The sequence below is a fragment of the Pleomorphomonas oryzae DSM 16300 genome (genome assembly GCF_000422965.1).
GTDB lineage: Bacteria > Pseudomonadota > Alphaproteobacteria > Rhizobiales > Pleomorphomonadaceae > Pleomorphomonas > Pleomorphomonas oryzae.
This window is the reverse complement of record NZ_AUHB01000005.1, coordinates 285,047-342,717: the sequence shown is the minus strand read 5'-3', so window position 1 is coordinate 342,717 and position 57,671 is coordinate 285,047. Positions and strand designations below refer to the sequence as shown.

General features: G+C 62.0%; 50 protein-coding genes (2 of these 50 running past the window's edge). 29 read left to right on the top strand and 21 right to left on the bottom strand.

Annotation, left to right across the window (positions count from 1 at the left end):
- Window positions 1-660, top strand: the 3' portion of a protein-coding gene (locus G522_RS0111055) for a TolB family protein (RefSeq protein ID WP_026791096.1). It extends 168 nt beyond the left edge of the window; 660 of the gene's 828 nt are visible here — the last part of the coding sequence; the start codon falls outside the window, past its left edge; its stop codon occupies window positions 658-660.
- Window positions 661-714: 54 nt separating this feature from the next.
- Here the strand turns inward: G522_RS0111055 and G522_RS0111050 are convergent, their stop codons facing one another.
- Complete coding sequence (locus tag G522_RS0111050; RefSeq protein ID WP_026791095.1) at window positions 715-1,545, bottom strand: SDR family oxidoreductase; 831 nt, start codon at window positions 1,543-1,545, stop codon at window positions 715-717.
- 97 nt (window positions 1,546-1,642) lie between these two features.
- Between G522_RS0111050 and G522_RS0111045 the strand changes: the two genes are divergently transcribed.
- Complete coding sequence (locus tag G522_RS0111045; RefSeq protein WP_026791094.1) at window positions 1,643-2,548, top strand: LysR family transcriptional regulator; 906 nt, start codon at window positions 1,643-1,645, stop codon at window positions 2,546-2,548.
- Between the two features lie 36 nt (window positions 2,549-2,584).
- On the opposite strand, the gene G522_RS0111040 is transcribed toward G522_RS0111045, so the two are convergent.
- The gene (locus G522_RS0111040; RefSeq protein WP_036838881.1) at window positions 2,585-3,658 is read right to left on the bottom strand and encodes a Gfo/Idh/MocA family protein; all 1,074 of its coding nucleotides are present in this window, start codon (window positions 3,656-3,658) and stop codon (window positions 2,585-2,587) included.
- Between the two features lie 272 nt (window positions 3,659-3,930).
- Between G522_RS0111040 and G522_RS0111035 the strand changes: the two genes are divergently transcribed.
- A complete protein-coding gene (locus G522_RS0111035; RefSeq protein ID WP_036838879.1) occupies window positions 3,931-4,797 on the top strand; it encodes a sugar phosphate isomerase/epimerase family protein in 867 nt (288 codons plus the stop codon).
- A 44-nt stretch (window positions 4,798-4,841) separates the two neighbouring features.
- On the top strand, window positions 4,842-6,125 hold the full coding sequence (locus tag G522_RS0111030; RefSeq protein WP_084633126.1) for an ROK family protein: 1,284 nt from the start codon (window positions 4,842-4,844) through the stop codon (window positions 6,123-6,125).
- A gap of 10 nt (window positions 6,126-6,135) precedes the next feature.
- On the opposite strand, the gene G522_RS0111025 is transcribed toward G522_RS0111030, so the two are convergent.
- From G522_RS0111025 to G522_RS0111010, 4 genes are read right to left on the bottom strand one after another with little or no spacing between them, the layout of a single operon-like run.
- Window positions 6,136-7,179: an ABC transporter ATP-binding protein gene (locus tag G522_RS0111025; RefSeq protein WP_026791090.1), complete on the bottom strand. Its 1,044-nt coding sequence runs from the start codon at window positions 7,177-7,179 to the stop codon at window positions 6,136-6,138.
- Window positions 7,180-7,216: 37 nt separating this feature from the next.
- Complete coding sequence (locus G522_RS0111020) at window positions 7,217-8,035, bottom strand: ABC transporter permease (protein ID WP_026791089.1); 819 nt, start codon at window positions 8,033-8,035, stop codon at window positions 7,217-7,219.
- Window positions 8,032-8,898 carry an ABC transporter permease gene (locus G522_RS0111015; RefSeq protein WP_026791088.1) on the bottom strand — a complete coding sequence of 289 codons (867 nt, stop codon included), beginning with the start codon at window positions 8,896-8,898 and terminating at the stop codon, window positions 8,032-8,034. The genes G522_RS0111020 and G522_RS0111015 overlap by 4 nt, the downstream gene beginning before the upstream one ends.
- A gap of 9 nt (window positions 8,899-8,907) precedes the next feature.
- Window positions 8,908-10,044, bottom strand: a complete 1,137-nt coding sequence (locus G522_RS0111010; protein ID WP_026791087.1) for an extracellular solute-binding protein — start codon at window positions 10,042-10,044, stop codon at window positions 8,908-8,910.
- Window positions 10,045-10,848: 804 nt separating this feature from the next.
- Between G522_RS0111010 and G522_RS0111000 the strand changes: the two genes are divergently transcribed.
- The 16 genes from G522_RS0111000 (at window position 10,849) to G522_RS0110920 (ending at window position 28,475) form a co-directional block, all read left to right on the top strand.
- Complete coding sequence (locus G522_RS0111000; RefSeq protein WP_026791086.1) at window positions 10,849-11,868, top strand: LacI family DNA-binding transcriptional regulator; 1,020 nt, start codon at window positions 10,849-10,851, stop codon at window positions 11,866-11,868.
- 7 nt (window positions 11,869-11,875) lie between these two features.
- Window positions 11,876-13,489, top strand: a complete 1,614-nt coding sequence (locus G522_RS0110995) for an FAD-dependent oxidoreductase (RefSeq protein ID WP_026791085.1) — start codon at window positions 11,876-11,878, stop codon at window positions 13,487-13,489.
- A 130-nt stretch (window positions 13,490-13,619) separates the two neighbouring features.
- A complete protein-coding gene (locus G522_RS0110990; RefSeq protein WP_245586641.1) occupies window positions 13,620-14,789 on the top strand; it encodes an ABC transporter substrate-binding protein in 1,170 nt (389 codons plus the stop codon).
- A 119-nt stretch (window positions 14,790-14,908) separates the two neighbouring features.
- Window positions 14,909-15,841, top strand: a complete 933-nt coding sequence (locus G522_RS0110985; protein ID WP_051228530.1) for a carbohydrate ABC transporter permease — start codon at window positions 14,909-14,911, stop codon at window positions 15,839-15,841.
- Window positions 15,834-16,673, top strand: coding sequence for a carbohydrate ABC transporter permease (locus tag G522_RS0110980; protein WP_036838875.1), 840 nt, complete (start codon window positions 15,834-15,836; stop codon window positions 16,671-16,673). Before G522_RS0110985 ends, G522_RS0110980 begins: the two co-directional genes overlap by 8 nt.
- A 60-nt stretch (window positions 16,674-16,733) precedes the next feature.
- Window positions 16,734-17,807: an ABC transporter ATP-binding protein gene (locus G522_RS0110975; protein WP_026791081.1), complete on the top strand. Its 1,074-nt coding sequence runs from the start codon at window positions 16,734-16,736 to the stop codon at window positions 17,805-17,807.
- 17 nt (window positions 17,808-17,824) lie between these two features.
- The gene (locus tag G522_RS0110970) at window positions 17,825-18,832 is read left to right on the top strand and encodes an SIS domain-containing protein (protein WP_026791080.1); all 1,008 of its coding nucleotides are present in this window, start codon (window positions 17,825-17,827) and stop codon (window positions 18,830-18,832) included.
- 14 nt (window positions 18,833-18,846) lie between these two features.
- Complete coding sequence (locus G522_RS0110965) at window positions 18,847-19,743, top strand: carbohydrate kinase family protein (RefSeq protein WP_026791079.1); 897 nt, start codon at window positions 18,847-18,849, stop codon at window positions 19,741-19,743.
- A 174-nt stretch (window positions 19,744-19,917) separates the two neighbouring features.
- A complete protein-coding gene (locus G522_RS0110960; protein WP_026791078.1) occupies window positions 19,918-20,691 on the top strand; it encodes an amino acid ABC transporter substrate-binding protein in 774 nt (257 codons plus the stop codon).
- 128 nt (window positions 20,692-20,819) lie between these two features.
- On the top strand, window positions 20,820-21,500 hold the full coding sequence (locus G522_RS0110955; protein WP_026791077.1) for an amino acid ABC transporter permease: 681 nt from the start codon (window positions 20,820-20,822) through the stop codon (window positions 21,498-21,500).
- Window positions 21,497-22,258, top strand: coding sequence for an amino acid ABC transporter ATP-binding protein (locus G522_RS0110950; protein ID WP_026791076.1), 762 nt, complete (start codon window positions 21,497-21,499; stop codon window positions 22,256-22,258). Before G522_RS0110955 ends, G522_RS0110950 begins: the two co-directional genes overlap by 4 nt.
- A gap of 1,117 nt (window positions 22,259-23,375) precedes the next feature.
- Window positions 23,376-24,320, top strand: coding sequence for a substrate-binding domain-containing protein (locus tag G522_RS0110945; protein ID WP_026791075.1), 945 nt, complete (start codon window positions 23,376-23,378; stop codon window positions 24,318-24,320).
- Window positions 24,321-24,478: 158 nt separating this feature from the next.
- Window positions 24,479-25,993 (top strand): sugar ABC transporter ATP-binding protein, encoded by a 1,515-nt coding sequence (locus G522_RS0110935; protein ID WP_026791074.1) that lies wholly within the window; start codon window positions 24,479-24,481, stop codon window positions 25,991-25,993.
- Window positions 25,983-26,945 (top strand): ABC transporter permease, encoded by a 963-nt coding sequence (locus G522_RS0110930; RefSeq protein WP_026791073.1) that lies wholly within the window; start codon window positions 25,983-25,985, stop codon window positions 26,943-26,945. The genes G522_RS0110935 and G522_RS0110930 overlap by 11 nt, the downstream gene beginning before the upstream one ends.
- Before the next feature lie 23 nt (window positions 26,946-26,968).
- On the top strand, window positions 26,969-27,850 hold the full coding sequence (locus tag G522_RS0110925; protein WP_026791072.1) for a sugar phosphate isomerase/epimerase family protein: 882 nt from the start codon (window positions 26,969-26,971) through the stop codon (window positions 27,848-27,850).
- Window positions 27,851-27,926: 76 nt separating this feature from the next.
- Window positions 27,927-28,475, top strand: a complete 549-nt coding sequence (locus G522_RS0110920; RefSeq protein WP_026791071.1) for an SIS domain-containing protein — start codon at window positions 27,927-27,929, stop codon at window positions 28,473-28,475.
- 166 nt (window positions 28,476-28,641) lie between these two features.
- Here G522_RS0110920 and G522_RS0110915 read toward each other — a convergent pair whose 3' ends face one another.
- Window positions 28,642-29,874: an ROK family transcriptional regulator gene (locus G522_RS0110915; protein WP_026791070.1), complete on the bottom strand. Its 1,233-nt coding sequence runs from the start codon at window positions 29,872-29,874 to the stop codon at window positions 28,642-28,644.
- Window positions 29,875-30,151: 277 nt separating this feature from the next.
- On the opposite strand from G522_RS0110915, the gene G522_RS0110910 reads away from it, so the two are divergent.
- The 5 genes from G522_RS0110910 to G522_RS0110890 all read left to right on the top strand — a co-directional run bounded on the left by G522_RS0110910 (window position 30,152) and on the right by G522_RS0110890 (window position 36,360).
- A complete protein-coding gene (locus G522_RS0110910; protein ID WP_026791069.1) occupies window positions 30,152-32,731 on the top strand; it encodes an ATP-binding cassette domain-containing protein in 2,580 nt (859 codons plus the stop codon).
- Window positions 32,728-33,738, top strand: coding sequence for an ABC transporter permease (locus tag G522_RS0110905; protein ID WP_026791068.1), 1,011 nt, complete (start codon window positions 32,728-32,730; stop codon window positions 33,736-33,738). The genes G522_RS0110910 and G522_RS0110905 overlap by 4 nt, the downstream gene beginning before the upstream one ends.
- Before the next feature lie 45 nt (window positions 33,739-33,783).
- Window positions 33,784-34,788, top strand: a complete 1,005-nt coding sequence (locus tag G522_RS0110900) for a rhamnose ABC transporter substrate-binding protein (RefSeq protein WP_026791067.1) — start codon at window positions 33,784-33,786, stop codon at window positions 34,786-34,788.
- A 175-nt stretch (window positions 34,789-34,963) separates the two neighbouring features.
- On the top strand, window positions 34,964-35,722 hold the full coding sequence (locus G522_RS0110895) for a glutamine amidotransferase (RefSeq protein WP_026791066.1): 759 nt from the start codon (window positions 34,964-34,966) through the stop codon (window positions 35,720-35,722).
- An 11-nt stretch (window positions 35,723-35,733) separates the two neighbouring features.
- Window positions 35,734-36,360 carry a nucleoside/nucleotide kinase family protein gene (locus G522_RS0110890; RefSeq protein WP_026791065.1) on the top strand — a complete coding sequence of 209 codons (627 nt, stop codon included), beginning with the start codon at window positions 35,734-35,736 and terminating at the stop codon, window positions 36,358-36,360.
- A gap of 82 nt (window positions 36,361-36,442) precedes the next feature.
- Here G522_RS0110890 and G522_RS0110885 read toward each other — a convergent pair whose 3' ends face one another.
- From G522_RS0110885 to G522_RS0110865, 5 genes are all read right to left on the bottom strand, one after another.
- Window positions 36,443-38,473, bottom strand: a complete 2,031-nt coding sequence (locus G522_RS0110885; RefSeq protein WP_051228529.1) for an alpha-amylase family protein — start codon at window positions 38,471-38,473, stop codon at window positions 36,443-36,445.
- Window positions 38,457-39,602 (bottom strand): ABC transporter ATP-binding protein, encoded by a 1,146-nt coding sequence (locus tag G522_RS26470; RefSeq protein ID WP_036838871.1) that lies wholly within the window; start codon window positions 39,600-39,602, stop codon window positions 38,457-38,459. The genes G522_RS0110885 and G522_RS26470 overlap by 17 nt, the downstream gene beginning before the upstream one ends.
- 8 nt (window positions 39,603-39,610) lie before the next feature.
- Complete coding sequence (locus G522_RS0110875; RefSeq protein WP_026791063.1) at window positions 39,611-40,432, bottom strand: carbohydrate ABC transporter permease; 822 nt, start codon at window positions 40,430-40,432, stop codon at window positions 39,611-39,613.
- Window positions 40,433-40,548: 116 nt separating this feature from the next.
- Window positions 40,549-41,466, bottom strand: coding sequence for a carbohydrate ABC transporter permease (locus G522_RS0110870; RefSeq protein WP_051228528.1), 918 nt, complete (start codon window positions 41,464-41,466; stop codon window positions 40,549-40,551).
- A 147-nt stretch (window positions 41,467-41,613) separates the two neighbouring features.
- On the bottom strand, window positions 41,614-42,906 hold the full coding sequence (locus tag G522_RS0110865; protein ID WP_026791061.1) for an ABC transporter substrate-binding protein: 1,293 nt from the start codon (window positions 42,904-42,906) through the stop codon (window positions 41,614-41,616).
- A 273-nt stretch (window positions 42,907-43,179) separates the two neighbouring features.
- Between G522_RS0110865 and G522_RS0110860 the strand changes: the two genes are divergently transcribed.
- The gene (locus G522_RS0110860) at window positions 43,180-44,193 is read left to right on the top strand and encodes a LacI family DNA-binding transcriptional regulator (RefSeq protein ID WP_026791060.1); all 1,014 of its coding nucleotides are present in this window, start codon (window positions 43,180-43,182) and stop codon (window positions 44,191-44,193) included.
- 62 nt (window positions 44,194-44,255) lie between these two features.
- On the opposite strand, the gene G522_RS0110855 is transcribed toward G522_RS0110860, so the two are convergent.
- The 6 genes from G522_RS0110855 to G522_RS0110830 all read right to left on the bottom strand — a co-directional run bounded on the left by G522_RS0110855 (window position 44,256) and on the right by G522_RS0110830 (window position 51,094).
- Window positions 44,256-45,464 carry an MFS transporter gene (locus tag G522_RS0110855; protein WP_026791059.1) on the bottom strand — a complete coding sequence of 403 codons (1,209 nt, stop codon included), beginning with the start codon at window positions 45,462-45,464 and terminating at the stop codon, window positions 44,256-44,258.
- A 60-nt stretch (window positions 45,465-45,524) separates the two neighbouring features.
- Window positions 45,525-46,964: a M81 family metallopeptidase gene (locus tag G522_RS0110850; protein WP_026791058.1), complete on the bottom strand. Its 1,440-nt coding sequence runs from the start codon at window positions 46,962-46,964 to the stop codon at window positions 45,525-45,527.
- 10 nt (window positions 46,965-46,974) lie between these two features.
- The gene (locus G522_RS0110845; protein ID WP_026791057.1) at window positions 46,975-48,897 is read right to left on the bottom strand and encodes a beta-N-acetylhexosaminidase; all 1,923 of its coding nucleotides are present in this window, start codon (window positions 48,895-48,897) and stop codon (window positions 46,975-46,977) included.
- Between the two features lie 118 nt (window positions 48,898-49,015).
- Window positions 49,016-49,792: an SDR family oxidoreductase gene (locus G522_RS0110840; protein ID WP_026791056.1), complete on the bottom strand. Its 777-nt coding sequence runs from the start codon at window positions 49,790-49,792 to the stop codon at window positions 49,016-49,018.
- A gap of 28 nt (window positions 49,793-49,820) precedes the next feature.
- Window positions 49,821-50,687 carry a MurR/RpiR family transcriptional regulator gene (locus G522_RS0110835; RefSeq protein WP_026791055.1) on the bottom strand — a complete coding sequence of 289 codons (867 nt, stop codon included), beginning with the start codon at window positions 50,685-50,687 and terminating at the stop codon, window positions 49,821-49,823.
- 23 nt (window positions 50,688-50,710) lie between these two features.
- Window positions 50,711-51,094, bottom strand: coding sequence for a RidA family protein (locus tag G522_RS0110830; RefSeq protein ID WP_026791054.1), 384 nt, complete (start codon window positions 51,092-51,094; stop codon window positions 50,711-50,713).
- A gap of 112 nt (window positions 51,095-51,206) precedes the next feature.
- Between G522_RS0110830 and G522_RS0110825 the strand changes: the two genes are divergently transcribed.
- The 3 genes from G522_RS0110825 (at window position 51,207) to G522_RS0110815 (ending at window position 54,369) form a co-directional block, all read left to right on the top strand.
- Complete coding sequence (locus G522_RS0110825) at window positions 51,207-51,698, top strand: hypothetical protein (RefSeq protein WP_026791053.1); 492 nt, start codon at window positions 51,207-51,209, stop codon at window positions 51,696-51,698.
- 98 nt (window positions 51,699-51,796) lie between these two features.
- Window positions 51,797-53,284 (top strand): M81 family metallopeptidase, encoded by a 1,488-nt coding sequence (locus tag G522_RS0110820; protein WP_026791052.1) that lies wholly within the window; start codon window positions 51,797-51,799, stop codon window positions 53,282-53,284.
- Complete coding sequence (locus tag G522_RS0110815; protein ID WP_026791051.1) at window positions 53,281-54,369, top strand: D-TA family PLP-dependent enzyme; 1,089 nt, start codon at window positions 53,281-53,283, stop codon at window positions 54,367-54,369. Before G522_RS0110820 ends, G522_RS0110815 begins: the two co-directional genes overlap by 4 nt.
- 116 nt (window positions 54,370-54,485) lie before the next feature.
- Here G522_RS0110815 and G522_RS0110810 read toward each other — a convergent pair whose 3' ends face one another.
- From G522_RS0110810 to G522_RS0110800, 3 genes are all read right to left on the bottom strand, one after another.
- Window positions 54,486-55,613, bottom strand: coding sequence for an ABC transporter ATP-binding protein (locus G522_RS0110810; protein WP_026791050.1), 1,128 nt, complete (start codon window positions 55,611-55,613; stop codon window positions 54,486-54,488).
- A 99-nt stretch (window positions 55,614-55,712) separates the two neighbouring features.
- Window positions 55,713-56,924 carry an ABC transporter substrate-binding protein gene (locus tag G522_RS0110805; protein ID WP_425414056.1) on the bottom strand — a complete coding sequence of 404 codons (1,212 nt, stop codon included), beginning with the start codon at window positions 56,922-56,924 and terminating at the stop codon, window positions 55,713-55,715.
- A 157-nt stretch (window positions 56,925-57,081) separates the two neighbouring features.
- Window positions 57,082-57,671 carry the 3' portion of a carbohydrate ABC transporter permease gene (locus tag G522_RS0110800; protein ID WP_026791048.1) on the bottom strand. It continues 253 nt past the right edge of the window, so the window shows 590 of its 843 coding nt (coding positions 254-843); the start codon falls outside the window, past its right edge — the gene reads right to left on this strand; it ends in the stop codon at window positions 57,082-57,084.

Here is a 57,671-nt window from a genome sequence, read left to right as displayed (position 1 = left end):
GAGATCGACACCGGCTTTGCCCGTGATTGCAACAACGATCATGGCATCTCGCCCGATGGCAAGCTCTTGGTCATCTCCGACTCCACGGAGCGGGGATCAAGCGGCATTTACACGCTGCCGATCACCGGTGGACAGCCGACCGCCGTCACCGACAAGACGCCCTCCTATTGGCATGGCTGGTCGCCGGACGGCCGCACATTGGCCTATGTCGCCAACCGGACCGGTACCTTCCAGGTCTATACGATCCCGGTCGGTGGCGGCGCCGAGACTGCGGTAACCTCGGACTTTGACCACTGCGACGGCCCGGACTATTCGCCTGACGGAGCGTGGATCTGGTTCAATGGCGAGAAGAATGGCGCCGTCGACCTGTGGCGCATCCGTTCCGACGGCAGCGATCTTCAGAAGATGACCGATGACGAACGGGTCAACTGGTTCCCACATCCCTCGCCTGATGGCCGCTATGTCGCCTATCTCGCCTATCTTCCCGGCGTGAAGAGCCATCCGCGAGATCAACATGTCGAGCTTCGGCTGATTCCGGCCGAGGGAGGCAAGCCGGAGGTGCTGCTGCCCCTCTATGGCGGCCAGGGCACCATCAATGTGCCGTCCTGGGCGCCGGACTCCTCTGCGTTTGCGTTCGTGCGCTATGAACAGAACAAATAAAGTGCGCCGAACCGGTGGTTGCTGGTGGCGCACTGCCGCCGGCAACCACTAACTTCACCGATCCCGATCGGCGGAGAAGGCGATAGTGCGCTGGGCTTCCAGCACGGCCAGCCGCCGGGACAGGGCGTGTGAGATCGAGCTATACGCCGTGCTACCCAGCGCAAGCCGGAAGGGCGGCGCCGTCTGGTCGGCCGCTGCGATCATGGCGCTGGCCGTTCGCTTCGCGTCCCCCTTAAGCACGAAGCTTCCACCGGTAATGGCCCGCCGAATCTCGCCGGCCGGTGTGTTTTCGTACTCAGCCATCGGCGCTGCGTGAACAAGATTGGCGCCAAAGCCGGTTTCGGTCGCGCCTGGCTCGGCAATGATGAAGTCGATGCCGAACGGCGCTGTCTCCTGGGCAACGGATTCGATGAAGCCTTCGACGCCCCACTTACTGGCGTGATAGATGCTGAAATTGGGATAGGCGACCTGCCCTCCTTCCGAGGTGACCTGCAGGATCCGCCCGCCGCCTTGCCGGCGCAGATGCGGCAGGACGGCGCGGATGACCTGGATGGAACCGACGAGATTTGTCGCGATCTGCCTGTCGATCTCGACGTCGGACACTTCCTCGCCTGCCCCGACAAGACCATAACCGGCATTCTGAACGACAACATCGATCCGGCCCATGCGCCGGAACGCTTCGTCAACGATCGCGCGGATGCCTGGGATATCCGTCAGTTCGAGCGCCATGACGGTGAGTTTGTCGGCGTGCTGTTGCTTGAGGCTGTCAAGCGCATCGAGACGGCGGGCCGTTCCCACGACCTTATCGCCACGAGCCAGAAGCTGCCTTGTCATCTCCAGGCCGAGACCGGACGATGCGCCGGTGATGAACCATGTCTTGCTCATCTGATGTTCCTTTCATGGTGAGAACACCAAGATAGGCCCATGCGATTGGTGGTATTAGTCACCCAATCTTGGATAACCATGTGCGGAAAATACACCAATGACCAAGCCGACGCTGAGCGATCTCGAGGCCTTCGCGGCAATTGTCCGCTACCGCAGCTTTCGCAAGGCTGCCGACGAATTGGGGCTCTCGCGCTCGACGCTCAGCCATACCTTGATTGGCCTGGAGAGAAACCTGGGTGTTCGACTGCTCCACCGTACCACACGCAGCGTCTCGCCCACCGATGTCGGCGCCCGCTTGCTGGAACGCATCAACCCCGTTCTCTGGGATCTCGACATGGCCCTCGACGGGCTTGCGGCGGACGCCGGTGAGCCAAGCGGCAGGTTGCGCATCAATGCCAACAAGAGTGCCGCGTGCTTCCTGCTGTCGCACGTCGTTCCGCCGTTCCTGCGGCAGTATCCGCAGGTGGAACTCGATCTGGTTTCCGAGGGCCGCCTCATCGACATCGTGCGGGAGGGGTTCGACGCCGGCGTCAGGCTGGCCGAAGCGGTTCCGCAAGACATGATCGCTGTTCCAGTCGGTGGCTCCGTCCGGTTCGTTGCCGTCGCCTCGCCCGACTATTTGAGCGAACACACGCCGCCGACGACGCCCGACGACCTGCACCGGCACGCTTGCATCCGTCAGCGTTTGCCGAGCGGCAAGCGCTATCGCTGGGAGTTCGTACGATCCGGTGTGGAAATGACCATCGATGTGCCGGGCGCGCTGACGCTGGACGACAGCGACCTGATGGTCCAGGCGGCCACGGACGGGCTCGGCATCGCCTATGTTCCCGAACCCATCGCACGGCCGGCGCTGGATTCTGGAAAACTAACGATTGTCCTGCCGGACTGGTCGCCGCCGCTGCCCGGTCTGATGCTCTATTACCCGGCCAACCGACATACGCCCTCGTCTCTCCGGGCGTTTATCGAGCTGCTCAAGGACACCAACCGTCGGCTCGTGCCCTGAGAGATTGTCGCGGGTTCGCTTTCGCAAACGACGGACTTACCGGCGAGCTGCCTTGATGATGTCGGCGAAGAGCTGGAGATCCGCCATCGATTCCGCAGGCGGCGTGCGGTTCCAGCTGCCTTCGGTGATGGTGGAATGGAAGGCGCGCAGCTCGGCTTCAAATGGATCGCGGTGGAAGGGACCCAGGCGCGTGACGGTGTTGTCATCGTCGGTCGAGTGCTGCAGCTCCAGCGTCATCGGCAGATTGCGGATATAGGGCGTCGGGTATTCGAAGGCGATTCGGTTCCAGCGCGTGTTGATTTCGAAGCTGGCCTCGAAGCGGACAACGTCGCCAATCATGCACTCGTAGATGGCAGTGAAGTTGCCGTAATCGAACAAGGCGGTGATCTGGGTGCCGCCTTGCTTGATTTCAGCCGCGATCACGCGCTTGGGACTGCCTAGGAGGTCCCGCATAGCCGACAGAGAGTGCGACGACAGGCCGGTCATCACCGTGTAGGCGGTCTTGATGTCGGTCGGAGCGTCGGCTCCAAGCACGGCGTCGAGCATGGAAGTGCGCAGCTCGCGCCCCTCGGTCAGCAGCGCCTCAGGAATGTCTCCCTGTGGCACGACGACGCCGTCGGTCTGGCGGAAATACCAGGGTCCCTCGCAGATCACATCGCGCACACGAACATAGGTAATGTCGCTTTGCGGCGGCAACCGCTTCTTTGCTTCGACGAATGCCGGCGCGAAACGGCGCATGTAACCGACCATGGCGACGCGATCGGTGTGGGCAGCGGCCACCTTGGCCAGCTCGGCGAGGTCGTCCGGCGCGAGACAGCAAGGTTTCTCGATCAGAACGTGCTTGCCAGCCGCAAGAGCTGCCCGAGCATGGCGGCCGTGATAAGCATCGGGGCTCAGCACCAGCACAGCATCGATGTCCGGTGAGGCAATCAGCGCCTCGGCGCTGTCGAAGGTCTTCGCGATGTTCCAGCGTTTGGTGATCGCCGCGGCGACCGATGGCGATGGATCGAAAGCGCCGGCAAGCTGATAAAGCCCGCCGAGTCTTTGCAGGATGGGCAGGTGAATGAGCTGGGCAACTTCGCCGAGTCCGATGAGGCCAAGCTTGAGCATTTTTGTTCCGTTCCCCGCCCGAGCGGTCCTAGGTGTCCAACATGGCGGCGAGAATAAATACGTCAAATAGATTTATCAAGAGGTCACTCCGGCTTTCGCTGGTCCATGGCAGTGGAAACCGCCTGTCCGCTCACAATGCGGAGCGCCCCGAAATAAGCTGCTCGGTCGGCAAAAATGTATAAAAATCCGACGAGCGCGGCTTTCCCGCTTTCGCAAAGCCCAAAGCTAGAATAAGGTGTCGATACGGATTTAATATCATCGCGGAGTGAATCATGAAACTGGCTACGGCTCCGGACGCCTGGGGCGTCTGGTACGCGAACGATCCACGTCAGACCACGTGGACCCGCTACCTCGACGAAGTACGCGATGCCGGATTCACGTCCACCGAAACCGGCCCCTGGGGCTATCTGCCAACCGACCCCGCCCGCTTGACGGATGAACTCGGCCAGCGGGGGCTCGACGTTTGCGGCTCCGCGCTCGTCCATCTCCTGGCGCCGCGCGATGCCATGGACACCTTGAAGCCTCGCCTCCACGACACCTGCAATCTCCTGAAAGCGGTTGGCGCCGAGTGGGTGGTGGTGATGGACGACTCCGGCATTCCGCCCGAGGGCCAAAGCCGCGAGCTGTCCTCGTCCGACTGGAAATCGCTGGTCGCCAACGTCAAGGAAGCCGCCGCCTATGTCAGCGGCGAGCACGGCCTGTCCCTGGTGTTTCATCCGCATGTCGGATCGGGCGTCGAGACCGAAGGCGAAATCATCCGCTTGCTCGAAGAAACGCCAGCCGAGACCGTCGGCCTCTGCTTCGATTTTGGCCATCATGCCTATACCGGCGCCGACGCCATCGCCTTCATGAAGCGCTATGCCGACCGCATTCCTTACTATCATTTCAAGAATGTCGATCCGGTCATTCTGGAGCGTATCCGGCGCGACAACATCGACTTCATCACCGGCTTCCAGTCGGGGGTGATGTGCGAACTCGACAAGGGTCTCATCGACTTCGCCGAAGTCCGGGATTTCCTTGCGTCGCGCCATTTTGATGGCTATGCGGTCTATGAACAGGACATGTATCCATGTCCGCCCGACAAGCCGTTCCCGATCGCCAAACGCAATCGCGAGGCCCTTCGCCGCCTTGGATTGTAGGGCGACGGCGTCGGAGCCGATCACCGCATGACGAAGGACGGGCCGTGACTATTCTGGATCGCCTGGACGGCGGCGCGAGCCGAGACGGAGACGACCTGATAGCGGGCAGCCGCATCGAGGATGCCCGCATCCATAATCGTCGCCTGGTGTTCGAGACCATCTTCCAGCGCGGCCCGATCAGCCGCGTCGAGATTTCCGGTATCGTCGGCCTGAAGCCCCAGACGATTTCGTCGATCACCCGCGAGCTTCTTGAGCAGGAGCTGATTGTGGAAGCCGGGCGCTCGTCCGGCTTGCGCGGCCAACCACAGATCTATCTGGAGGCCAATGCCGAAGCCGGTTGGTCGGTCGGCGTTCATCTCGATCAGAACCACTGCTCGATCCTTGCCTTCGACCTCAAGCGTCAGGAGCGCGGCCGCCTATCGCTCAGGCTCGACACCAAGAGCCCGGCTTCGGCAGTCCGCGCGCTATCGGCAGCCATCCTTGGTCTGCTCGAAGATAACCATTGGCCCGTCGACAAGGTCTGGGGGATCGGCCTCGTTCTGCCGACCTTCGGCTCCGATGTGTATGACTTCGATTTTTCCATCCAGCACTGGGACGCCTGGCGGGACGCTTCGTTTGCCGAAGAGTTGCAGCAGCTGACCGGTATTCCGGTTCTGGTCGAGAACGACGCCACAGCGGCTGCCATCGGCGAGCGTATCCACCGGCCGGACGCCGGCGAGGCCAATTTCGTCTACTACTACGTTGGTCACGGTTCCGGCGCGGGCATCATCATCGACGGCTACCCGTTCAAGGGTGCTGGTGGCAATGCCGGCGAAATTGGTCTTTTGCCGGTACCCGGCATTCCGGCCAACCCCGTGTGGTCGAATGGTGCGGCCGACGGTGGCGAGCAAAGCCCAAGCCCGTTGTCGCTCGAAGGGCTGGCGGCCGCCTGCGGCGTCGATGAGGCGAGCCTCAACGACCAGCTCGTCGGTCAGATGCTGGCCATGCGTGACCACCGCCTGATGGACTGGCTTGCCCATGCGGCCAACGTGCTGCGCGACGTCACCGCCATCATCGAGGTGATGTACGACCCTGGCTTCATTGCCGTCGGCGGGCCATTGCCGCGCACCCTTGTCGAGCGTCTCGTCGACCGGGCCTATCCGTTACGCCCCACTCCAGCGGCGCGACACGACAGGTCATTACCGCGCCTGTTGCCGGCCAAGCTGATCGAGGATGCGGCGGTGACCGGAGCGGCCATGCTGCCGATCTTCGTCAACATCAGCCACAATTTCCGCCACCTCTACTTCCGGCAGTTGCTGTCCGAAGACGGCTCCAGCGACAGCCAATAGGTCCCAACCGTCAGGACGGATCGACCCGGTGTACGGCGCGATCGTCGCGGAATATGATGTGGCGCGACACGGCCGGACGATAGTAAGCGCCTTCGGTCACGGGGACGTCCTTGAGTGTCTGCACCTTCCAAACGGCGCCGTCAGCGGCCTCCGCCTCGATCTTCAGCACTGCGCCGTAATTGACGATGCGGCGGACGCGCGCGCCCTCCCCGTCCTGAGACGGTATCAGCGTCACGTCCTCCGGCCGAACTGCGATGAGGGCCTCGCCATCGGCTATGGGGGCCTCGAACCGGATGCCACCGGTCGACGCGGCGCCGTTCTGTACGGTCGCTTTCATCATGTTCATGTCGCCGATGAAGCCGGCAACGAAGGGCGTCTCCGGGTGGGTATAGATCTCGGCTGGAGTTCCCACCTGCTCGATCCGGCCCATGCTCATCACCACGATGCGGTCAGCGATCGACAGTGCTTCATCCTGGCCATGCGTCACGAAGACCGTGGTGATGCCGAGCTTTTTCTGGATTTGGCGGACCTCCTCGCGCAGGCGGTCGCGCAAATGCTGATCGAGACTGGCGAACGGCTCGTCCATCAGAAGGATCTTCGGTTCCAGCACCAGACAGCGGGCGATGGCCACGCGCTGCCGCTGGCCGCCGGACAGTTGCGCGGGGTGACGCGTGCCGTAATCGCCGAGGCCGACCATGTTGAGCGCCGCGCCGACCTTGGCGGTGATGTCCGGCTTCTTCATGCCGCGCAGCTTGAGGCCGAAACCGACGTTCCCTTCCACCGTCATATGGCTCCACAACGCATGGCTCTGGAACACCATGGCGGTGGGGCGCTTTTCCGGCGGCGTGCGAGCAACGTCGGCGCCATCGATCAGCACCTTGCCACCGCTGGGCATTTCGAAGCCGCCGATAATCCTGAGCAGCGTCGACTTGCCGGAACCGGAGGGACCGAGCAGGCAGACCAGCTCGCCATCGGCGATGCGGAGGGCAAGCGGCTCCAGCGCCGACACGGCGCCAAACTGCTTGCTGACGTTTTCAAGCTCGAGCGTTGACATCGATACCCTATCGTTTGATCCGGTCGCGGCCCACCAGTCAGCCGCCGAGCCCCTTGGCAAAAGCATCGCCGCCGATGATGCGCCGCGCCATCAGAATGGCAGCCAGCGACGGCACCCACAGCATGACCGACAGCACCGCGCCATACTGGACGACCAGTTGGTTGTTGATCATCTGCATCATCAGGAGCGGCATGGTGCGGATGCGCGGCGCGCCGACCAGCCAGGCGCCCTCGGTCTCGTAGAAGGTCCAGACGAAGGTCATCAGCAGCGCCGCGGCAATGGTCGGAAAAGCCTGCGGCAGCGTCACGTAGCGGAATACCTGCCAGGCCGACGCTCCGACGTCGCGGGCGGCTTCCTCCATTTCCCGGCTAACGGCCCTGAAAGCGGCGGTCGGCAGCCAGATCATCAACAGCAGCGTATTGAGCAACTGGATGATCACCACGCCGGTGAAGGTGCCGACGAGATCAAGCGACAGGAACAGCACGGCGATCGAGATGATGAGGGCAAAGCGCGGGAAGGCATTGGCCATCAGGAAGGACATCATGAACATGGATTTGCCAGGAAATTCCATGCGAGCAAAGGCATAGGCGGCCGGCAGACAAATCACCGCCGACAGCGCCGTCACCGTGAGCGACAGTTCGACTGAAGTGATGAGAGCGGACCAGACGTCCGGCCGCGCCAGCACCAGCGACCAGAAACGGAACCCCCATTTGGTCGGCAACACCGCCGGGTAGAACCACTGCTCGGCGAAGGCCCACAGGAAGACGGTGAGCACCGGCAATACGATGAAGAAAATCAGGAACAGCAGGATGCCGTAGCCGAAGAAGTCGAAGCGCCGGGTAGACAGGAAGATCATTTCCGGTCCTCCTGCGGGCGGCGAGCCAGCGACCGCACATAGGCGACACCGGCCAGCGAGCAGATCAGGAAGGTGATGGTCGCCTGGGTCGACGCCTGCAGCGGATCGCGAACGCTGGCGAAGGTGCGCAGCATGAAGGGGCCCATCATCTCGGGGTTGGTCGGACCGAGCATGAAGGGCATCAACGCCTGGCCGAAAATGCCGAGAAAATTCAATGCCGAGACGATCAGCAAGGAGTGGGTGATCTCCGGCGTGATGATACTGACGAGGATGCGCAGCCGGCCGGCGCCGACGTCACGCGCCGCCTCGATCGACGCATCGGAAATGTTCGAGAGGCCCGAGATCAGGATCAGCAAGGTGAGCGGCATGCCGTCCCAGATGAGGCCGATCACCGGCCCCCAGGGCGTCAGATGCGGTGATGCGTAATGATGAAAGCCCACAAGGTTGAGGAGGCTCTGCAGCCAACCATTGGGGCCCATATAGCGGATGAGCGCATAGCAGATGATGATGCCCGGCACGAACATCGGAAACAGCGCCAGAGCCTGGATCACCGTCGCCAGCGTGCCCTTGGTAAAGCGCATATAGAGGGCGATGGGCAGGTTCACGGCGACGAGCAGGATCAGCGTCACCACCGTGGTCCACAGCGTGCGACCGAGGTTGGTCAGGCTGTAGCTGTCGGTGAAGAAGAAGACGTAGCTTTGCAGGCTGAAGGTGTAACCGCCGCCGTCCTTGGGGCGCACCAGCGTTCCGATGATTGAGAGCGCGGCCGGATAGAACAGAAAGATCGCAATGGCGGTCACGGGGATGGCGATGAACGCCAATCCCCTCCAGCCGTTGCGCAACGACATCGCGGTCGCGCTCATCGATCGGTCTCAGCGTTTGACGCCAGAAGCGACGTTGCGATACCAGGCCTCGAACAGGCTCGGCTCCCAGGTGCTCGGGAAGATCGGGATCGACTTCGGCGCCACCTTGGCGAACTTATCCTGCAGCTCCTTGGAAAGGAACTCCCACTTGATGCCCGGGAAGCCACCGAGGTCGGTGACGACGTGGTTCTGAACCTCCGGCGAGATCAGGTAGTCGGCAAGTTTCAGCGCCATATCCTTGTTGCCGGCGACGGACGGCACGATGATGCCGGAGAAACCGCCGGTAAATGCCAGATCCTGCAACTGGGCAACCGCCGTCGTATCGGGGACCACGCCCTGGCTCATCGCCTGCAGCGCCATGTCCGACCAGGCGACCGTCATCGCCACCGCACCGCTGGCTAGCAGTTGGATCGACGCGGTGTTGCCGGACGTATATTCGCCGCCATTGAACAAGGCCGGCTGAATGTCCTTCAACAGCGGCCAGAGTTTTTCGAACATCGGCTTGGCATAGGCGTCCGTGTAGTTGTCCGGCAGGAACAGTTCAGGCTTCTGGCCGGTCACTTCCTGGAGAGCGCGTTCAATAAAACAGGCACCGCTGTCGCCGAGATCCGGACGCGAATAGGCAAACTGACCAGGATTGGCCTTGATCCACTTGACGAGGTCGGCGAAGGTGGTCGGGACCTCCTTGACCAACGTGGAATTATACATCAGCACGACCTGCGAGCCGCGATAGGGCAGCAGCGCCGGCGACTGAACGACAACCGGATTGACCTTGTCGTAATTGGCGAGGCCCGCCTTGGCGAAGTCGACCCACAACCCGGCCTCAAGCGCGCCTGCCGGATAGAAGGGCATCGCCGCCTCGAGCATATCGATCTGCGGGTCCTTCTTGGCCTGGAACGCGGCATAGGCGCGATCGGCCAGCGTGTTGATGCCGGAGCCACCACCACCGGGAACGAGGTTCAGCGTCACGCCAGAATTGGCGGCCTCGAAGCCGGGCTTTACCACCTGCGTCCAGAAATCGATGACGTTGGTGTCGCTATTGAAGAAAATGTCGAGGACGCCCGGCGCCGCGAAGGCGACACGAGGACCAGCCAGCAGCAGACCGGCGCCTGCGGCGGAATACTTCAGAAAGTCGCGTCTCAGCATGTGAACCTCCACTTCAGACGGACGTCGTGGACAGCCGTCCTTTGATGACTGGCCTTACGAAAAGCCCGTTCCCACTCCTCACGCCCGGCTTTTATGAGCTTATGGTCTGCCATGCCCGGCGCATACTTAAATTCTTAGCACGGACTATATCGAAGTTGTCAAGCGTTGCCTGCTAGGAAAGGCTTGATTCAGCCACCGCTTTTCGTAGGCATTTCACCGGAAGCCTACCATAGCCATTTTCGGGACCTCGCTTACGGCACAGCATTGTTTCTCCTGGGCATGGGGCATTCGCATCGCATCAGGCAATCTCAGGGATGTCGGAATTCGGCGCGTTTTCCTGCTTCTTGGGGAGGGGGAACTCTGCCCTCGCCTTCCAAGAACTGCGTGGGTGGCTACATCATCGTCAGCCGCCGGCGAATTTGATCCCTATCGTGGATTAATTTCTGCTGCCTTGCGCAGGAGAGCGACAGACCGCAAGCCAGGAGCAAGGGCGCTCTAGGGACCAACCTCTTCGCCACTGACGCGCCAATGAGAAAGGCCATGTCTCCTTAGCAACGATGCATGGACCGATCGCCATAGTCCCCCATCGTCAAAGCCGGCGGGGTGATCATGCGGCGCCTCCAGCAAGAGGCTTCAACAATCAAGTAGACGCGTTATCGGCGGCAGGCGGGCCTATTGGCAAGCGCCAACACCGGCGGCGCTCCCATTTGTCGCTCCGACCAACACACAAAGAAAGCCTTCTTGACAAGTCATCCAGCAGCGAGCAATATTCTTGCTAATACGTATTAGCTGGTTGATTAGCAGATGGCACGTACCAAGGGCAGACTGACGCAACGGGATATCGCCAAGCTGGCCGGCGTCAGCCAAGCGGCGGTCTCGCTCATCCTGAACGGTGGCGCCGAGCAGGCACGTCTTTCGTCCGAGACCCGTGAGCGGGTGATGGCGGTCATTCAGGGAACAGGCTATGTCGCCGACCCCCTGGCGCGTCAGATGCACAAGAAGGGCAATCAGCTTCTCGGCGTCTTCACTTACGAACCGGTATTTCCCAACGCCCAGGCCGACTTCTACACGCCGTTCCTACTCGGCATCGAGGGGGAAGCCGAGCGTCTCGGCTATGATCTTCTGCTTTTCACCAGCACCCCGGTGGAAGATGGCCGACGCAAACTGTTCCGCAAAGAAAGCCGACTCCGCCTCGCCGACGGTTGCATCGTCATCGGCCGCGAACAGGATCGGGACGAACTCGCCCGGCTGGCGGCTGACGGTTACCCCTTCGTAACGATCGGTCGCCGGGACGACGACAGCGAACAAATCCCCTATGTCGGCGCCGACTACCTCACCGTCACGCGCGATCTGGTACGGCGTGCCCATGATCTAGGGCACAGCCACCTTCTTTACGTCGGGGATGGCTCCGGCGCCGAGTCATTGATGGACCGTTGGCAGGGTTTCAGTGAAGCCGTAGCCACTCTCGGCCTCACCGGCGACCGCACCGCGCCAATGGTCGCCCCGTCGGAGATCATCGAGCGAGCACTCGCTTCAGGCGCCACAGTGCTTTTCTGCGAAGTCGCAGACGGCGCACTGGCGCTTGCCCGCGAGGTTGATACCCGGCGGCTCTCCTCCCGGCTTTCTGTCGTCGCCATGGGCAGCGCGGCGTCGTTGTCCCTGCCCTCGCTGCAGCTTTCCGGTTTCGAACTGCCCCGCGAGGAAATGGGGCGTCAAGCCGTCCGGACCCTGAGCGCCATCATCGAGAATCGTTCTGTTGAGCGGCAGATCCTGCTGCGACCGAACACGGTCGACGGCCAAACTCTTAGAAAACGCGAACAATAGGTGTGCTGTGAAAGAACTGAAGGTTGATCTTGTCATCATCGGTGGCGGTCTTGGCGGCGTTGCCTGTGCCCTGGCTGCAAGCCGCTCCGGACTGACGGTGGCGATGACCGAAGAATATGACTGGATCGGCGGCCAGCTGACCAGCCAGGGCGTGCCCCCCGACGAAGCATCCTGGGTGGAGCAGTTCGGCATCACCGCCAGCTATCGTGCACTCAGAGACGGGATTCGCGACTATTACCGGCGCAACTATCCCCTGACACCGACGGCGCGCGCCTGGCGCGAGTTCAACCCCGGGGCCGGTTCGGTAAGCCGCCTCTGCCCTGAACCGCGCGTATCGTTGGCTGTCATGGAAGCAATGCTGGCGCCCTATCGCAGCTCCGGACGCCTCACCGTCCTTCAGCCGTTCAAGCCGGTGGCGGTCGACGTCGACGGCGATCGGGTTCGAGCCGTCACGGTCGCCCACCGCGACAGCGGCCAGCAGATCACCCTGACAGGCCGCTATGTGGTCGATGCCACCGAAACTGGCGACCTTCTACCCCTTTCGGGCACCGAATTCGTGACGGGCTTTGAAGCACAGAGCGAAACCGGCGAGCCGACGGCGCCAAGCAAGGCGCAGCCGCTCAACATGCAGGCGGTGTCCTATTGCTTTGCCATGGACCACATCGACGGTGGTGACTACACCATCGACAAGCCGAACAACTATGAAAAATGGCGGGCTCTCAGGCCGTCCTTCTGGGGCGCCAACCAGCTGAGCTGGCAATCGCCGCACGCGCGGACGCTCGAAACCGTCACTAGCGCCTTTACGCCCAATCCCGACGACGATCCGATGGCGGTGATCTCCGATCAGCGGCTCACCCCGGGCGACGATGATCTGTGGATCTACCGCCGCATCGCGGCGCGGCGCAACTTCGTTCCCGGCACCTACGACAGTGACATTACGCTGGTGAACTGGCCGTTGCTCGACTATTGCGAGGGGCCGATCTTCGGCGTGCCTGAGGAAGAGGCCAGGCAGCATCTTGCCAACGCTGCCGATCTGTCGCGTTCGGTGCTCTACTGGATGCAGACCGAGGCGCCACGCCCCGACGGCGGCGTCGGCTATCCCGGGCTCAGGCTGCGCAGCGACGTGACCGGCACCATCGATGGCCTCGCCCAGGCTCCCTACATCCGGGAATCGCGCCGCATTCGTGCCGAATACACCATCGTCGAGCAGGATCTTTCCTACGCCGTCCGCGGCGAGCGCGGCGCCGTGCACTACGGCGACTCCGTCGGCGTCGGCATGTACCGGATCGACCTGCATCCGTCGACCGGCGGCGACAACTTCATCGACGTAGCATCCTGTCCGTTCGAAATTCCGCTTGGCGCGCTGCTGCCGCAGCGGATGCAAAACCTGCTGCCGGCCTGCAAGAACATCGGTACCACCCACATCACCAACGGCTGCTATCGCCTGCACCCGATCGAATGGAACATCGGCGAAGCGGTGGGCATGCTCGCCGCCTTCTGTCTCGGCAAGGCAACGACACCGCATGCGGTGCGGGACGACGCCGGTCTGCTTTCCGAATTTCAAACTCTTCTGACCAGCCAAGGCATGGAACTGCGCTGGCCTGATGTCGTGGGCTACTGAAGCCTTCAGAACTACGAGGGGCAAAATGAAGAGAACTATAACAACAACACTCTGTTTGACCGCACTCTTGGCACTCGCACCAACGGCCTTTATGACCCCGGCGCAGGCGGCGGATGGACTCTCGCTACGAATGGCCGTCTGGACTGGCAATGCCAAGCATCTGGCGTTGCTCAACGGCATCGCCGACGCCTACAAGGCCAAGCATCCCGAGATCGGCACGATCACCTTCGACACCATCCCGTACGACAACTACACGACGACGCTGACAACCCAGATCGCCGGCGGCAACGCACCGGATCTCGCCTGGATTCTCGAGTCGGCCGCGCCCGACTTCGTTGGCTCCGGCGCCCTCCTCGCCCTTGACGACACGTTGTCTTCGACCGCCGGCTACGACTTCGCCGATCTGTCGCCGAGCGCGACGGCGCTGTGGCGGCAGGACGGCAAGCTATTCGCCTATCCGTTCTCGACCTCGCCATACGCCATATTCGCCAACCTCGACATCATCGCCGCTGCCGGTCAGAAGTCACCGGCCGACCTGATCGCCGCCGGTAGCTGGAACTGGCAAACCGTCGCAACCGAGGCCGCCGCCGTCCACGCCAAGTCCGGCAAGAACGGCGTCGAAATCCGCGACTTCGACTATAAGGACTGGACGCTGCTGACCACCGTCTGGGACGGTTGGGCCGCACGCCCCTGGAGCGCCGACGGCAAGACCTGCACGCTCGACAGCTCCGATATGGCCGATGCGATGGCCTTCCTGCACAAGGCGATCTTCAAGGATGGCGCCATCCCCGGCCCCGGCACGTCGGGCGACTTCTTCGCCGGCGATACCGCCTTCTCGATCACTCAGATCAGCCGGGCGTCTCTGCTGAAAGACGGCGCCTTCAAGTGGGATCTGGTGCCACTGCCCGCCGGTCCCAAGGGTAGCTATTCGGTGATCGGCCAGGCCGGCATCGGCGTTTTCAAGAACGGCAAGCATCCCCAGGATGCCGCCGCCTTCCTCGCCTTCCTGTCCAGCCCGGAGAATTCGTTGAAGCTGGCCCAGTTCTTCCCGCCGCCGCGGCTCAGCCAGCTCAACGCCGAGACGCTCGGCAAGACCAACCCGTTGCTCTCCAAGAGCCAGCTTGAAGAGGTCGTGGTCAAAGGGATCACCACGGGTAAGGTTTCGCCGAGCCACACCAACAATGCCCAGATCGCCCAGCAGATCCGCGCTTCGCTGGACGCCGCCTGGACTCCCGACGCCGACCTGCCGGCGGTGCTTTCCGGCGCTTGCGCCAAGATCGGGCCGCTGCTCGCCCACTGATCGACGATCCCGGGTGGTGCCATCAAGCCCCGCCCGGGTCTCTCTCCCTAGTCCCGCTGGACGACGCCGGACCGATGCCACCGCAGTGGCGATGTCGCCGGTGTCTTGAGGAAGCGCAATTGGCCCAGGACCATCCTCTGCCGTCGATCTCACCAGATGTCCGCCGCTCCTGGTGGACACCGGCCCGGCGCGACCATTTCATCGGCTATCTGTTCATCCTGCCGCAGATCACGGGCCTCGTCGTCTTCGTGCTGGTGCCGCTGGCGCTGATGGCCTGGTACAGTCTCAATGAATGGAACGTGCTCGCCGGCACCTTTTCGTTCGTCGGCCTCGGCAACTACGAGAAGCTCGCGACCGACCCGGCCCTGCCCGGCGTACTCTGGGCGTCGGCCTGCTTTTCGGTCGGCCTCGTCCTGTTCAACCTATCACTGGCCCTGCTGCTCGCCGTGCTTCTCAACCAGAAGCTCGCTGGCACCGTGGTGTTCCGCACCATCTTCTTCTCGCCGGTGGTGGTCTCGCTGGTCGCCTGGGCAATCGTCTGGCGCTTCCTGTTACAGCAGGACGGCGGCATCAACGCGGTGCTGAGGATGCTGTCGATCGACGGGCCCAACTGGCTGCGTGGACCGAACACCGCCATGGTCTCGGTGATCGTCGTCCAGGTGGTCAAAAACGTCGGCCTCAACATGGTGCTGTTCCTGGCGGCGCTGCAGAACGTGCCACAGGAGCTCTACGAGGCGGCCCGTGTCGACGGCGCCAGCCGCTGGACCCAGTTCTTCCGCATCACCGTGCCGCTGATCAGCCCGACTGTGCTGCTCACCTCGATCATCACCGTCGCCGGTTCTCTGCAGGTATTCGCCCAGATCGCCGTCCTGACCGAAGGCGGACCGGGAACTTCGACGACAGTGCTCGTCTACTATCTCTATCAGCAAGCCTTCCAGTTCCACTTCTTCGGCTACGGCGCCAGCCTCGCCATGCTGCTGCTGCTGATCGTCGGCGCGCTCACTTACCTGCAATGGTCGCTGCGCAAGGCCTGGGTCTACGACAATGATTAAGTCCCGCTCCCGTCTCGCACTCGCCCTCTACGCGCTGATGGCCGTGCTGTGCATCCCGTTCCTGTTCCCGACCTGGTGGATGATCACCTCGTCGTTCAAGCCGGTATCGGAAATCTTCGCCTTCCCGCCAACGCTGCTGCCGCGCCAGTTCGTCACCGACGCCTATGGGCGCGTCTTCGAACTGCAGCCATTCGCCCGGCAGTATTTCAACAGCCTCTATATCGCCGTGGCGGTAACAACCGGCACGCTCGCCTTCTCGTCGCTGGCCGGTTACGCCTTTGCGCGCATCCGCTTCCCCGGCGCCAACCTCCTGTTCATGCTGGTCCTGACGGGCCTCTTGATTCCCTCGGAGGTGACGATCGTGCCGCTGTTTCAGATGTTCCTGGACGTCGGCGCCGTCAACACTCACTGGCCGCTGATCCTGGTGCCGATGCTTGGCGCACCGAGCGCACTGCAAACCTTCATCATGCGTCAGTTCTTCTCCGGCCTGCCGCACGAACTCGAAGACGCCGCCCGTATCGACGGGCTCGGCCGCTTCGCGATCTATCACCGCATCGCCCTGCCCCTGGCCAAGCCGGCGCTCGCCGCCGTCGGCATCTTCACCTTCCTCTACAGCTGGAACCTCTACCTCGAGCCGATCGTCTTCCTGTCCTCGCCCGACAAGTTCACCTTGCCGCAGGCGCTGACGCAGTTCGTCGACGCCTATGGCGGGCCGATGTGGAACATCCAGCTGGCAGCGGCCTCGCTCACCGCCATTCCGGTGTTGGTGGTGTTCGTGATTGCCCAGAAACAGTTCATCGAAGGCTTGGCCTACACCGGCCTCAAGGGATGAGGCGGCCCGGCGAACTGTTCAGCCGCCGGCCCTCTGTCGGGATATGAAAAGGAAATAACGATGGCTTCCGTCAGCATCGCGTCAGTCAACAAGTCCTTTGGAAGCCATCCGGTCATCAAGGACGTTTCCGTCGAAATCGCCGACGGCGAGTTCGTCATTCTGGTCGGGCCGTCGGGATGCGGCAAGTCGACGCTGCTCCGCATCATCGCCGGTCTCGAGACCATCAACAGCGGCACGCTCGCCATCGGTGACCGCCGCGTCAATGATGTCGAGCCCAAGGATCGGGACATCGCCATGGTGTTCCAGAACTACGCGCTCTACCCGCATATGACGGTGGCCGCCAACATGGCCTTCTCGCTGGTTCAGCGCGGCGTCGCCAAGGCGGAGGTCGAACGACACGTTCATGAGGCGGCCGCCATCCTTGAGATCGAGCCGCTGCTCAGCCGCTATCCCAAGCAGCTCTCCGGCGGTCAGCGTCAGCGCGTCGCCATGGGCCGCGCCATCGTCCGCAATCCCAAGGTATTCCTGTTCGACGAACCGCTCAGCAACCTCGATGCCAAGCTGCGGGTGCAGATGCGCGGCGAGATCAAGGCGCTGCATCACCGGCTCGCCACCACCATGATCTACGTGACGCACGACCAGATCGAAGCCATGACCATGGCCGACCGCATCGTCGTGTTGCGCGACGGCAAGGTCGAACAGATCGGCTCGCCGCTCGATCTCTACGACCATCCAGTCAACCTGTTCGTCGCCGGCTTCCTCGGTTCGAACGGCATGGCCTTCTTCCGCGGCAATTATCGCGACGGACAATTCGTTTCCAGCGATGGCCTCAAGCTGCCGTTCGCCACGAGAGGCGATCTCGAGGGGCGCGACGTGGTCTGCGGCGTCCGCCCCGATGATTTCATCCTCACCGATGATGGCGTCGACGCCACGGTCGACGTGCTCGAGCCGACCGGCTCGGAAACCCAGATGCTGGCCCGCTGGGGCAGCCAGAAATTCACCTCGCTGTTCCGCGGCCGTCTCACCGCCCCGCCCGGCAGCTCCGTCCGGCTCGGCATCGCGCCCGGCCGCGCCCACGTTTTCGACGCGGAAAGTGGCCTTCGTCTCGACGGCCAACCTCCGTGTCACGCATGACTGAAGGACATTCGACAATGACCGCTTCCGACAAGCCCGGCCTCGTGCTGCTAAAGCGCGAGATGGCCCGCCAACGCGACGACGCCGTCGCCACGCTGGCCGCCGTCCGTCCACTCGCCCAGGAGATCGCCAAGAGCATCCGCGCCACCGGCCGGTTGGTGCTCTATGGCATGGGCGGCTCGCATAACGTCAATCGTGCGGCCGAGGTGCTGTATCGCGGCCTCGGTATCGACGCCCGCACCCTGGTCGCCTCGGAAGCGCTGCTGGCGCCGCTGCCGTCGGCACCGCGCACCGCGCTTCTTGTGTCGCAGTCGGGTGGCTCCGGCGAGATCATCGAGCTCGTCGGCCGGCCGGCCAGTGAAGAGCAACGGTTCGGCATGACCCTCGACGGGAACAGCCCGCTCGCCAAGGCGATCCCGTCGCTCATCGCCGTCGGCGGTCCGGAGGTCGCCTACGCCGCCACCCGCAGCACACTCCTTACCGTCGTCCTGCATGCCGCTCTGCTCGATGCGCTCGGTCTTCCAGCAACGGCGGTCAAGGCCGAGATCGCCAAGCCGGCCGCCATTTTGCCGGCCGACCTCGCCCGGACGCTGGCGGCAAGCGACATCACGGTGTTCGTCGCCCAACATGCCCTGCAAGGCATCGCTGAAGGTGGCGCGCTCGCCACCATGGAACTGGCTCGCCGGCCGGCGATCGCCCTCGAAGGCGGACAGTTCCGGCATGGCCCGACCGAGTTCCTGCGGCCGGGGGCGGCCGTCGTGCTGCTGCGCGGCGCTGGTCCCGACAAGGATAAGATTCCGCCGTTGGCCAAGACGGCGGTCGAAGCCGGCACGTCGACGATCGTCCTCGACGCCAGTGGCGAACCGGCGATTGCCGGAACGACAACGATCGCACTCGGCCGGGCCGAAGGCCTCGCCGCCTGCGTCGCCGCGCTCTACGCACTGCAGGAGATGGTGGTGGCAACGGCACTGCTCACCGCCGAAAACATCGGTGTGCCGGTGCGCTCCAACAAGGTGACGGTATGACAGGAGAAGGCGCCATGCCGACGATCCACGTCGTCGGCAACCTCAACGTCGACCTGATCATGGGCACGCTGCCTGCCTGGCCGGCGATCGGTACCGAGGTGGTGTTGCCACATTCCGAACTCCGTCTCGGTGGTTCGGCCGGCAACACGGCGCTGGCATTGAAAGCGATCGGCGCCCGGTGGAACCTGATCGCCGCCCGCGGCGATGACGTGTTCGGCACATGGTTGGCGCAGCAGTTGGGGCCAGGCTCATTGCCGGGCGCGCCGTTGGCAGCGCCGACCACCATCTCCGTCGGCGTCGTCGATCCGAGCGGCGAGCGGACCTTCCTGACGTCCGCCGGCCATCTTGCCGTCTGGGAGCCCGTCGATGTGGCGGCCAGGCTGTCGGTTGAGGTGCGGCCGGGCGACTGGGTGCTGCTCGCCGGCGCCTTCCTGTGCCCACGCATCGCCGCCACCCAGTCCCAATTGTTGTCTCAGCTGAAACAGCTCGGGGCCTGTGTCGCGCTCGATCCGGGCTGGCCGCCCGAGGGCTGGACGGACGACGTCAAGGCGACAACGCACGAGTGGCTGCGGCAGTGTGATTGCTTGCTGTTCAACGAAGTCGAGGCGGTGTCGCTATCCGGAGAGTCTGACATCCTCGCCGCAGCGCGTGCGCTTTCGGCAGCGATGCCGGCCGGCGGCATTGTCGTCATCAAGCGCGGGCCCGATGGCGCAGATGGCTGGCAGAACGGCGAGTACCATCACGCGACGTCGCCCAAGGTCACAGTGATCGACACCATCGGAGCCGGCGACATCTTCAACGCCGGCTTCCTGCAGGCCATGGCTGACGAACGGGGTATCGACGACGCCCTCGCAGCCGGAGTTGCGCTGGCGTCCCGGGCCATATCGACTTCGCCCAGGCAGATCGCTTAACGTGAGGCAGCGGCATCTCGGACGACGATGGACATTGTCTCTTGTCGGCGTGGTTTGGAAAAAAATTCTACATCGCTGTGAAACTTCGCCTATTTCCTGCCCATACCACCGGCGGGATTGATGCGAGGATAGGCAATCGGAATAATTTTACTCCATATCCGGGGCCTGAAGACCATGAAAACTGTTCGACTCTGGGCGACTGTCGCCGCCGCTACCCTCGCGTTTGCCGGCGCCGCCCTGGCCGCCGATGATCTGTCCGCCGTCAAGTCGGCCGGCGTTCTGCGCATCGGCACCGAAGGCACCTACGCGCCTTTCACCTATCACGACGAGAGCGGCAAGCTGGTCGGCTTTGACGTCGAGATTGGCGAGGCAATTGCCGGCAAGCTCGGCGTCAAGCCGGAGTTCATTGAGGGCAAATGGGATGGCCTGATCGCCGGCCTCGATGCCAACCGCTACGACACCGTCATCAACCAGGTCGGCATCACCGACAAGCGCAAAGAGAAATATGATTTCTCCAAGCCCTACATCGTCTCCAAGGCCGTCCTGATCATCCGTTCCGATGACGACAGCATCAAGGGCTTCGCCGATCTCAAGGGCAAGAAGTCGGCGCAGTCGCTGACCAGCAACTTCGGTGCACTGGCCACCGCAGCCGGCGCCGAATTGGTGGGCACCACCGGCTTCGACGAGTCGATCCAGCTAGTGCTGACCAAGCGTGCCGATGCGACCATCAACGACAGCCTGTCCTTCCTCGATTTCAAGAAGCACAAGCCCGACGCGCCGGTGAAGATCGTCGCCCAGAAGGAAGATGCCGACGCTTCCGGCATCATCGTTCGCAAGGGCCAGGCGGACTTGGTCGCCGCCATCGACAAGGCGCTCGACGACATCAGGGCCGACGGCACTTACCAGAAGATCGCCGACAAGTATTTCGGACAGGACGTGTCGAAATAATCCGACCCTGCGGTCGGAAGCAAATATCGGCGTTGCGTTTTTCCCGACAAGCGCTCTGAATTGACCGGGGTGGCAGCCTGCCGCCCCGGCTCTGCTGTGTATGCTGTTCCAAATACGAGGAGTCCAAGGTGCCCCCCTGGCTTCATCTCATGGCGGAGTCGTTGCCCTCCCTACTCTGGGCCGGGCTCGTCTTTACCATTCCCCTCACGCTTCTGTCGTTCGCCTTCGGCCTGGCGCTCGGCCTGATCACGGCGCTGGTGCGCCTGTTCGGCCCGCTGCCGCTCGCCCTCTTGGCCCGGTTCTTCGTCTGGGTGTTTCGTGGCACGCCGCTGCTCGTCCAGCTGTTCGTGATCTTCTATGGCCTGCCCAGCCTCGGCATCTATCTCGACGCCTTTCCGGCAGCACTGATCGGCTTCACGCTCAACGTCGGCGCCTATGGTTCCGAGACCATCCGTGCGGTGATCTCGGCCGTTCCCAAGGGGCAATGGGAAGCCGCCTATTCCATCGGCATGAGCTGGCGGCAGTGCCTGATCCGCACCATTCTGCCGCAGGCCACCAAGATCGCCGTGCCGCCCCTCTCCAATGCCTTTATTTCGCTGGTGAAGGACACCTCGCTCGCCGCCGCCATCACCGTGCCCGAACTGTTCCAAGCGGCCCAGCGCATCGTCGCCACCACCTACGAGCCGCTGATCCTCTACATCGAGGCGGCCCTCATCTACCTCGCGCTGAGCTCGGTGCTGTCCCATCTGCAACAGCGGCTTGAGCATCGCTTCGGCCGTTATGGCGGCAGCCTGGAGGCGAACCCGTGATCGAACTCAGAAATATCGTCAAGCGCTTCGGCGACACCACCGTTCTCTCCGACATCAACGTCACCATCGCCGAGGGCACAGTAACGGCGCTGGTCGGACCGTCGGGCGGTGGCAAGAGCACGCTTCTGCGCTGCATCAACCTTCTTGAAATCCCGACTTCCGGCACCCTTGTCCTCGGAGGCGAAAGCCTGACCTTCCGGCCCAGCCATCGACCGGGCTGGACGGCCATCCAGTCCATCCGCCGCCAAACCGGCATGGTGTTCCAGAACTTCCAGCTGTTTCCGCACCGCACCGCCATCGAGAACATCATGGAAGGTCCGCTGACGGTCCTGAAATGGCCGAGAGACAAGGCGCGGCAGCGGGCCGGCGAATTGCTTGAAAAGGTCGGCCTGTCGCAAAAGGCCGACGCCTGGCCATCGACGTTGTCGGGTGGACAACAGCAGCGCGTCGCCATCGCCAGAGCACTGGCCATGTCGCCGCGGGTGTTGCTCTGCGACGAGCCGACCTCTGCCCTCGATCCGGAATTAGCGCTGGAAGTGGTGGACGTGTTGAGCCGGCTGGCCGACGAGGGGACGACCATGGTGATCGCCACGCATGATCTGCGCCTCGCGTCGCGCATCGCCAGGAATGTCGTCTTTCTGGAGGGCGGGCTCGTCGTGGAAACCGGTCCGGCACGACAGATCTTTACCGATCCAGGGCAGGAGCGCACTAAGCGCTTCGTATCCTCGATCACCGCTCCGCAGGTTTACGACATCTAGGATATCGGATGGCCGGGCAAAACGGCCCTGGGCGACGCAGGTCTGGCCATCCGATTACCTACCTGACATCTCGGTCGCGCCTCGAGCAATTTCCTAATCGCATCCCGCAAAGCCGCGCGTTTTCGCACCCATAACGCGGCGCCGCGTGAACCAAGCGATCGTCACCTTATTCGGGGCGCCAGCTCGTACCGAGCGCCCTCCTCAATTTTCACGTAACAGACGCCGCCGAGCCGGTGTGTTTCGCTGCCTGTGAAAGGTGACATGGCAGCCCATGTCTATCGCTACGAACTCGAGCCAGAATGCCGCCAATCCCGGCCGCGAAGTTCGAGGCAGACTGCGTGTGGTTACAAAAAGAACACTTTTTGCATCATTCACAGCCGGCGTCACGCGGGATTTGTCTCATATTCCCCGCGATCACGTCACATGGCATATATAGTCGTACAATACGAACGTCGCAATTTGGCGCCGCAGGCACCCTAGAAAACGCCACCATACTTTCTTTATACTATTGATATATTTAAATATTTTTAAATAATCCGAAATTCATTCCCCAATGAAATTCCATAGGGCAGCCAACGTCCACCCTTGACAGGGACGTGATAATAGCTATCAATATTTTTGGTAAAGATAACACAATCAATGGTACCCAGCCACGTGAGAGGGAGGATTTAGGCTGGTGTCCCGGGAGGGAAAGGGCACCTTTGTGCCTCGCATCTTTTGTGGGGGCTACCTACCTTCCGCAGTCAAGGCCGCAGGTCGACTGACGACAGGATAGTAATTGGCACCCGGCTTTCCATTGAAGACTTTTCTACCGCGCCCCGTACTACAATTAGAAATACACGACAGATGACGACCTCATATATATAATATTACTATATCAAATCTTCATCATGGACACTCAGTACGAATTATATTTTGATCTATAAATATTCTTACTTCAGAGAATTGAGGCCGGTGCAACTTAAAAACAAATAATGCATCGGCTTCGATCGGGTATTGCACGGAGAGGATGAAACATCGGGTGGGCAGTCATCCAATACGCTTGGCTGTCTAGCTCAATTTTCCCTTCGCCAACATCCGACACCCAAGCAGACGTGAAGACCAAGGAGGAGTACCCATGAGAAAGCTTACCGTAGCTCTGCTGACCGCTTCCGCCCTTCTTTTCACTGGCGTGGCCATGGCGAAGGATCTGCCGGGCCTGACCAAGAAGGACAGTTTCCGCTTCGTCATCGTTCCGAAAGTCGTCCATCCCTGGTTTGACCTGGTGAACGATGGCGCCAAGCACGCCGCAGCGGTGATCGAGGCTCAGACAGGCGCCAAGGTGGCCATCGAATACAGTGCGCCGCAGCAGGCCGACGTCGTCCAGCAGAACCAGATTCTCGAGTCGACGATTGCGACCCACCCGGATGGCATCGCCATCGACCTTCTCGACCCGTCGGGCAACCGCGCTCCACTCGAGGAAGCCGTGGAACAGGGCATCCAGGTATCGGTGTTCGATTCCGTGCCCCCCGAGGGCATGGCGCTGACCGCGATCGGCAATGACTTCTGCGAACAGGCTCAGATCGCGTCGGAGCGGCTGGTCAAGCTGCTCAATGAAGAAGGCGAAGTCGCCATCATGATGGGCGTGCCGAGCGCACCGAACCACGCCATCCGCGCCGACTGTCACAAGAAGGTGTTCGAGAAGTATCCCAAGATCAAGCTCGTCGCCACTGGCATCGACAACGACAACATCGAGACGGCCCAGAAGCAGGCGGCGGCCATCATGCAGGCCAACCCGAACCTCAAGGGCTGGGTTGCCTGCGACGCGGCCGGACCGATCGGCATCGCGCAGGCCATCACCGAAGCCAGTAAGGTCGGCAAGGTCACGCTGGTTGGTCTCGATAACCTGCCCGAGATGCTCCAGGCCATCCGCGACGGCGTTGCCGACAGTTCTTCGTCGACCAAGCCGCAGATGCAAGGCTACTGGGCCGTGATGACCATGTGGCAGAAGGCCCTGGGCGTTGACACCCCCAAGACCATCGATACCGGCATCGCCGTGCTGACCAAAGACAATATCGACTGACGATCCGCCTTGAGCGGGACCCGCCGCCAGCGGGCTGAACAGCACACTGTTTCAGCCCGCTGGCACCTTACTGGCGAACGCAGCGGGCAATGATCCCATGACGGTCGGCCTCCGCAATCCAGTGGAGGCCGGCTGCATCGGCCATCAGGACACGAACCATGGCATTTCTCGAAGTTGAAGGATTAGGACGCGATTTTCCCGGCGTCCGCGCGCTCGACAACGTCAGTCTCAAGTTGGAGCTTGGTCGCGTCCACATTCTGGCCGGCGAAAACGGTGCCGGCAAATCGACCCTAGTCAAGCTGATCACCGGGTCGGATCCGACGCCCAGTCGGGGCCACATCATCATTGACGGCAAAGACGTCGCAGAAGATCCGACGAAATTCCGCTTCATCGCCTATGTGCCGCAAGAACTTAGCTTGTTTCCGCACCTGTCGGTGGCTGAGAACCTGTTCATTCCCTATGACCGTGCCGACTTCACCGGCCGTCTGATCAACGAGCGGACCCTCGAACGCGAGGCGCAAGTCTATCTCGATCGCTTTGCCATCACCGCCAAGCCGTCGGCTTTGGTGCGCAGCATCTCGGTACCCGACCAGCAACTGCTGCAGATCGCCCGCGCATCGACCAACAAGCATATGAAGGTGCTGATCCTTGACGAGCCGACGTCGTCGCTGACGACGACGGAGGTCGAGCGAGTGTTCAACGTCATCAAGTCGTTTCGCGACACCGGCCACGCCATTGTCTTCATCTCGCACAAGATGGGCGAGGTGCTGGAGATCGGCGACGACTTCACCGTACTGCGCAACGGTGAAAAAGTGGCGGATGGCAAGATCGACGACATCACCGAACGCGACCTCATTCGCGCCATGAGCGGCTCCGAGCTGTCGTTCGAGGAGCACTTCCGCCCCACTCCACCAGCCGAGCCGCAGTCGGGACCACCGATCCTGGAAGCCAGAAATCTCACCGGTCTTCGTTTCCACGACGTCAGCTTTGAGCTTCGGCGCGGCGAGATCCTGGGGTTCGCTGGCCTGCTTGGGGCAGGTCGCTCGGAAGTCATGCAGACAATCTTCGGCTATCGCAAAGCCAAGTCGGGCACGGTCCTTTTGCAGAACCAACCTCACAAGCTTGGCGACACGAACTATTCAGTCAACCATGGCCTGCTCTACCTGTCGGAAGAGCGCAAGCTGCATGGAATACTGCCTCAGCTTTCCGTGCGAGAGAACATCGGTATCTCGATCCTCAAGCAGACCTTGGCTCGATTTGGCATCTCGTCGCGGAAGGAGCGGACGCTGGTCGAACAGATCATCGCCGCCTACGACATCAAGACTGCCAGCATGAACAAGAAGATTTCGTTCCTGTCCGGCGGCAATCAGCAAAAGGCCATCATTGGCCGAGCCATGGCCACCGCTCCATCGGTTTTGATCTTTGATGAACCGACCAAGGGCATCGACGTCCGCACCAAGGCGGAAATCTACAAGATCATGAAACGCCTCGCGGAATCCGGAGTCGGGATCATCCTGATCTCCTCGGAGATGGACGAATTGCGCAAATGCGCAAGCCGGATCGTCACAATGTACGCAGGCCGTCAGACCGGCGCTTTCGACAACGCCACCACCAGCAACGAAACGCTTATCGGCGCCATCTTCGGCTCTGGGAGTCATTCCAATGCAGCGTAAGAACCTTTCCTTCCTCCTGGCGAACCCGCTTGCTGGCGTATTCGTTGCCCTGCTGATCATTTTCGTACTGTCGGCGCTGCTGTCGCCCTATTTTCTCACGTCGTACAACATGTCGGTGGTCGCCAGATCGCTGGCCTTCGTCGGTCTGGTGACCATCGGCCAGTCAATGCTGCTGATCCTGGGCGAACTCGACTTGTCACTCGGTGTGATCGGCGGTCTTTGCGGCGTCATCGCAGGCATGCTGATGATGAATTTCGGCGTCAATCCCTGGGTCGCCATCTTCCTGGGCCTCGTCGCTGGTGCGGCCCTCGGCTGTTTCAACGGCATCATGGTGACCCAGCTCGGCCTGCACTCACTGGTGCTGACCATCGGCACAGCTGGCATCTACGGCGGTATCAACCTGGTGCTGACCAAGGGCGTGGCGATTACCAATATTCCAAAGGAAATCCAATTCCTTGGGCGCGGTGACGTGCTTGGTGTCCCGGTACCGTTCGTCGTCATGATCGTGGTGCTGGCAATTGCCGCCTTCGTGACCCTGAAGACGCCATTTGGTCGCTATCTCTACGCCATCGGCGACAACACAGCCGCTGCCACCATGCTCGGCATCAAGGTCAACCGAGTGCGTATTCTGGTGTTCACCGCAGCCGGTACGTTGGCGGCTCTCGCCGGTCTCCTGATGGTCTCGCGCCTCGGTACCGCTCAACCTTCGATCGGCGACACTTGGGTGCTACCGCCCATCGCTGCATCAGTCATCGGCGGCGTCGCCACCACGGGCGGCGTCGGTACGCCGGTCGGCGCCATCCTCGGCGCGGCCATCATCGCCATTATCGAGAACATCATCGTGCTGTTCGGCGTGTCGCCTTACTGGCAGGGCGTCGTGAGCGGCGTCATCGTCGTGCTGGCCATCTCGTTCGACGCCATTTCCCGCCGCTACATTCGCCGCGAAGACTAACCGGAGAGCAAGGGAGCATCCTGATGAAACTCGGACTCAACCTTTCCTTCGCCGTCAAGCGCTGGCTGGAACCCAACCGTCTGGCCGCCCTGGTGGCAAACGATCTCGACACCCGCCATGTCCAGTTCACCTGGGATCTCGTCGATCCTTGGTGGCCGGAAGCCCAGCGCGACGGTCTTGCCCGTGCTTATGCGCGGGCCTTCAAGGATGCCGGCGTCACCGTCGAGAGCAGCTTTGGCGGCCTTGCCAGCTACAACTACAATCACATCCTCGCGCCAACACCCGAACTCCGCGACCTCGGCCGTCAGCATCTTTCTCGCGCAATCGACATGACCGCGGCCATGGAAGTGCCGGTCGCCGGCATGCCGTTCGGCTCGTTCAGTGCCGACGATGCCGTCAATCCGGCAAGGCGCGAGGAGATCTACAAGAACGCTCTCGAGATCTATGTGGGGCTCTCCCGCCACGCCAAGACGCGCGGCCTCAAGATGCTGATGGTCGAACCTGTACCGCTTTCGACCGAGTTTCCGTCGACGGCGGCCGATGCGCTACGCCTGATGCACGACCTCGAGGGAGCAACCGACGTACCGGTTCGTCTCAACGTCGATTGGGGGCACGCCATGTTCAGGCCCCTATTTGGCGATGACGCCACAATGGAGCATTGGATGGCCGTCTGCGGCAACTACATTGCCGCCTATCATATCCAGCAGACAGATGGCCTTTACGACCGGCATTGGAATTTCACGCATGACGGACTGGTCAGTCCGACCGATCTGTCGGCTTTCTGGAACCGTTACAAGCTCAAGGACCAGACGTTCTTCCTTGAGGTCGTCTACGCCTTCGAGGAGCCGGACGCGACCGTCCTTGCCGACATGAAGGCGTCCATGGCCCTGCTCAAATCCGCCTGAACCGCCGGACCTACGCGGGATGGCGAGCCAAGCCGTTCCGACCAGAGAAAAGCCAAAGAAGAGAAGGGACAACACGATGTCGATTTATCAAAGAGCGCTTGATGATCTTGCCGCCGTGTTCACCCATCTTGATGAAAGCGAAGTCGATCGGGCGGTTACAGCCATCGCAGCCGCCAAGCGGATCGCTCTTTACGGCGTCGGTCGGGAGGGCCTGCAAATCAAGGGGCTCGCCATGCGGCTCTATCACTTGGGACTTTCAGTCTCAGTGGTTGGTGATATGAGCACCCCGCCGCTTGGCCGTGGAGATCTGCTGATCGTTTCCGCCGGTCCGGGATACTTCTCAACCGTCGCAGCCCTGATGAAGACGGCCTCGGAGGCCGGGGCGCAAACGCTCTGCGTGACGGCACAACCCAGCGGAACCTGCCCCCAGGCTGCCAACGTCGTGCTGACCATTCCGGCGCAGACGATGGCCAACGACTCTGGACCGGCAACCTCGGTACTGCCAATGGGGTCGTTGTATGAAGGGGCTCAGTACATTCTATTCGAATGTCTCATTCTCAAGCTGCGCGAGCTTCTTAAGATCACTCCCCAAGCGATGCGCGCCAATCATACAAATCTGGAGTAACTCTCGCGTATTCAAGGCATGAATACTCAGCCTCGCTCTGATCAAGCCCCTCCACCACTACACCGGCTATCAGACTGATATTCAGAACTACCAACCGTTTCCCATCGATAAAGTCATCGAAGGCCAGAAGACGGCGGAGTTGCCAAAGACAAGAGCACAGCGTCGCTTACAAGCCGATCAGCAGCGGCTTTTTCTCGCTGCTCGTCTTCACCAAGACGCCCTTGTCGGGGCCGAACAGGGCAAACATGGGCAGGATGCTGGCGCCCAAGGCAGAGCCACGCGCTCCGAGTTCTCCGCTCAGGATGGACGGCGCGATCAATCCGGGTGGGATCATTTCGGAGAAACACTGCCTGATACGGGCGACCGTTTCCAAGAGTATGGGCGACGGCAGTATGCCGTCGATAATGACGGCTTGAACATCGACCACGGAGATGCAGCCGATGATCGCCTGCGCCAGCGCGTCGGCACAATCATCTTGCCACTCGGAAACAAGCAGCCCCACCTCCGCCGGCATGTTGCTGAGTTCGCGCGCCCGGTTGATGTCAATCCCGTTCGACTTGAGGTGACTGATCAAAGTGTAGATCGACGCCCGATGCAGAAGCACGTCGAACTTCCCCTTCGGCGGGCGAACAGAGCTCAATTTCGATGGCGTAACTGGAAAAGGACCAAGGGCGGCCGTATTTCCATTGGGGCCTGTCTGTAGTGTTCCGTCGAGGACCAAGCCACCGCCCACAAATGTGCTGATCGAGATATGCAGGAAATCCGTGTATTTCTTGCCAAGCCCGTAGACCAACTCCGCTGCAGCGGCGGCCGAAGCGTCGTTCTCGATCATGACGGGAAGTCTTTGCGTTTCGGCAAAGTGGCTCTTCAGATCGAAAGAGCGCCAGGCCAGCTGAACGTCGCCCGGAAATCCCAGTTCCTCGTCCCAGCCGCCAATGAAGTAAGGGGCGGAAATTCCAATGCCGACTAGGCGACCTTCGTTGACCGGCCCCAATTGCGACCTGAAATGCGAGATCGACGTTCGCCCCAGCCGCTTGATCACGTCCGGCTCGGGATAGGGATATTCAAAGGTTTCGAATGCGCAGGTCTGGCCGGCAAAATCGGTCAGGATCGCATCCATGGCGCGGCGGCCGATGTGAAAGCCGATGGTATAGGCCCCGCTTCCCGCGAGAGCATACATGGCCGATGGTTGCCCTTTTCCGCCAAATCGCTTGCCGACTTCCGTGAGGTAGCCGCCGGCAACGAGGGCCTCGACGATGCCCGCCACCGCAGGCGGCGTGAGATGCGCGAATCTGGCTATTTCCGCTTTTGACGCCTGCCCATGCCTCCGCACGGCGTCCAAAACGACGCGTTCGTTGTAGGCGCGCAAAAGAACCGAGTTGCTTCCTGTCTGTGCCATTAGGCCCGCCATCCGCGGCTCAAATGAAGCGTGTTCTCAATACACGCCGAGTTGCCCTCTTCCTAGCGCGACAGGCGATAGAAGGCAACTGTTTGAAAACATGAGAAGACGCCATTCGTACTCACGGGCTCTATCGAGGCGCTTGACAGCCTCAGAAAATGAATTAGTAATTTGCTTTAATAAATCGACCGGAAAAGAGGAGAGCCGGTCGTGGGAGAGGACCCGTTGATGAACCGTGCTGTCGTGCCTCGCGCGCGTCTCCATGAGGGGCGCGTCCATGGCTGATCATACCCATTCCACATTGGGTGCCGAAACGCGCCTTGACCCTGTTACGGTGTTGGCCTCGCTCGTCGGCGTCACCAAGACCTTCGGTGGCACCGTTGCCGTCTCGGACGTTTCCATCGATCTGCGCGCCGGCGAAGTGCTCGCCCTCCTCGGAGAGAACGGCGCGGGGAAAAGCACCTGCGTCAAGCTTCTGGCCGGTGTCTATCGCCCCGATACGGGGCACGTCGAGATCGATGGTCGGGAAGTTTCCCTCGGTTCGCCCCTCGAAGCGCTGAGCGCCGGCATTGCGGTGATGCATCAGCACCCCGGCCTGTTTCCGGATCTTCCGATTGCCGAGAACCTGTTCATCGGCCGATCGAGCACCGAGTGGCACCTGGACCATGCCGCCATGCGCAAACAGGCCAGCCGCTGGCTGGAGCTGGTCGGCCTCGATGTCGATGTCACCGCGCCTCTCAAGGGCCTCAGGACATCCGAACAGCAGTTGGTCGAAATCGCCCGCGCCCTGTCGCTCAATGCGCGTGTGCTGATCATGGACGAGCCAACGGCGGCTTTGTCACTCCGCGAGGTCGAGCGACTGTTTTCGGTCGTCGACAAGCTCAGGGCAGAAGGCGTCGCCATGATGTTCGTCGGCCATCGGATGGACGAGATCTATCGGGTGGCGGATCGGATCGCCGTGCTGCGCGACGGCCGTCACGTCGGTACCCATGCAGCATCCGATCTATCCCGCGAACGCGCCGTTCAATTGATGGTCGGCCGCCCGCTTGATGGCTTGTTTCCCCACCATGGCGGCGAGCCGGGACCAGTGGTCTTGAAGGCGGACGGGCTTTGTCGTGACGGCGCCTTCCGGAACGCCTCGTTCGAACTGCGAGCGGGTGAAATACTCGGCTTTGGTGGGCTGGTCGGGAGCGGCCGCACCGAGATTGCGCGCGTGCTGTTCGGCATTGATCAGCCAACCGCCGGCAGGATCTTGATCGACGGTAAGGAGGTATCGTTCACCTCGCCAAGAGACGCGATGGACTGCGGCATCGCCTATGTTTCGGAAGACCGGATCGGCCAAAGTCTGGTGATGGACTTTTCCATTCTGGTCAACGCCTCGCTGACGGTCCTGGACGAGACGACTTCGGCGGGCCTCGTGACGCGCAGCAAGGAAATCGCCGCAGCCAAGCCGTTTCTCGATCGCCTCCGCCTTCGCTACAGCTCGTTCGATCAGCCGGTCAGCTCGCTTTCAGGCGGCAACCAGCAAAAGGTCGTTCTTTCCAAATGGCTCGCCACCAAACCCAGGGTTCTCATCTTGGACGAGCCAACCCAGGGCATCGACGTTCAGACCAAAGCCGACGTCCACGCGATGATGGCGGATCTTGCCAGCAAGGGCATGGCCATCATCCTGATCTCCTCGGAACTACCAGAGCTACTGGGCATGTCCGATCGGATGATCGTGCTCAGGGAAGGCAACGTTGCCGCCGAATTGAGGCGCGGCGAAGTTTCGCAGGAGACCGTCATCAGCGCGGCGACGGCTTCCGACGGACAACAAGAAAGCCACGCCTCCAGTCCGTTGGCACCGTTCGACGCGGATGCCGACCGGCGCACGGCATCCAAACTCTGGCATGATCTTCTGGCGCGCCGCGAAGTCGGGCTCTTTGCCGCCATCGCCGCGGTGATCATCCCGGTCTCGATCCTGAACGTCCGGATGCTGAGCGCCGCCAACCTTTCGGCTCTTGCCATGGACGTCGGTCTGCTTGCCATCGTCGCCGTCGCCCAAATGCTGGTGATGATCACCAGAAGCATCGATCTGTCGGTAGCGGCGGTCATCGGCCTCGCAGCCTATGGCGCGGCTTCCACCCTGCACGTGCACCCGGAAATCGGAGTTGTCGGCGGCGTTGGCCTCGCCTGTCTCGTCGGTCTCGTGGCAGGCTTCGTCAACGGAGCGGTCGTTACCTATGGACGCGTCCCGGCCATCGTCGTGACCCTCGGCACCATGTCGATCTTCCGCGGCGTCAACAGCATCTGGGCCGGCGGTACGCAAGTCAGCGCCGATCAGGTGCCGCAAGCTTGGCTCGACATGACGGCTGTCAGCATCTTCGGCCTGCCAGCGGTTACCATCATCGCCGCCCTCACGCTCTGCGCGGTCGCCTATTTCCTCAGGATGACGTCCATCGGACGCGAGCTGTTCGCCATTGGCTCGAATCCGGATGGCGCAAGGCTGATCGGCATTCCGGCCAACAAGCGAATCCTGTTGGCCTTCTCCATCGCCGGTCTGCTCGCCGGGTTTGACGGAGCGCTCTGGGCATCCCGCTACGCAACCGTTGATGCCCGCGTGGCCTATGGCTTCGAGCTCACCGTCATCGCCTCGGTGGTTGTCGGCGGCATAGCCGTCAGGGGCGGCGCAGGCACTGTCCTTGGAGTCGCCGCCGGATCCCTAATGCTCCTCATCATCAACAACGGGCTGACGCTGGTGCGCGTCGATCCGCTCTGGCTGCAAGGTGTGTACGGCCTCGTCATCCTGGCAGCGATCGGGATCGATGCGCTGGTCGCGCACCGCACCTACGGACGGACCAAAGGGGGACGCAAATGAACGCCAATACGAAGCGGTCCACCGGGTGGGCCAGCCGCCTCGCCACGTGGGACAACTTCCTCGGCGCCCTCACGGTGGCTGTCATTGCCGGCGCCGTCGCGTTTGTTCCGAATTTTGCCTCGGCCTTCAACATTTCGCAGGCGATCGCCGGCTTTTCGGAACGAGCCCTCATCGTCATGCCGATGGTCCTGCTGATCATTTGCCGAGAGATCGACCTGTCCGTCGGCAGCATCCTGGCCCTCACCAGCGTGATATTCGGCCTGTTCGTCCAGTCTGGTAGCCCGCTCTGGCTCGCCATGGTCGTGACCTTGCTTGCAGGCGGCGCCTGCGGCGCGTTCAACGGCTATCTGGTAGCAAGCCTTGGACTGCCCTCGCTGGTCGTCACGCTTGGGACGATGGCCGTTTACAGAGGCATCGCCTACATTTTCCTGGGGTCGGGATCGATCAATACCTTTCCCGACAGTTTCACCGATTTCGGCATCGACACCGTCGGGACCTCCATTGTCCCGTTGACCATCCTGCCCTTCCTGATCCTCGCGCCGATGTTTGCGGTGGCGCTGCAAAGGATGCCGATCGGCAGACGCATCTATGCCATCGGCGGCAGTCCCGACGCAGCGCGCTATTCCGGTATTCGGCTGGGACGGACTGTCGTCGGCCTGTTCATTACCTCCGGCGTGATCTGTGCGGCGGCCGGCATCGTCTATACGGCGCGGCTCGCCAACGCCCGAGCGAACAACGCCCTGGGCATAGAGCTCGACGTCATCACCATTGCCTTGCTGGGCGGGGTCAGCGTCTTCGGCGGCAAGGGAACCCTGACCGGCGTCCTGTGGGCGCTGCTGCTGGTGGCAACCATCCGCAATGTGCTCGGCCTGCTGCAGATCGGCGGCGACGCGCAGGGCACGATCGTCGGACTGCTGCTCATCGGCTCCATCCTGGTCAGCAACGCGTCCGAGCGGATCTTTTCGACCATCAGGACAAGACATTTCAGGGCGAACGCCAGCGAGTAATTCCGGGGCTCGTTCGGTTCTTTACACCGGAAATCGGAGGAAAAAATGAAGTCAATCCTAGTCAAGACGCTGTTCGCCGCCAGCAGCATGCTGGCGCTCGTGGCAACGGCAAGCGCCGAGGACTGCGCAACCAAGCCGGTCACGGTCGGTTTCCTGCCCAAGCTCGATACCGACCCCTATTTCCAGGTCGCTCAGACCGGAGCCGAGGAAGCGGCCAAGGAGATCGGCGGAACAGCGGTCAAGCAGGCGCCGTCGCAGGCGACGGCCGAGGCCCAGATCGAATTCATCAACAATCTCGTCTCCCAGAAGGTCGGCGTGATCGCCATTTCCGCCAATGACTCCAACGCCGTGGCCCCCGCCTTGAAGCGTGCGGTCAAGCAAGGCGTGAAGGTGGTTTCCTACGATTCCGACGTCGCCGCCAACGCACGCACCGTCTTCCTCAATCAGGCGGCCGGCGACAGCCTGGCCGAGATGATGCTGGAGTCGCTGGGGCAGCTCATCAACTACGAAGGCGAATTTGCCATCCTGTCGTCGACGCCGACGGCGACCAACCAGAACGCCTGGATCGACTTCATGAAGAAGAAGATGGCGTCGGATGCCAAATATTCGAAGTTGAAGCTGGTGCAGGTTGCCTATGGGCAGGAAAGCGAGCAGGTCAACCAGCAGCAGGCGCTTGCGCTGGCGCAGGCCTTCCCGAACCTCAAGGGCATCATCATTCCGGCCGGCATCGGTCTGCCGGCTGCGGCCCGCGCCATGGATCAGGCCGGGCTGCTCGGCAAGATCAAGCTGACGGGTCTCGCGCCCGCCACGCTGATCAAGAAATACATCCAGAATGGCTCGGTTCAGGATATCTGGTGGAACGTCAAGGATCTTGGCTATCTCACCTACTATGCGGCGCAGGCTGTCGCCCAGTGCAAGGTCACGGGCAAAGCCGGTGAAAGCTTCGAAGCCGGTCGCCTTGGCACCTACAAGGTAGGCGAGAAGGGCGAAGTGCTGCTGGGGCCGGCACAGATCGTAACCCCGCAGAACGTCGAAGAATTCAAGTTCTAGAACTCCAGCCGAACGGGTAGCGCGTCCCTAGAGCCTTCGCCGACCAAATTGAAACATTCGGTCGTCCAGCGAAGGCTCCAGGTCATTTGCTGGAGCAGCCGCTTTTCAATCAGGTTGATTCAACCTGATCGGCGGGTGCTCTAGCGCTACCCGCTTCACCAGAGGGATAAGCCCCATGAAGCCTGTTCTTCTCGCCGGGGAGACATTTCACACGACGTCGCTGACCTCCAAGGGTTACGACCCTGGCCTGTCGGCTACCTATTCCAACGGCGCCCTTCGCTACATTGAAGGCCTGCGGGCCGAGGGGATCGAGGTCGTTCAGCTGGGCGGCGAGCGCTGTGAGGCAGAGTTTCCCCGGTCGATGGACCAACTCGCAGCTTACTCGGCGGTCGTGCTGTCGGACATTGGCTCGCTGTCCCTTTTGCTCACACCGGAATCCAGGGCGGGCCGGCGGTCCGTCAACCGTCTCGATCTTCTCCGCGAGTGGGTCGAACACGGCGGCGGGCTGATGATGGCCGGTGGCTATTGCAGCTACCAAGGCGTCGACGGTCGCGCCATGTATGGCGGCACCGGCGTCGAATGGTGCCTACCGGTTCAATGCGTCAATGGACCGGATGCGGTGGAGGCACCGGAGGGGCTGGACCCTGACGTGCGCCAGGCGGACCATTCAATCATTGCCGGCCTGCCCCAGCCCTTCCCCTTCGTGCTAGGCATGAACCGGGTCATTCCACGTAACCAGGGCGACGTCGTGCTGAGCTGCAAGCGCCGGAATGGAAGCCTTCCGCTGCTGGTCGCCGGGAGTTATGGACACGGGCGAGCGCTTGCCTGGACGACCGACATCGGTCCGCATTGGCTGTCGCAGGATTTCATGGCCTGGAGTGGTTATGATCGGTTCATGGCCAACATGATCCGCTGGCTTTGCTTCGAAATTTGAGCGGAATAGAAATGACATTCACTTCTCCGGCAGAGCTGGCTCAGATCCTGCTCGACCGTAGCGGAAACCGCCGGATCATCGTGGCACTCGCCGGCGCCCCCGGCTCAGGCAAGTCCACCCTGGCCGAAACGTTGGCTGCCACGCTCAACGAGCGGATAAATGGAGTTGCCGCCGTTTTGCCGATGGACGGCTTTCACTTCGATGACATCGTCCTGAACGAGCGCGGCCTGAGGGCCAGGAAAGGGGCACCCGAGACGTTCGATGTGTCGGGCCTTGCGCATTTGCTGGAGCGCATCCGACAGAATGTCGAGCCGGAAATCGCCGTGCCGATCTTCGACCGAGCGCTGGAGATCTCCCGTGCCGGAGCCCGCCTTATCCCACGGACCGTTCGCATCGTGATCGTCGAGGGCAATTATCTCCTGCTCGATCGGGCACCTTGGTCCAGTCTGACGTTCGATCTTTCCGTGATGCTCGTCGCCGACCCAACGGTTCTTCGCCAACGTCTCCTGAAACGCTGGGCAGATCTCGACATCGATGAGCAGGAAGCCGTCAGAAAGATCGATGGAAACGACGTCGCCAACGCCAAGCTGATCCAAGAGTGCTCAAGAAAATCCGACTATTTTGTTCACTCTGAGTAGACGCCCTACTTCCGAGACGCCCAGGCAAACTAAGCCGCCGAGCCTCTCGGTGCTCCGGTGCTCTGACATCTTCGAAAGATGGTCACGATCGATAGGCCACCTCGACCATGGCGACACCGGTTACTTCCGGAACGGAGAAAGACACACGCCCATCCGCCTGCGTGAATGGCAGCGAGGTCTGATCGGGAACGAGGCGCACGGCCTCGACCGGACCGTCGACCTCAAGGGACACGTCGATATCGTGCAAGGTCACGAGATCCTGGATGGGCTGGATGTTGCTGTTCCAGAGATAGCCACGCAGGGCCGGCGTCGCGTGGAGAAGATAGACGATATCCCGATTGAGCGTCGGCTGCCGGCGGACCGTCACCCGGCCAGCTCTCGGCAGGCTCGTCGTCACCAGCCGGTGGCCTCCGAGCATACTGACGATGACGCGTTCGGCCATCTCCAGCATGCGCACGGCACCCACTTGCGTATAGACGCTGAAAATCGGGTGGGCGAGATAGGTGATGCTGCCCTTTCGGCTGCCCCCATCGTAACTGCTGGCGTCCGGCCGGCGCGGGATATTGATATGGCCGGAGAAGTGCTTCGGCGTGCGATCGAAATAGGGCTCATAGACACTGCCGAGGGATTGTCCGTCGCTCACCTTGATGCGCTCTGATGGGCAATACATGAAGTTTGGCTCGTCGATACCGTCGGGACGCCAGTCGGCGGTCGGCAGCAGATAATCGCCGCCCGCCATGGGCGACGTGCTCTCCCAGGTGGCGCCGACATCAAGGACGAAGCCGCTAGCGGCGTCGATGCCGCTCCGTCCGGTCAGCAGGAGGCGGCCACCCTTTGCGAGATAGGTATCGAGCTTGCGCTTGAGGTCAGCACCGACCGGGACGGCGTCCGGCAGGATGATCAGGCGATAAGGGGAGAAATCGCTTTCGAGGTCGAGAACGTCGAACGTCAGACCCGCTTCGAGAAGGATGCGCGTCGCCCCATCGTCGCTTGCCTGCTTCTGGGCCGGCGCCTCGATGCTTGACGTGTCGAGCGTTGCCGCTTCGAGGGAGATGAGGCCGATCTCGGCGCGGTTGACGCTGCCAACCGCCCAGGCCTCGCGCTTCTCCACCCAATCGTAGGCGGCCCCGATGATGGCCATGGTCGAGCGGTCGACAAAACCGGTCGGATGCAGGTGATCACCGATCGAACAACAGGCGCCCTGTGCCAGCATGGCGCCGCACTCGTAGACCAGCGCTTCCGGGCGCTTGTATCCGCCGATTTCGCCCCAGGTGAAATGGAACTTGCCGGTCATGCCCAGGAAGGGGATGCCGAGCGGGTCGACATAGCGCGCGCTGATCGGAAAGTGGTCGTACCCCCAGCCGGCCGTCGGCAGCGACTCCAGTTCGAGGTGGCTGTAGTATTTGCGGATATGGTCGCGATTGCCGCGCCGGATATGGCCCGAGTTGAAGAACAACGGCTTGCCGGGTGCGCGGGAATGCACGGTGTCGGTCACCCGCTGATAGAACTGATCCAGCGCCTCGGCGCCAAACCGCGTGCGATCGTCCATCGACGTCCAGTCGAGACCACGTTGGTCCATCTTGGCTTTGGCGAACGTGGAGATCGACGGCAGTTGGCTGCAGATGTCGATGAAGATCCCGTCACCGTCGGGATAAAGCTCCAGAACCTCATCGATCTGGGCACAGAGATAGTCGAGATAGGGCGAGGCGAAATCGAGATAAGCCCAGCCGGTGGGATCGTTGCGGGACTGCGACAAGCGCCCATCCGGTGTGACGATTCGCCAGTCCGCGTGCGTGAAAGCGGCGTGCTCATCCCAGGCTGCCGAAAGATAGATCGGCGTGGCGATGCCCTCTCCGTGCAGCGCATCGACCTGCGCCCGTAGGAGATCGAAGCCAAGGCCGGGGTGCATCCGGCCGACCCTGGTCGGATGATAGGAGAGCCCATGATGGCATTTCGAAAACAGCGTCACGGAATCGACGTGAGCGGCTTTGAAGGCGCGGGCAAACTCACTCGGGTCAAAGCGCGAACCGACGCCCTCGATCAGGCCCGAAGTGTGAAAATCGAGATGGACTTGGCGAAAGCGCATGATGGACAGGTCACTTGTAATGGGCATGGGCGGGAGAGGCGTCGTGCAAAGTGGTGCCGTCGGCGGCAAACACGACGAAGGCGGAACGATCGGCCCAGAGGCTGACGTGCTGGCCGAGCTTTTTGTCCGACTGACTGGGAACAAGTTGGGCGAAGTAGCCATCGAGGGACTCGGAGTCGGTCGTCCGCAGAGCATGCGCGTCGGAGTAGACGAGGGTCTCGCGCCCCAATGCCTCGACGACGGTGACCTCGGCATCAGCCAGATGGACCTCGCCGCTGTCGCCGAGCGCCTCCGGCCGAATGCCCAGAATGACGGCGTCGCCAACGGCGGGTAGTGTTTCGCCGGGCGCAAACTCCAGCTTCAGCGGCGGCAATTCCAAGCCGAACGAGAAGCTGACCGACCGACCAACCGTTTCGATGACGTAGGCGCTGATAAAGTTCATGCGCGGCGAGCCGATGAAGCCGGCCACGAAGCGGGTTGCCGGCCTGTTGTAGAGCTCGAGAGGAGACCCGATCTGCTCGATATTGCCGCCGTTCATCACGATGATGCGGTCGGCCATGGTCATGGCCTCGGTCTGATCGTGCGTGACGTAGAGCATGGTAGCGCCAAGTTCGCGATGCAGACGGCTGAGCTCAATCCGCATCTGCGAGCGGAGCGCCGCGTCGAGATTGCTGAGCGGTTCGTCGAACAGGAACACCTCCGGAGCGCGGGTTATGGCGCGGCCAATCGCCACCCGTTGCTTCTGACCACCCGACAAGGCCTTCGGATACTTGGCCAAGTGCTCGGTAATGCGGAGGATCTCGGCGGCCCTGGTGACGGCAGCGTTGATCTCGCTCTTGGGCCGGCGCGCGACCTTGAGGGCGAAGCCCATGTTCTGCGCCACGGTCATGTGCGGATAGAGCGCATAGTTCTGGAAGACCATGGCCACACCGCGATCGGACGGTTCGGCCTGGGTGATGTTGCGACCGGCGATGCTCACCGATCCCTCGGCGATTTCTTCGAGACCGGCGATCGAGCGGAGAAGCGTCGACTTTCCGCAACCCGACGGGCCGACCATGACGACGAACTCGCCCTTTTCAGCAGCGAACGACACGCCCGACAGGACGGTGAGCTGACCGTAGCGCTTGACGACGTCGCGAACTTCGAGATGGGACATGGCTGAACCTATTTGCCGAGACCGGCGAGGCTGCGCACGAAATGGCGCTGGGCCAGCAGGAAGATGACGATGAGGGGAACGGTGGCGATGGCGAGGCCGGCCATCAACGCAGGCCAGTCGGCACTGTATTGCCCTGTCAGTCCATAGATGCCGACGGGCAGCGTCCGCACGTCGGTCTTGGTGAGCATGAGCAAGGCCAGGATGAATTCGTTCCAGTTGAAGACGGCCTGGAAGATGGCGGCGCTGGCAATGACCGGCCCCGACAACGGCAGAACGATGCGGAAGAACACCTCGATACGGCCGCAGCCGTCGAGCCGGGCCGCTTCCTCGAGTTCGCGGGGGAACTCAAGAAAGAAGGTGTAGAACAGCATCGTCGTGAACGGGATGCCATAGGCCGCGTAAGGCAAGGCAATGGCGAGCCGAGAATTGAGCAGGCCGGCGCTGGAGACCAGCTGATAAAGCGGAACCATCACGCTTTGCAGAGGGACCGCGAAACCGGCAACGATGGCGACATACACCCATCGCATCACCGGCTTGTCTGATCGGGCCAGGACGTATGCCGCCAGGCTGGAAGCGATGACGATGAACAGGACCGACAGCGCCGTGACCAGCAGCGAGTTGACCAGAAAACCGCTGATGCCAATACCCCAGGCGCGTTCGAAGGCCGCGAAGCTGAATTGCCTCGGCAGGGCAAGCGGTCGCGTGAACAGCTCGGCCTGGCTCTTGAACGCCGAGATGACCATCACGAAGACAGGGACCAGCACGAACAGCGTCCACAGCGAGACGAAGGCATGCAGGCCGATGGCGACGCTACGGGCTCGAAGGGTCATGACCACAGCTCCCTAGAGCACACTCGACGAACCGGAGTTCGCCGAGCGTGCTCTATCTATTTGGTCCAACGCAATTTTCTGGTGCAAAACCGGTCCCCACTTTTGCTGAAATTGCTCTACGCCCGACGCGACAAACGGACTTGCAACCAGCCGAGCAGCGCGGCGGTGACAAGCAGGACGACGGCCATGGCATTGGCATAACCCATGTTTCCGAAGGAAAAGGCCTGAGTATAGGTGTAGGTGCCCAGCACCTGAGTGGCGTTGGCAGGTCCGCCGCCGGTGGTGACGAAGACCAGATCGAACACCTTGAAGCCGCCGATCACGGTGATCAGCGTGGCCAGCACCAGCACGTTGCGGATGCCGGGCAGCGTGATGTACCAGAAGGCCTTGAGCCCGCGGGCGCCGTCGAGAGAGGCGGCCTCGTAATGCTCTTTCGGAATGGCCTGCAGACCAGCGAGGATCAGCATCATCTGAAAGCCGACGTTCTGCCAGGCGGCGATGAGCAGCAGCATCCAGAGAGAGATCGCGGGATCGCCGAGCCAGCCAAGCCTTGGCGGCGACAGGCCGAGCGTCTTGACGATGGCATTGAGCGGCCCGACGTTGGGGTCGAGGATCAGCATCCAGACGAAGGCGACGGCGATCGACGAGATCACCACCGGCATGAAGATGATGGTGCGATAGACGACACTGCCCCGCCGTATTCCCCGGTCCAGGATGGCAGCCAGAATGGCACCGCCACCGACTTGAGAAACGACGGAGCCAATGACGATGAAGATGTTGTTGGAAATCGCCAGCCAGAACAGTGGGTCGGTGACCGCCCGCCGGTAATTGGCGCCGCCGACGAAGGTCCAGGTGGCAGACGTCATCCCGAAGTCGAAAAACGAGCCGATCACGGCGACGGCCGCTGGGATCAGGATGAAAACACCCACGAGAATGAGGGCCGGAGCCATCATGGCTGAGGCAGAGATATTGCCGGCGTTCAGCACCGGTCGTTTGCCTGTGTCGCCTAGGGTGGAAGTCAATGAGGGAGCCATGTTGCTTCCTGGCAGCCGCCACCGCCATGCGGGACGGGCTCAACAAGAATGGATGGGCTTGTGAGGCCACAGGCCGCGTTGTTCCGCCGACATCGTCGAGCGGAACGGTCGGCCGTGGCGCTTAACGCCACGGCCTGCCTGGGATCGTCACTTCTTCGCTTGAGCGGCCAGCGCGGCCTCGCGGATCTTGCCCACGGCCTGATCGGGCGTCAGCGTCCGATTCAGCACCTCGACCGTGGCGTTCATGTAGGCGTCGGCAACGGTGGACTCGAGAAGCGCATCCAGAACGTTGACGCCCTGCTTCAGAGTGCCGACATCGCGCGCGATGTCCTTGAAGCTGGCCGGAACACCCTGCGCCTTGTCGACGAGCTTGGCGTTGGAGGGCAGGAACTGCACCTTTTCCGCAAACTTCAGGCCCTGCTCGTCGGATACCAGGAAGCTCAGCCACTCCACAGCTTCCTTCGGATGGGCGGATTTGGCGGAAACCTGATAGCCTTCCGGTACCAGGAAGTTGGCATCGAAGCTGCCCTTACCACCATCCATCAGCGGGAGACGGAAGAAGCCATAGTCGGTGAAGCCCGCCGCATCGAGCCCGGAGGTGCACCAAGTGCCGCAATACTCCATGGGTGACGCCTTGGTGGCGAACATCGAGTCGGCAATGGCATATTCGGTGGCGTTCGGAGCATCCTCAAAGCAACCGGCGTCCTGAAGATCGACCAAAGCCTGGAAGGCCTTGGCATAGCCCGGATCGGTGTAGAGCTGGTCGGCCGGCCGCGACAGATCGTAATCCGCCGCCGTACCGGCGACACCCATGGCACGCTCGTTGAGCATCGTCATCCAGTGGATGGCCTTCCAACGGGTCTTGTTGCCGAGGGGCATCGGCACGGTGTTGGGATCGATCTTGCGGATCGCCTTGCACAGGTTGCCCAACTCGCCGAGCGTCTTCGGGATCTCGAACTTGTGCTCGGCGAAATAGGCTTTGTCATAGAAGACGTATTTCGAGACGGCATCGGCGGCGACGCCGTAAAGGCGGCCATCATAGCGGAAGGCGTCGAGCCACCCCTCCGGAAGCACCTTGGCGAAACCGCCAGGAGCATTGCCGAAGTCAGTGATGTCCAGCGCCAGCTTATCCTTCACGAGTTGCTTGGCGCGGTCACCGGACCAGTTGAAAAACACGTCAGGACCATCGGAACCGACAAGCGCCACCTTCAGGGCCGTCTTGTAGGGATCGCCTGGAAATATCTGATGCTCGATGGTGACGTTGGGATGTGTTGCCTTGAAGGCTTCAGCAGCCTCGGCGATGAATTCCTTGTAGCCGCTGTTGTCGAGAGTCCACATCTTGAGGACGATGTCTTCGGCGTGGACGGGGGAAACGAGAACTGCGGCACCTAGGAGTGCGCTGGCGACTAGGCGCACCTCTCCATTCAAGTGGAATTGCATGGAAATCTCCCTAACCCTCTAGAATGAAACGACACATAGTTTCCGTCTTATCGCGGACGCCCATCGGGCTCTTTAGTATCGAACCGTTTCGATTGCATCGTATAATCGCTATCCCGGCTTGACAAGCATCGAACTATCATCGAACAGCAGTATATGGGGCGGTTTTGGCGATCCGGGTGGATGGATCCATTATATATCCGTCTCTCAGTCACGTTCGGATAGGTGCTGGACGGCGGTTTAGTAGAAACGGTTCGATAGGAAAGGCCGAGCGAGTTGGCGACGATCAGGGACGTAGCCCGTCATGCAGGCGTTTCCATTTCCACGGTCTCGCTTGCCCTCAATGGTACGGGACCGGTGAGTGAGGAAACACGCGCGCGCATCGAGGCGGCGGTGGCGGCCGTCCGCTATTCACCCAACCTCATGGCGCAGAACCTGAAACGCGGTCAGTCCAAGCTGGTCGGCATGGTGCTTGGCGACGCCGGCAACCCGTTCTTCGGCCGGCTTTTCGGCACGATCGATCGGCAGATTTCCGATAACGACCACATGCTGATCGTCGCCAATCTGGATTCCCATCCCGACCGCGAGATCCGTACGCTGAATTTGCTGAAGCGCCATCGAGTGGCGGGCATCATCATGACGCCGCTGCGCAACGATCCCGAATACGCCGCCTATCTCAACGAAATCGACGTTCCCGTCGTGCTGGTCGACCAGGATGTCGATGGCACCGAACTCGACTTCGTCACCTCCGACCACCATCGCGGCACGGAGATGCTGACCGAGTACCTGATCCGTCTCGGTCATCGTCGCATCGCCTATATCGGTGGACAGCAGACCATGTGGGTCGCAACACGCCGCCTGGAAGGCTTTCGCGCCGCCATGGCAGAGGCCGGCCTGCCGATTGAGCCGGAGCTCGAGATCGTTGCCGACTACAGCGCCGAGCTCGCCTATGAGAACGTCATCCGTCTGATGTCGGCAGCCGAGCGCCCGACAGCCATCTTGGCGGCCAACAACTATATGGCCATCGGCGCGCTGCAGGCCGTGAACGACCTCGGCTTTCGCTGCCCGGACGACGTATCCATCGCCGGCATCGACGTGGTGCCCTGGAGCAGCATCGTCATGCCGCGGATCACCACGGTGGACCAGCCGGTCGAGGAACTCGCCCGCGTCGCCTCACTGTGGATGATGGAGCACGTGCGCGGAGAAGCGACCTCGGACGGTCAGCGACGTCGCTACATCGCCGAACCGAAACTGGTCATCGGTCATTCCTGCGCTCCACCGCCGAAATGACACGGCGAGCCTTCGGCGTTGAGGACAATCTCACTCGGTAAAACCGCAGTTCAAGTGAGCGGCTAGTGCGTGTCGGTCTGGCCACGGGGCAGCAGGACTAGCACCAGAACACCGAGCAAGCCGGCGGCGGCGCCAAGCATCGATGTGCCAGCATAGCCACTGACCGAGGTTCCAAGCGAGAACATGATGGCGCTGAGACCGCCGCTCAGGAAGATATTGACGGCGATCAACGAGCTTCCGAGGCCGGCGCGGCGGGCAATCAGATTTTGCAGATAGGTGATGGGAATGGAGATGATACCGGCAGCTCCAAGGCCGGAAACCAGCGTCAGCAGGTAGACGCTGGTCGTGTCGCGGACGAGGCCCAGCAAGAGCAGATAGAAGCTGTAGACGACCGCCGATGCCGCTATCGCCCTGACAGACGAGGTGCGCACTTCGATCCAGGACCAGACGACAATGAATACCATCTCGAGCAAAGCCACGATGCCGACCACCGTGCCGACGTCGGCCGGGCGACCACCGGCCTGCCCGGTGACGATCAAGGGCAAAACGGCCGCGTTGACGTGCAACATGCTGGTGATCAAGGCGATGGCAATAAGGTGAGGCCAGACTTCGCTGAAGCCGAGACGCTTCAGCGAGGCGAGGAAAGCATAGGATTGTTCCTGCCGAGCACCACGATCACTCGTCTCCCTGCCGACCAATTTGGCGAACAGCAGGAAGCAGACTCCGCAGGCCAGCCCGGCCAGCAGAAAGGCCGGAAGCATGCTCGAACTCCCCGCCAAGGCGTAGCCGACGAGGCCGGGCACCAGCACCCACGACGCCGAGATAACGGCGCGGATCGCCGAGTTCACGGCCACCATGTCGCGTGGTGCGAGGGCCTCCGAACTGACGCGGACATAGGCGAAGATGAGGGAGTTGAGAGCGCCGAACACCGGGATCAGGACGAGAGACGCGAGTGTGAAGACGGCGACAGTCGGGAAGAGATAGACCAGCAGGTAGCCGGCCATGCCCGACAGGCAGATGGCGAGCATGGGTGGGCGGAAACGACCCAATCGATCCGCCAGGATGCCGGCCGTGACGCTGGCCGTCACGTTGACGACGGCGGCGCAGAAGACAATGGCCGCGAAAGCCGCATTGCTGAGGCCCAGCTCGTGAATGCCGATCAGCGAATAATAGGGCGATGTCGCTGCCCCGGTGAACCCGAAGAAGAAGATGCCCAGGGCACTGACCCGTAGGCGGGGATTGCCATAGACGATTGAAAAGGCCGACCGCATCGAAGCCTCTGCGTCAGAATGGGACCGGACGGCCGGCGGGAACGACAGTTTGCGCCGACCTCACCGCCAGCGCGCCGAGACGGCGGCTCTGGCCCGGTAGTCGAAGCCCTTCACAAAGGGGTAGATGGGTTGCACCCGCCGCTCCGATACGAGCGCCTCGATATCCTGGTTGATCACCCCATCGGTGAGTGCCATCAGGTTTGGATTGGCGATCGGTTGCAATTCCGGCGACAGGTATCCCGATTTGACGACGACAAGCCGTGCCGCATGCGGATCGAGCCCGAGGCGCGAGAAATCGGCGATGTTGTGATAGGGACGCCGGCGCGCCGCCAGCACCAACGTGATGCCGCCGACGGCAACGACGGCCTGCCGCTCGGCCGGAACGTCGCCTTCGTCAAGCCTGATCACGCGTGCCTTGATCGCCGCACGCGGTGAGGCCGGATCGAGGGTTCCTCCGACGGAAAGCTGTAGTTCGGCACCGACCCCGGCCGCAAAGCAGGCCTCTGTCGCCGGCCGATCGGTGATGCCGGCGAGGATAGCTCCCTCGAAATCGCGCGCCAGCAGGTCGTTCAGCACATCGGCACGGTCTCCGACGCCGCCGCCCGTCGGGTTGTCACCGGAGTCGGCCAAGATCACCGGGGAGGTGGTGGCCTGCTCCGCCAGATCGAGCATGCCTTGCAACGGACCGGTGATAGGCCCGAACCGGAACGCCTCGCGTGCCCTCCAATAAGCATCGGCAATTGCCTCAGCCGCTTGCCGGGCGGCTTCACGGTCGACCCCGGTCACCACGACGCAGGCGGTGGCACGCGGCTCGTCGGCCCAGACGTAGCCGACCATCAGGTTGGCATCCCAGACCCCGGGCCGTCGGTCGAAATCAGGCAAAGCCGCATAAAGGCTTTTGGCCGGCTCGTCTTCGGTGGAGGTCCGCTCACCCGGCAACAGCACGGGTACGGGCGCCCAGGCGACGCCGGGCTTTTCGCCGGTTCTCAGCGTCTTGAGCAACATCGACCAGGCGCGAACCATGGTTTCGCGCACGTCGATATGCGGTGCCGTGCGATAGCCGGCGAACATGTCGATCTGGTCGACGATCACCTGCGAAACATTGCCATGTAGATCGTAGCTGGTGGCGATCGGGCAGTCGGATCCGACAACCTCGCGGGCGGCGGAAATCCAATCGCCCTCGGCATCGTCCAGTCCCTCGACATACATGGCGCCGTGCATGGCGAGATAGAGCCCGTCGAGCGGGCGGGCAGCCTTCAGCCCGTCGAGAAACTCGGCCTTCAGCGCCTGATAGGTTTCGCGGGCCACCGGACCGCCGGGCACGGCACGCGCGTGCAGAAGCGGAAAATGCAGAACGTCCTCCGCCTTGAGGAAGCTGAAGGCGTCGGCTGACAGCAGCTCACCGCCGCGCAGCACGCGGAAATCCTCGCTGCGGGTCAAGGCCGGCGAGTAGGTGCTGCATTCGATGTGAATGCCACCGACGGCAATACGGAATGTCATAGGCCCACCCTCACAGCCGGGGACTCAGGCGAACGATGGCAGCAAAGCGCAGCCAGTCTTTGTTGTCGCGAGGTGTCCAGGCCGCTTCGGCGATCGCCGGCAGACGCGGGAAGACCAGATGGTTGAAGTAGTCGCGGCTGATGAAGTTCTCGGCCCAGATGCAGGCTTGCACGCCCTTGAGCCGCGGCTTCAGTTCCTCGGGAAACTCGCCGGCGGCCTCGAAGGTATAGGTGTGCTTGGGTGGCACCGTGCCGGCCCAACTGGCACCCGGCTCCTGCCAGGCTTCATCCTGCACCATGTCGAGATAATAGGCCTGACCCGGCGTCATCACCACGTCGTAGCCTTCTTTGGCCAGTTGGATGCCAACCTCTGGCGCCCGCCAGGCCATCAGCAACGTACCCTCCGGGGTGACGCCACCGCCGTGCGATACCTCGTCCCAACCGGCCAGCCGGCGGCCGCGCGCCTTGAGCATTTCCTGGATGCGCTTCATGAAGAAGCTCTGCAGCCCGAAGGTGCCATCGAGGCCGTGCTTGTCCATCAGGCTCCGCGCCAAAGGCGACGCCATCCAGGTATTATCGGCCACCTCGTCGCCACCGACATGGATGACAGGCGCGGTGAAGATGGTCACCATCTCGTCGAACACCTTGCCGAGAACATCGTAGGTCGCCTCGATCGCCGGATTTAGCGCGTTGTTGGGGTAGCCCTGGACAGAGCGGTAGCTCTCGGGCGCTTCCTGGCCATCGGCGAGGTCGGGCAGCGCCGCCAGCATGGCGGTGCTGTGACCGGGAATGTCGATTTCCGGCACCACTTCGACACAGAGGGAAGCCGCGTGAGCGACGACCGCCCTCGCCTCCTCTTGCGTGTAGAAGCCGCCGACCGGCTTGGCGCCATTACCAAGCTGGGGCAGCAACGGCTCGTCCGGCCCGCGCAGGGCGCCGACCGTCGTCAGCTCCGGGAAGGCCTTGATCTCCAGCCGCCACGCCTCATCGTCGGACAGATGCCAGTGGAAGGTGTTCAGCCGGAACCAGGCGAGAATGTCGATCAGCCGCTCTACATCGGCCGTCGGGAAGAACTGACGCGATACGTCGAGGTGACAGCCGCGCCAAGCATAGCGGGGAGAGTCCGCGATCTGGCCGGACGCCGGAAAGCGGAACATCTTGGGATCCGACTTGGCGCCGTGCAACAGGTGGGCGAGCGCCGTCAGAGCATACTGGCGCCCTGCCTTGCCGGCGCTGGAAAGCACGATCTCTTCTCGCGAAAAGGCGATCTCGAAGGCTTCGGGCGCAAGCTCTTCCCGCCTTGCAAAGCGGATCGGCCGGCCGCCTTCGACCGTTGCGAAAACGAAAGGCGCCGGCGCATCGGCGAACAGGCGATAATGGAGCGACAGCACATCGTCGACCGCCCTGAGGTCCTCAAGCCCGGTACCAGACACTGGATAGAGCGCGACGGGGATGAGATCGCCAGCGCTGAGGTCCACCTTCACCGGCCAGGGCAGCAGCGCGAACGGCTGCTTGGCTTCGCCGGCCGGCAGCAGTGCGGGTGCCAGCTCGCTGGGCAGGCCTTCGATCTGACAATCGATGACCGCCGCATCATGATGCGAACCGTCAGCCAGCGTCACATAGGCCGACTTGGCGCCGTCGGTCCGATGGCGCGCGCGACGCCACAGGCTGGCCACCGAGAAGCGCCAGGCGGCGCCGGGCTCCAGCACGAAACCGGCGGGCGGCGCGAACTGGTGGAAATTGGCGTTGCGCTTGAGAAGAACCGCGTTGTCGAAAACGCCCGGCTCCTTGACGCGTGTCAGCGTCGTGTAGGCGAGCTTGAAATCTCGGATGGGGGCGTCGGAGAGGTTGATCAGCGTGAAGTCCAGCGCACCGGCCGGATCGTTCGCGAGCGGGCGCCACGTGTTTTCAAGACGGAAGCTGGCTTTGGTCATGATCGTTCCCCATGCGCGGCTTTGCCGCTGCGTTTTTGCGACAAGGATGCTGATCGCCGATGCCTCGGCTGGCGACAGGACGGCACCGGAGCGCCATCCCTTTTCCTAGGACACGCGGTCAATAATGTTCGGACTGTGAAAAGGTATGGGCGAGCTCCGCCTGACCGGCGGTCAGGCCGCAGTCGACGGGAAGGCAGACACCGGTGATGGCGGCCGCCTGATCGCTGGAGAGAAAAAACACGGCATTGGCCACGTCTTCGGCCGAGGCGATGCGGCGCAGCGCGTACCAGCGCTTGACCTCTTCAAACACTTGCGGATTGGCGGCCGCCCGGGCTTCCCAGGCTTGGGTGCGGACCGTGCCGGGCGCAACGGCGTTGGCACGGATGCCGAACTTGCCATACTCGACGGCGATCAGCCGCGTCAGATGGATGAGGCCGGCCTTGGCGGCGCTGTAAGCGGGATGGCCGAACACAGCCATGCCGTTGACCGAAGCGATGTTGACCAACGAACCTTGGCTGGCCTTGAGCTGGTCCTCGAAGGCTCTGAACATCAGGAAGGAGGCTTCAAGGTTGAGGGCCGCATCCTGGCGCCAGATTTCCGGCGTCGTGTCGTGCAGCGATACCGCGCGTGCGGCGCCGGCGTTGTTGACCAGCGTCGTCACCGATCCGAGCGCGCCGATCTGTTTTACCACGACGGTGAGGTCCGCCCAATCGGTCACGTCGGCAACGACGGGCAGGAACTGACTGGCGCTGCCAAGCCCCTCGGTCGCCTTGCCGAGAGCGTCGGCGTCGATGTCGACCAGCGCGACGAGAGTATGGGAGTCGGCCAGACGACGGGCAATGGCCCGACCGATATCGCCGGCGGCACCGGTCACAACGGCGATCGAACCGCTCATGGGCGCGCGCCCTCGAAACGCGACATGTTCAGTCTCCCATGATCTGGCTGTTATCGGTGCCGTCGCGATGCTCGATCAGCTGCTGCTTGATCTGACGCAGCGTCACCGTCGAAAGCTTGCGGTTGCGATAGGCAACCAGGCTGGCGATGATGTCGACGACCGCAAGGTAGGCGAAACGGGTGGATGTCGGGCGGAAAATATTGTCGGCCTCCGGCAGGTCGATGGCGACCGTCATCTCGGCCGCCTCCGCCACCGGACTGTCGGGACGGGTTAGCGCGATGGCGCTGATGCCGGCCTCGCGCGCCAGGTTGAAGCAGCGAACCAGCGAGGCGTTGCGCCCGGAAAAGGAGGAGCCGATCAGGACGTCATTGGTGCGCGCCGCGGCCGTCAGCATCAGCTGCATGTCGTGGTCGCTGCAGGCGACCACCCGGGTGCCGAGACGAAACAGACGGTTTTGCAACTCAGACGCGACCATCGACGAACTGCCGCCCGAGCCGAAGGCGTAGACCATTTCGGCGCGGGCGATCCGATCGGCGATCCGATCGAGTATGTCCGGCTGTAGCGACCGGTGCGCCGTGTAGAGCGCGTTCTGCGCCTTGGTGATCACATCCTCGGCCACATCAGCGGGTTCGGTGCTCTTGGCCTCCGGATTGAGGTAGCGGACGCCGACATAGGCGGTCTTAGCGAGACGGACACGAAAATCGGCAAAGCTCTGGCACCCGAGCCGGCGACAGAAGCGGGTGACAGTGGGAGGTGAGACCTCGGCCCGTCCGGCCAGATCGATAATCGAGGCGCCGACGGCGAATTCGAGCTGGGTCAGCAGAATATCGGCAATCCGCTGTTCGGACGTCGAGAACTGCGGCCGCATCTCCTGGATCGTCGTAAAAATATCCATCAGCCCGACCACCCCTCCCCGGCTCAGCGCGCCCTGTAGGCGACGCAGTCGATCTCGACCTTGCAATCGACCATCATGGACGACTGCACGCAAGCTCGCGCCGGCGGGTTATCGCCGAAATAGCTGACGTAAATTTTGTTGAAGCTCCAGAAGTCGCGCGGATCGTCGAGCCACACGCCGACGCGGACGACATCTTCCACCCCGTAACCGGCCTCATGCAGGATGGCTATCAGATTACCGATCGCCTTGTGCGTCTGTTCGACGATGCCGCCAACAATCACTTCGCCATGTTCCATGGCAACCTGCCCCGAAACATAGAGCCATCCGTCAGCTTCAACGGCGCGCGCAAACGGCAGTTTCTGGCCGCCAGCTCCTGACTGGACAGCTCCATATCTCGTGATGGTCATGAAAGGCACGCCTGCAAAATGTTTTCTTTATACGTTGACAATGGACCATAAAAACCGGATTTCTGCCAGAGCTTTTTCAGTATAATGAAAAGAATTTAGAACCGGAGTCATCATGCGCGATCCCTTCCGTAACCCCTTCCCGGAGACCGACACCGCGCGTCGCACCATGTGGGACATGCTTGTTACGCGCGATATCGACGCCTACCTCAGTGCCGATTGGTCGATGGTGGCCGACGATTTCATTGAGGACGGCTTTCTCGGAATTTCCGGCAACAAGGACGCCAATCCCGACAAGTGGACGCTGGCCTTTCCGACGCTCGCCGTCTACCGCGACGAATGGTTGCGCCAGGCGCGCGAGGGGCTGAGCGTAGCTTATGGCGAGGACCCGCGCGCCGCCATTTTCCGTACCACACGGCTCGAGGACATCGACATCGTTGGCGAAACCGCCCTGGTGCGGAAAAAATTCGACGGCGGCATCCGCAAGGCCGACGGCGGCTTCGACGTCATGGCGTGGCAAACCCTGTACTATTGCCGTCTGCATCAGGGACGCTGGAAGATCGCCGGCTTCACCGGATATCTGCCCAACCCGATGGGCATCGCCTGAGATAAGCGGTCTCTTCGCGTCGCTGCCGGCATCCTCCGGCGCGACGCCGGGCTTTGACTTCTTCAGCCCGACACCTGCTACCAAACCGAGGCACGACCTTGCGTATCTTCACTGCCGCTCTCGCAACGGAAACCAACACCTTCTCTCCGATCTGCATTGATCGCCGCGCTTTTGAAGAGTCGCTCTATGCTCCGCCCGGCCAGCACCCATCGACACCGACGCTGTGCACCGCGCCGATCACCGTGGGGCGCAAGGTCTGCGCGGCGAAGGGCTGGACACTGATCGAGGGAACTGCCACTTGGGCTGACCCGGCCGGGCTGATCAACCGAGCGACGTTCGAGGAATTGAGAGATGAGATCCTCGATCAGCTCAAGGCGGCCTTGCCGGTCGATGCCGTGGTGCTTGGCCTGCACGGGGCCATGGTTGCCGATGGCTATCTCGATCCCGAAGGCGATTTGCTGGAACGCGTCCGAACGATTGTCGGTCCGGACATATTGGTCTGTTCCGAGATCGATCCGCACAGCCACCTAACGGCCAAGCGGGTTGCCGCCGTCGACTTCTTCGTCGCCTTCAAGGAGTTTCCCCACACCGATTTCGTCGATCGGGCGGAAGATCTCTGGGCGATTGCCGTCGCGACTCTGGAAGGCCGCATCAGGCCGGTCATGAGCGTCTTTGACTGCCGCATGATCGATGTCTTCCCGACGTCGCGCGAGCCGATGCGCAGCTTCGTCGACCGCCTGAAACAAATCGAAGCAACTGATGACGACGTGCTGTCGCTGTCGGTCATCCATGGTTTCATGGCCGGCGACGTGCCGGAAATGGGCACCAAGACCATCGCCGTTACCAATGGCAATCCAGCCAAAGGACAGAAGCTGGCGCGCGACCTCGGTATGGAGCTGTTCGAAAAGCGTGGAACCTACATGGTGCCGCAGATCGACGAGAAAGAGGCAGTCAGCCGCGCCCTCGCCGCCAAGACGCACCCGGTGATCATAGCCGATGTCTGGGACAATCCGGGCGGCGGCACGGCCGGCGATGCCACGGTGATCCTTGAGGAGCTATTGGCAAGGAGCGCCAGCAATGTTGCCGTCGGCCTGATCTGGGACCCCATCGCCGTGCAGATCTGCATGGCGGCCGGCGAAGGGGCGGAGATTCCGCTGCGCTTCGGCGCCAAATCGGCCCCCTTCACAGGCGATCCGATCGACGCCCTGGTGAAGGTCGTTCGTGTCGTGCCGAATGCCGAAATGCGCTTCGGCGACAGCGTGGCGCCATTCGGCGCCGCCGTCCACATCCACTTCAAGGGTATCGACGTCGTCCTGGGTACCGTGCGGGTACAAAGCTACGATCCGTCATTGTTTACAGCTGTCGGCATCGATCCGCTGTCCAAGGACATTCTGCTGATCAAGTCCACCAACCATTTCTATGCCGCCTTCTCCAAGATCGCGTCGGAAATCCTTTATTGCTCGGCCGGACGACCCTATCCTAATGATCCCGCCACAACGCCTTACCGCCGGGCGCGCCGCGACATCTGGCCGATGATCGCCGACCCGCATGGTACCGTTCGAACCAACGAGGCAGCCTCGCAATGACCGTCGTTACTCCCCGCGCTGGTGATCCGATTTCCGCCGTTCCGACGCCCCAGCCGGTTATCGACGAGGATCGCCTCGCCGCCAACATCGCGCGCGTCCAGTCCTACATGGATGCCCACCATCTGAATTTCCGGCCGCACATCAAGACGCACAAGATCCCGGCAGTAGCCGAGGCACAGCGGCAGGCTGGCGCTCGCGGCATCAACTGCCAGAAGATCACCGAAGCGGAAGTGTTCGCCGACGCGGGCTTCGACGACATCCTGATCACGTTCAACATCCTCGGTGCGGACAAGCTGGCCCGCCTTGCCGACCTCAACGATCGGATCTCCGGACTGAAGGTGGTGGCCGACAGCATCGTCACCGTCGATGGGCTTTCCGGCTATTTCGCCGGCCGCAAGCCGCTCACCGTTCTGGTGGAATGCGACACCGGTGCCGGCCGGTGCGGTGTGCAAACACCCGCCGAGGCGCTGACTCTCGCCCGGCGCATCGCCGGCAGCAACGCCTTGGCATTCGGTGGGTTGATGACCTATCCGAAGGCCGGAAGCGAAACCGCGACGGAAGCCTTCTTCGCGGAGACGCTGACCGGATTGAAGACCGAGGGTATCGACTGCCCCATCGTCAGCAATGGCGGCACGCCCAGCCTGTTCTCTGCCCATCTAGTGACCTCGGCCACCGAACACCGCGCCGGCACCTACGTCTATAACGACCGTTCCATGGTGCGAGCCGGCCACTGCACGCTCAACGACTGCGCCATGCACATCCTGGCAACCGTCGTATCGCGGCCGACGCCGGACCGCGCCATCCTGGATGCCGGCTCCAAAGCGTTGACTTCCGATCTCCTGGGCTTTGCCGATTTCGGGTTGATCGTCGAATACCCGGACGCCGTCATCACCGGCCTCTCCGAAGAGCACGGCACCGTCGATCTGTCCAAGGTATCGGGCCGACGCCCGGAGATCGGCGAGCGCGTCCGCATCGTGCCGAACCACACCTGCGTGGTGTCCAACCTGTTCGACCGCATGGTCTTCCATCGCAACGGCGTCGTGACGCGCGTCGAGCCGGTGGCCGCTCGCGGTCTCGTCTGGTAGGCAGCCGCCGGCGCGAAATGAAAGCCAATATCAACGAAACGGCTCCGCGATAAAGTCTGTCGCGGAGCCATAAGTTCGGGTGGCCACCGCCGAAGCAACCGAATGCACGGCTCTGATTATGCCTCAGGATTCAGCGTGGGCATGCCGAGTTCGGCGAGATTGACCCGGCGATCGAGAGCCCAACCATCGGCGTCGAACAGGTGGCAGTCCTCCGCCTTGATGCCAACCTTCAGTTCGTTTCCGGCCTGCACCGGAGCCGAACCAGGCAGCAGGGCGCAGAAGGGCTCTCCGGTTGGCAGGTTGGCATAGGCGATGGTGTTGATGCCCAGATGCTCGATGACCGCCGGTATAACTGAAACATTGATGTTTCCCCCGCCCAGCTGCAGGTGCTCCGGCCGGATGCCTAGGGTCATCGCCTTGCCGACGAGGTACTGTCGCGGCGCCACAGGGACCAGCATCGACTGCCCCGCGAACTCGACGGTGACGCCTTCATCGCTGGTACCGGTACAGACCACCGGCAGGAAGTTCATCTTGGGATTGCCGATGAAGCCGGCGACGAACAGGTTGCGCGGCTTGTGATAGAGTTCCAGTGGCGCGCCGACTTGGGCAATATCGCCGGCATTCAGCACCACGATGCGATCGGCCATGGTCATGGCCTCGATCTGGTCGTGGGTGACGTAGATCATCGTCGCCTTGAGCTGGGCATGCAGCTTGCTGAGCTCGAGGCGCATCTCGGCGCGCAGCGCCGCGTCGAGATTGGACAGCGGCTCGTCGAACAGGAAGATCTTGGGTTCGCGCACGATGGCCCGGCCGATGGCGACGCGTTGGCGTTGGCCGCCTGAGAGCATACCGGGCTTCTGCTGCAGCCGCTTGTCGAGCTGCAGAATCTTGGCGACCCCCTCGACCTTCTCGCGAATCTTTTCTTCGGGAAGTCTTTCCACCCGCAATGGAAAGGCGATGTTCTCGAACACCGTCATGTGCGGGTAAAGCGCATAGGACTGGAACACCATGGCAATGCCACGGTCAACAGGCGGCTTGTCGTTGACCCTGATGTCATCGATGACGATATCGCCGCTGCTGGTCGAATCGAGCCCGGCAATCATCCGCAGGAGCGTCGACTTGCCGCAGCCGGACGGCCCGACGAACACGATGAATTCACCTTCATCGACCCCGAGGCTAATGCTTTTCAGCACCTCGTAGCCATCGAAGGACTTGTTGACCTCTTTGAGTTGTAGCTGCCCCACGGCTCTGGTTCTCCGCGAAGCTCGACCATCGCTGACCGGCTTCCATTCCGTCGATTGGAGATCCCGCGAGCCGGACCGGCTCGCGGGACGTTGGCAGGATTACTTGTACTGCTCGAGATCGGCAGCTGCTTTCTTGAGAGCGGCTTCCGGCTCGGCCGCGCCGGTCACGACCGACTGAACCATTTCGATCATCACGTTCTGGAAGCCTTTGTAGTCCTTGAACAGCGGCTCCGGACCACCATAGGCGATGCCATCGATGAACGGCTTCCAGGTCGGATCTGCCTTGACGAACTCGTCAACCTTGGGCGACGGACGCAGCGGGGTAAGGCCGGCACCGCCCTGCAGCTCATATTCGCCCTGCGGCCCTGGTGAGGTGATGAACTTGGCAAATTCCGTCGCCTTGCCCTCGACGCCGGTCCCCTTGAAGATGGCCAGACTGTCGGTGATGAGCAGCGTGCCGGGCCCCTTGGCCGACGGGCCGAGCGGCAGCGGGGCGACGCCCCAGTTGATCTTGGTCTTCTTGAGCAGGTTGGCCGCACCCGAGCCGGCCTGAATCATGCCAACCTTGCCGTCGAGGAAGATGGCGCGGATCTCATTCTGCTCATAGGCCGTCGCGCCTTCCACCGAATAGGGCGTGATGTCCTTGTAGGCCTTCAGCGCGGCGAGCACCTCCGGGCTGTCGAGGGTGATCTTGTCGCCGTCGGTCACCTTGCCATTGTTGGTGTAAACCCAATGCATGAACTGATGCATGGTGTTGTCGAAGGTCTTGGCCGGCAGGCCATAGCCGGCGATGCCGGTCTTTTCCTTGATCTGCTTGGCATCGGCGATTTCTTCGGCCCAGGTCTTGGGCGGCGTCTCGGGATCGAGGCCGGCGGCCTTGAACAGATCCTTGTTCCAGTAGAGAGCCTTGGTCGAGAAGGCGATGGGAATGCCCCACTGGGTATCCTGGAAGGTCACGGTATCGACGATGTTGGGATAATAGGTCTTCTTCTCGTCGTCGGTCATCGGCACGGGCACGATGAGGTCGTTCTCGGCGAACTGCTTCAGCGTGCGCGAGCCGACATAGGCCATGGCAACGGGGTTGCCAGCGACGGCAAGTGTGGTCGCCTTGTCCTGGCACTGGTCCCAGCCAACCAGCTCGGGCTTAACCGACCAGCCCGGATTCTTGCCTTCCCATTCCTTGATATATTTCTGATGGATCGGGTCGATGGTGTCACCGCAATAGATCCAGCTGATGGTTTGATCGGCGGCCATGGCCAGAGCCGTACCGGCCATCAGCATGGCGGCGGCACCGAGCGTTACTTTCGTCATCCTAGACATTGACTGTTCTCCTCTGGTTTTCATTTTGTCGAGTTTTCAGTCATCAAAGGGCGCCGGCCGATGATCCTGCGGTCCGAGTCCCTTACCCCACACCCGGCCCCGCTGCGGTGCCGGCATCTCATTCGGACTTACACCCCGAACGGAATTCTCACGATTTCACGGCGCCGGCGGTGAGGCCTGCCACAAGGTATTTCTGAAGGAAGAAGAAGACGATCATCACCGGCGTGATGCCGACGATGCTGGCCGCCATCAGTTCGTTCCAGGTCACTTCCTGGCGACCGAAGAAAGCGAACAGGCCAACCGACAGCGGCATGTATTCCGACTTCGAGTTGAACGTCAGCGCATAGATAAACTGCTGGGCATAGACCGTCAGAAAGCAGTTGATGCCGGCGATCAGAATGCCCGGCATGGCCAAGGGCAGAACCACGCGACGGAAGGTGTAGAAGCGGCTGGCACCGTCGGCGAAGGCGGCTTCCTCAAGCTCCTTCGGGATGCGCAGCATATAGGCCCTGAGCAGCCAGATGCCGGTCCCCAAAATGAAGGCGGTGCCGGGGACGATCATGGCGAAGTAGGTGTTGAGCAGCCCCGTTTCCCGCATCAGACGGTAAAGTGGGATGAGGAGCACGGCGCCCGAAAACATGTTGACCATAAGGAAGCCGCTCAGCGTGGCGCCACGTCCGCGGAACTCGATGCGGGCCAGCGCATAGGCGGCCGGAATGATCATGCAAAGCCCGAGGA

What these genes read in the sequence shown, in the direction of transcription:
- G522_RS0111050 (WP_026791095.1), bottom strand. Translation starts at nt 1,545, where the DNA reads ATGAGCAAGACATGGTTCATCACCGGCGCATCGTCCGGTCTCGGCCTG.
- G522_RS0111045 (WP_026791094.1), top strand. Translation starts at nt 1,643, where the DNA reads ATGACCAAGCCGACGCTGAGCGATCTCGAGGCCTTCGCGGCAATTGTC.
- G522_RS0111040 (WP_036838881.1), bottom strand. Translation starts at nt 3,658, where the DNA reads ATGCTCAAGCTTGGCCTCATCGGACTCGGCGAAGTTGCCCAGCTCATT.
- G522_RS0111035 (WP_036838879.1), top strand. Translation starts at nt 3,931, where the DNA reads ATGAAACTGGCTACGGCTCCGGACGCCTGGGGCGTCTGGTACGCGAAC.
- G522_RS0111025 (WP_026791090.1), bottom strand. Translation starts at nt 7,179, where the DNA reads ATGTCAACGCTCGAGCTTGAAAACGTCAGCAAGCAGTTTGGCGCCGTG.
- G522_RS0111020 (WP_026791089.1), bottom strand. Translation starts at nt 8,035, where the DNA reads ATGATCTTCCTGTCTACCCGGCGCTTCGACTTCTTCGGCTACGGCATC.
- G522_RS0111015 (WP_026791088.1), bottom strand. Translation starts at nt 8,898, where the DNA reads ATGAGCGCGACCGCGATGTCGTTGCGCAACGGCTGGAGGGGATTGGCG.
- G522_RS0111010 (WP_026791087.1), bottom strand. Translation starts at nt 10,044, where the DNA reads ATGCTGAGACGCGACTTTCTGAAGTATTCCGCCGCAGGCGCCGGTCTG.
- G522_RS0111000 (WP_026791086.1), top strand. Translation starts at nt 10,849, where the DNA reads ATGGCACGTACCAAGGGCAGACTGACGCAACGGGATATCGCCAAGCTG.
- G522_RS0110990 (WP_245586641.1), top strand. Translation starts at nt 13,620, where the DNA reads ATGGCCGTCTGGACTGGCAATGCCAAGCATCTGGCGTTGCTCAACGGC.
- G522_RS0110980 (WP_036838875.1), top strand. Translation starts at nt 15,834, where the DNA reads ATGATTAAGTCCCGCTCCCGTCTCGCACTCGCCCTCTACGCGCTGATG.
- G522_RS0110975 (WP_026791081.1), top strand. Translation starts at nt 16,734, where the DNA reads ATGGCTTCCGTCAGCATCGCGTCAGTCAACAAGTCCTTTGGAAGCCAT.
- G522_RS0110970 (WP_026791080.1), top strand. Translation starts at nt 17,825, where the DNA reads ATGACCGCTTCCGACAAGCCCGGCCTCGTGCTGCTAAAGCGCGAGATG.
- G522_RS0110965 (WP_026791079.1), top strand. Translation starts at nt 18,847, where the DNA reads ATGCCGACGATCCACGTCGTCGGCAACCTCAACGTCGACCTGATCATG.
- G522_RS0110960 (WP_026791078.1), top strand. Translation starts at nt 19,918, where the DNA reads ATGAAAACTGTTCGACTCTGGGCGACTGTCGCCGCCGCTACCCTCGCG.
- G522_RS0110945 (WP_026791075.1), top strand. Translation starts at nt 23,376, where the DNA reads ATGAGAAAGCTTACCGTAGCTCTGCTGACCGCTTCCGCCCTTCTTTTC.
- G522_RS0110935 (WP_026791074.1), top strand. Translation starts at nt 24,479, where the DNA reads ATGGCATTTCTCGAAGTTGAAGGATTAGGACGCGATTTTCCCGGCGTC.
- G522_RS0110930 (WP_026791073.1), top strand. Translation starts at nt 25,983, where the DNA reads ATGCAGCGTAAGAACCTTTCCTTCCTCCTGGCGAACCCGCTTGCTGGC.
- G522_RS0110925 (WP_026791072.1), top strand. Translation starts at nt 26,969, where the DNA reads ATGAAACTCGGACTCAACCTTTCCTTCGCCGTCAAGCGCTGGCTGGAA.
- G522_RS0110920 (WP_026791071.1), top strand. Translation starts at nt 27,927, where the DNA reads ATGTCGATTTATCAAAGAGCGCTTGATGATCTTGCCGCCGTGTTCACC.
- G522_RS0110915 (WP_026791070.1), bottom strand. Translation starts at nt 29,874, where the DNA reads ATGGCACAGACAGGAAGCAACTCGGTTCTTTTGCGCGCCTACAACGAA.
- G522_RS0110910 (WP_026791069.1), top strand. Translation starts at nt 30,152, where the DNA reads ATGGCTGATCATACCCATTCCACATTGGGTGCCGAAACGCGCCTTGAC.
- G522_RS0110905 (WP_026791068.1), top strand. Translation starts at nt 32,728, where the DNA reads ATGAACGCCAATACGAAGCGGTCCACCGGGTGGGCCAGCCGCCTCGCC.
- G522_RS0110900 (WP_026791067.1), top strand. Translation starts at nt 33,784, where the DNA reads ATGAAGTCAATCCTAGTCAAGACGCTGTTCGCCGCCAGCAGCATGCTG.
- G522_RS0110895 (WP_026791066.1), top strand. Translation starts at nt 34,964, where the DNA reads ATGAAGCCTGTTCTTCTCGCCGGGGAGACATTTCACACGACGTCGCTG.
- G522_RS0110890 (WP_026791065.1), top strand. Translation starts at nt 35,734, where the DNA reads ATGACATTCACTTCTCCGGCAGAGCTGGCTCAGATCCTGCTCGACCGT.
- G522_RS0110885 (WP_051228529.1), bottom strand. Translation starts at nt 38,473, where the DNA reads ATGCCCATTACAAGTGACCTGTCCATCATGCGCTTTCGCCAAGTCCAT.
- G522_RS26470 (WP_036838871.1), bottom strand. Translation starts at nt 39,602, where the DNA reads ATGTCCCATCTCGAAGTTCGCGACGTCGTCAAGCGCTACGGTCAGCTC.
- G522_RS0110875 (WP_026791063.1), bottom strand. Translation starts at nt 40,432, where the DNA reads ATGACCCTTCGAGCCCGTAGCGTCGCCATCGGCCTGCATGCCTTCGTC.
- G522_RS0110870 (WP_051228528.1), bottom strand. Translation starts at nt 41,466, where the DNA reads ATGGCTCCCTCATTGACTTCCACCCTAGGCGACACAGGCAAACGACCG.
- G522_RS0110865 (WP_026791061.1), bottom strand. Translation starts at nt 42,906, where the DNA reads ATGCAATTCCACTTGAATGGAGAGGTGCGCCTAGTCGCCAGCGCACTC.
- G522_RS0110855 (WP_026791059.1), bottom strand. Translation starts at nt 45,464, where the DNA reads ATGCGGTCGGCCTTTTCAATCGTCTATGGCAATCCCCGCCTACGGGTC.
- G522_RS0110850 (WP_026791058.1), bottom strand. Translation starts at nt 46,964, where the DNA reads ATGACATTCCGTATTGCCGTCGGTGGCATTCACATCGAATGCAGCACC.
- G522_RS0110845 (WP_026791057.1), bottom strand. Translation starts at nt 48,897, where the DNA reads ATGACCAAAGCCAGCTTCCGTCTTGAAAACACGTGGCGCCCGCTCGCG.
- G522_RS0110840 (WP_026791056.1), bottom strand. Translation starts at nt 49,792, where the DNA reads ATGAGCGGTTCGATCGCCGTTGTGACCGGTGCCGCCGGCGATATCGGT.
- G522_RS0110835 (WP_026791055.1), bottom strand. Translation starts at nt 50,687, where the DNA reads ATGGATATTTTTACGACGATCCAGGAGATGCGGCCGCAGTTCTCGACG.
- G522_RS0110830 (WP_026791054.1), bottom strand. Translation starts at nt 51,094, where the DNA reads ATGACCATCACGAGATATGGAGCTGTCCAGTCAGGAGCTGGCGGCCAG.
- G522_RS0110825 (WP_026791053.1), top strand. Translation starts at nt 51,207, where the DNA reads ATGCGCGATCCCTTCCGTAACCCCTTCCCGGAGACCGACACCGCGCGT.
- G522_RS0110815 (WP_026791051.1), top strand. Translation starts at nt 53,281, where the DNA reads ATGACCGTCGTTACTCCCCGCGCTGGTGATCCGATTTCCGCCGTTCCG.
- G522_RS0110805 (WP_425414056.1), bottom strand. Translation starts at nt 56,924, where the DNA reads ATGACGAAAGTAACGCTCGGTGCCGCCGCCATGCTGATGGCCGGTACG.